The sequence below is a fragment of the Pseudoxanthomonas sp. SGT-18 genome, assembly GCF_003931645.1.
In the GTDB taxonomy this organism is placed as follows: domain Bacteria; phylum Pseudomonadota; class Gammaproteobacteria; order Xanthomonadales; family Xanthomonadaceae; genus Pseudoxanthomonas.
Window position 1 is genome coordinate 620,080 of record NZ_RRYJ01000001.1, and the last position, 46,039, is coordinate 666,118.

Sequence of the window (46,039 nt, forward strand, 5' to 3'; positions counted from 1 at the left end):
GGTACCGGGTGGCGGACATCGCGCAGCCGGTCACCGCGTGACCAGGTAGCCGAAGGGGAAACAGGGGGAATGGAACGCAAGACGGCGGCCGGCTGTCCGGCCGCCTTGGCCACGGGGGCGCGGGTCCCGGTCCACCCACTCACGGAACGGCGATGCGCGCGGGCCTACACTCGCGCCGTCCCGTGTTGAATGCCCCCATGCCCCACGGCCTTTCCCGCAAGATCCGTATCGCCTTCATCCTGCAGGTGGTGATGGCGAGCCTGGCGATCGTGATCGCCTTCTTCGTGGTCGGCACGCTGTTCAAGTACAGCTTCATCCGCAGTTCGCTGCAGGAGGAGGCCCGCCACTACTGGGAACTGCGCGAATCCGCGGCCGCACAGCCGCCGCCCAATACCTTCTCGCTGCGCGCCTACCTGGTCGAGCCGGGTGGCTCGGCCGAAGCGTTGCCGGCCTACCTGCGCGGGCTCGCCCCGGGCTTCCACGAGCTCAAGTCCGAAGGCCAGATGGTCTGGGTCGAGCGCAAGCCGCAGGGCACGTTGTACGTCGCCTTCCTGCGCGAGCAGGCCAACCGCCTGGCCTGGTGGTTCGCGGTGCTGCCGGCGATGCTGGCGCTGTTCGCGATCTACGGCGCGACCTGGCTTACCTACAAATCGTCCAAGCGCCTGGTCTCGCCGGTGGCCTGGCTGGCGCGCCAGGTCTCGCGCTGGGATCCGCGGCGGCCGGACATCGCCGCGCTGGCGCCGGACCGGCTGCCGGCAGACATGCGGGGCGAGGCGCGGCAGCTGGCCGGGGCGCTGCACGCGCTGGGCGAGCGGGTCGAGGCGCAGCTGACCCGCGAGCGCAACTTCACCCGCGACGCCAGCCATGAGCTGCGCACCCCGCTGACCGTGATCCGGGTGGCCAGCGACATGGCCCTGGCCGACGAGACCCTGGAGCCGCGCCTGGCGCGCAGCCTGCGCCGGATCCAGCGCGCCGGGCGCGACATGGAGGCGGTGGTCGATGCCTTCCTGATCCTGGCCCGCGAGCCGGACGTGGTCCCGCAGAGCGAGTGGTTCGACGTGTGCGAGGTGGTCCACGAGGAGGCGGTCAAGGCGCGCATGCTGCTGGGCGACAAGCCGGTGGAGTTGCAGGTGGTCTGCGAGGGCGCGCCGCGCATCTACGCTCCGCCGCGGGTGCTGCACGTGGTGCTCGGCAACCTGCTGCGCAACGCCTGCAGCTATACCGACCGCGGCCTGGTCGAGGTCACCGTGCACGAGGGCCTGGTACAGGTGCGCGACACCGGCATCGGCATGTCGGCCGAGGCCTTGGCGCGGGCGTTCGAGCCGTTCTACCGCGCCCGCCCCGAGTACCCGGTCGGCACCGGCCTGGGCCTGTCGATCGTGCGCCGGCTGTGCGAGCGCTTCGGCTGGACCATCGAGCTGGAGAGCACCCTGGACAGCGGCACCACTGCCCGGGTCCGCTTCAGCAGCCAGCCGCCACCGGGCACCGACCCGTACCTGCAGGGCTGAACGTTTCCCACCGGCGGGCGTCAACCGATCCCCGGGTCGTGCGTTAACCGGGGTAGTCCTCCCATCCATGCGCCCATGAGCCGAACCTCGCGTCCGAATTCCCGTCCCCGCTGGCTGCCGTTGGCCGGCGGCGTGCTCGTCCTGGCCCTCCTCGGAGGCGCTGCCTGGCACTGGGGGGGCGCGAGCCGCGACGCCGAAGCGGCGTGGCGCACCGCGCCGGTGGAGCGCGGCAACATCCGCGTGGCCATCTCCTCCACCGGCACCCTCAGCGCCACCTCGACCGTGACCGTGGGCAGCCAGATCTCCGGCCAGGTGCTGGAGGTGCTGGTGGACTACAACGACCGGGTGACCGAGGGCCAGGTGCTGGCCCGGATCGACCCCAAGACCTACGAGGCGCAGATCGCCCAGGGCAATGCCCAGATCGCCAGCGCCCAGGCCAGCCTGCGCCAGGCCCAGGCCGCCCTGGCCAACGCCGAGGCTGACTACCAGCGCAAGGCCGCCCTGGTCGAGCGCCAGCTGATCGCGCGCAGCGACGTGGACCTGGCCAAGGCGGCGCTGGACCAGGCCCGGGCCCAGGTCGCCTCGGCCCAGGCCCAGATCCGGCAGCAGGCCGCCTCCACCGAGACCACCCGGGTCAACCTGGAGCGCACCGTGATCCGCTCGCCGGTCAATGGCGTGGTCCTGACCCGCAGCATCGAGCCCGGCCAGACCGTGGCCGCCAGCCTGCAGGCCCCGGAGCTGTTCACCATCGCCGAGGACCTGTCGAAGATGAAGATCGAGCTGTCGGTGGACGAGGCCGACATCGGCCAAGTCAAGCCCGGCCAGCGCGTGAGCTTCACCGTCGACGCCTTCCCCGACCGCCAGTTCCGTGGCGAGGTGCAGCAGGTGCGCCTGGCGGCGACCACCAACAACAACGTGGTGACCTACCCGGTGGTGGTGAGCGTGGACAACAGCGACGGCACCCTGCTGCCGGGCCTGACCGTCAACGCCGAGATCGAAGTCAGCCGCCGCGACGACGTGCTCAAGGTGTCCAACGCCGCGCTGCGCTACAAGCCGGCCGACCAGCCCGCCGCCGCCGCGGCCCCGGGACGCGGCCCGCGCGGCGCCGGCATGCTCGAGGACCTGGCAGCGTTCGTGGCCGGCATGGACCTGGCCCCGGCGCAGAAGAGCGCGTTCGAGGCCGACCTGGCCGCCGCGCGCCAGCGCCAGGAGGAAATGCGCAAAGCGATGGAGGCCTCGCGCCAGGCCACGCCGCAGCAGCGCCCGGGCGCTGGCGGCCCGCCGATGATGATGATGGGCGGCGCCCGCCAGCAGCAGGCCAACGCCGGCGGGCAGATGCGCCAGCGCATGCTCGAGCGCTTCCAGCAGGATTTCGCCGGCTTCTTCGCCACCCTGGACGAGGCGCAGCGCCAGGCGGTGGAGCGCGAGCTGGCCAACCTTGCCGGCGCGCGCCGGGTGACCGTCTACCGGCTGCAGAACAACCGGCCGGTCCCGGTGGTGGTCCGGGTCGGTGCCAGCGACGGCAGCAGCACCGAGATCGCCGGCGGCGTCAAGGAAGGCGACCTGCTGGTGACCGGCGAGCGGGCGGCCTCGCGATGAGCGCGCAGTCCCCGAAGGCGGCGGGCGCCGCGGTCACCCCGGTGATCGAGACCCGCGGCCTGCGCAAGGTGTACTCGCCGGGCACCGAGGCCGAGGTGGTGGCCCTGCGCGACGTGGACCTGACGGTCATGCCGGGCGAGTTCCTCGCCATCATGGGCCCCTCCGGCTCGGGCAAGTCCACGCTGATGAACCTGATCGGCTGCCTGGACACGCCCAGCGGCGGCCAGTACCTGTGCGACGGGGTGGACGTGTCCACCCTGGACGCGGAGGAACTGGCGACCCTGCGCCGGGAGAAGATCGGCTTCGTGTTCCAGGGCTTCCACCTGCTGCCGCGCATGACCGCGTTGGAGAACGTGGCCATGCCGCTGGGCTATGCCCGCGTGCCTGTGGCCGAACGCCACGAGCGGGCGCGCGCGGCGCTCGAGGCGGTGGGCCTGGGTACGCGCGTGGACCATCGTCCCAACGAGTTGTCCGGCGGCCAGCAGCAGCGCGTGGCGATCGCCCGCGCGCTGATCAACAACCCGCCGCTGCTGCTGGCCGACGAGCCCACCGGCGCGCTGGACAGCCGCACCGGCGAGGAAATCCTGGCCCTGTTCAAGCGCCTGCGCGACGAAGGCCACACCGTGGTCCTGATCACCCACGACGCGCACGTCGCCCGCCATGCCGACCGCATCTGCGTGATGCGCGACGGCCAGCTGCACGAGGCCACGCACGAGGAGGTGGGCCCATGACCTTCATGGACATCCTGCGCACCGCGGTCTTCGCGCTGCGCGGCAACTGGATGCGCAGCGCGCTGACCTCGCTGGGCGTGATCATCGGCATCGCCGCGGTGATCGTGATGGTGTCGGTCGGCCAGGGCACGCAGGCGGAGATCGAGCGCCAGCTGGCCGGCCTGGGCGCGCAGAAGCTGGACATCGGCCCGCAGGTGCAGCGCGCCATGGGCGGCGTGCGCATGAGCGCCAGCAGCTTCTTCACCCTCACCGAGGGCGACGCCGAGGCGATCCGCGAGGAGATCCCCGAGGTGGAGCTGGTGGCCGCCTCGCTGCGCGGCAGCAGCCAGATCGTGTACGCGGAGAACAACTGGTCCACCAGCTGGCAGGGCATCCAGCCGGACTTCCTGCAGATCAACGGCTGGCAGGTCGCCAGCGGCAGCGCGTTCGAGCCGCAGCACTTCAACGGCGACAAGGTGGTGCTGCTGGGCGAGACCGTGCGCCGCGAGCTGTTCGGCGCCGGCACCGGCATCGGCGAGACGGTGCGCATCGGCCGCACCAACTTCACCGTGGTCGGCACCCTCAGGCCCAAGGGCATGAGCGGCTTCGGCCGCGACCAGGACGACGTGGTGATGGTGCCGCTGGAGACCGCGCGCCGCCGCCTGATGGGCGCCATGGGCCTGCCGCCAGGCGCGGTGATGGACATCTCGCTGACCGTGGCCCATGCCGACGACCTGGCCTACGTGCAGGGCGAGGTGGAGTCGCTGCTGCGCCAGCGCCACCGCATCGACCCGGGCGCGGCCGACGACTTCCAGGTGCGCAACGTGTCGCAGCTGGTGGCCACCCGCAACGAGACCACCCGGCAGATGTCCTGGCTGCTTGGCGCGGTGGCGACGATCTCGCTGGTCGTCGGCGGCATCGGCATCATGAACATCATGCTGGTGTCGGTAACCGAACGCATCAAGGAGATCGGCCTGCGCCTGGCGGTGGGCGCCGGTCCTTCGGACGTGCGCCGGCAGTTCCTGGCCGAGGCCATGCTGCTGTCGCTGGGTGGCGGCGTGCTGGGCATCGTGTTCGGCATCGCCGGCGCGCTGCTGGTGGGCCACTTCAACACCGACCTGCCGATCCAGCTCAACGGCAAGGTGATCACCCTGGCCGCGGCGTTCTCGGTGGCCACCGGGCTGTTCTTCGGCTACTACCCGGCACGCAAGGCCTCGCAGCTGGACCCGATCGAGGCGCTGCGGCAGTAACCCGGAACGCAGTCCACAGCCGGCCATCGCAGCGCGGTGGCCGGCTTCTTCCGTGAGGCGACCGGCGGACGCCGGGGCAGGAGCACGCATCGGCATGCGGATGCGCGCCGGGCACCCCGGACGTGCGTGCGGCAGGTCCGCAGCCGATCGCGCACGCGGACGTGCCGGTCATCCGGACAGGGAAGGAATGGATCGATGGTTGCGTGCGTCGGGAGCCTGCGCGCCGCGCCGCCGTGGCGCCAACTGCCCGCTCAGCAGGTCACAGGCCCTGCTCGTAGCGCACGTAGGGGACGGTGCCTTCCTCGGCGTCGAGGTTGGACGGGGCGAACGGGTTCTTGCCGCGGGTGACCACGTTCTCGGCGCCGACGGTGAGCTGGCCGCTCCACGGCGTGCGCCAGGTCAGGCCCAGGCCCAGGCCCAGGCCTTCCCACTTGTTGCCCGGCTGGCCGTTGACCTCGACCACGCGGCCGATGATGTTGGCGCTGAACGGGCCGTAGCCGCCGCCCACGCTCAGCGACTTGCTGTCCCAGCGATGGGCCAGGCCCGGCGCTTCGGTTACCGGTACCAGACGCGCGCGCGCATAAGTGCCGGCGATGGAGACGTAGGCCTCGCTGCCGATGTCCTTCTGGCCGAACACCTGCAGGTCGTTCTGCTCGAGCTTGCCGGCACCGGCCAGCGGGGTGCCGGAGGCTTCGGCCGACAGCCAGCCCGGCAGGGAGGCATCGCGCACGGTCCCGGCGGCCACGCCGAGGCGGTTGCCCTGGCGGCCGACGCTGGCGCTGGCCGACAGGCGGCGGCCACTGGCCTCGTGGTCGTTGCCCAGGGAGGCCAGCAGGCAGCTGCTGGCCAGGCTGTTCACGCTGGTGCCGCTGGTATTGCTGCACAGCAGGCCCAGCGAGTCGCCGGCGCCGAGGCCGAAGGCCGCGTCCAGCGACTCGCTGCCGAAGCGCCAGGTCGAACCCGGCGAACCGGGGCGGTTGCCACGCGCCGGCTCCAGCAGCAGCAGGGCCTCGACCTTGCCGCTGCCCTTGTTCCACACCGGCAGCACGGCCTGCTCGGAACCCGCCCGCACCTGGCCATGCGCGCCCGCCGCCGCGATCAGCGCGGACAGGGTAAGGGCCAGCAGGGGCGGACGGCGCAGGGACATGGCTTCCTTTCAGACCAGCGGACGGCACGGGAGTTCCCGTGCGGTCAGAGCCTGCATCGTATGGGCTTTACGAATGATTAACAAGCGCCGTTCCTCCCCGTGGACAGCCAGCTCGTCGGTGGAGCGGCGCCATGCCCTTACTGCAGGCGCTCCGGCGCCGGTGCGTTGGGCTGCGCCGGCGACCCAAACAATACCCCAATCCGGTCCAGGGGGAAGTGGTACTCGCGGCCGCAGAATTCGCAGCGGACGTCGACCTGGCCGGTGGCCGCGGCGGCCGCCCGGAACTCCTCCTCGCCCAGGCTGCGCAGCATGCCCTCCACCCGCTCCACCGAGCAGGAGCAGCCGAAGGCGACCGCGTGCTCCTCCAGCAGCTGGGGGTCTTCCTCGTGGAACAGGCGGTGCACCAGCAGCCGCGGCGGGGTCGCCAGCAGCTCGGCCTCGCCCAGGGTCTCGAACAGGGCGCCGACGCGGTTCCAGGCGTCGGCGTCGCCTTCCTCGCCGGGCAGCTTCTGCAGCATCAGGCCGGCGGCGTGCTCGCCGTCGGCGGCCAGCAGCAGGCGGGTGGGCAGCTGCTCGGACTGGCGGAAGTAGTCCTCGAAGGCCTCGGCCAGGGACTCGGCGCCGCCCAGGGCCACCAGGCTCTGGTAGCGCAGCGGTTCGCGCGGGTCCAGCCCGGGGTTCTCCACGGTGACTGCCAGCAGCGCGTCCTCGCCCAGCTGCGAGGGCGCGCGCGGGGCGTCGGCCCCGTCCTCCAGGCGGGCGATGCCGCGCACGGTGCCGGCGGCGGTGCACTCGGCGAATAGCGAGCGCAGCGGGCCGCTGGCGCGCAGCTGCACCGACAGCCGGCCGTCGACCTTCACATGGCTGGTGAACAGCGCCGCGGCGGCCACCGCCTCGCCCAGCAGCGCGGTGGCGCCGGACGGGTAGGCGGCATGGGACAGCAGTTCGCGCCAGCTGCCGGCCAGGCGCACGTAGACGCCGCGAACGCCGGCGGCGGGCAGGAGGAAGCGGCCGCGCAGGTCGCCGGCGGCGGGGACGGGGGAGGGGCTGTTGGTATCCATCGCCACACAATGCGCCGGGCGGCCGCGGTTTCCAAGCGGTGCTGGACGCTCACGCCGGAGCCGCTACCATCGCGCCGCGCATCCACCGCGTCACCGGAACCGCCGCCATCGCCGAGCCCGCCTCCAATCCGCCCCGCCGCAGGCGCCGTCGCTGGCTGCGCGTGCTGCTGTGGCTGCCGGTGCTGTTCGTGGCCGCGACCACGGCCCAGGTGGCGCTGCTGCGCTTCATCGACCCGCCGGCCTCGGCCTTCATGCTGGCCCGCCAGGCCGAGGCCTGGCGCGCGGGCGAACGGGACTTCCGGGTGGCCTACGACTGGCGCGACCTGGAGCACATCGCCCCGGCGCTGCCGATGTCGGTGATCGCGGCCGAGGACCAGAACTTCGCCCGCCACCGGGGCTTCGACCTGGACGCGATCGAGAAGGCGATGGAGAACAACGCGCGCGGCCGCCGGGTGCGCGGCGCCAGCACCATCAGCCAGCAGGTGGCCAAGAACCTGTTCCTGTGGCAGGGCCGCAGCTGGGTGCGCAAGGGCCTGGAGGCCTGGTACACGGTGCTGATCGAGGCGCTGTGGCCCAAGCGCCGGATCCTGGAGGTCTACGTCAACATCGCCGAGTTCGGCGATGGCATCTACGGCGCCCAGGCCGCCGCGCGCAGCTACTGGCGCAAGGACGCCTCGCGCCTGTCGCCAGGCGAGTGCGCGCGCCTGGCCGCGGTGCTGCCCTCGCCGCGCCGCTACAACGCCGTGCGCCCCGGCCCCTACGTGCAGCGGCGCGCGGCGTGGATCCAGCGCCAGGTGCGCCAGCTCGGCGGCCCCGCCTACCTGGAACGGCTGGACTGAGCCACGCCGCGCGGGCCTGTACGATGGGCAGGATGGACAACCAGCGGCATGACCTGTTGACCGTGGTGGTGGCGTGCTTCAACGAAGCCGACTCGCTGCCGTTGCTGCACCCGCGCATCCGCCGTGCCCTGGACGGGCTGGAGGGCGTGGCCAGCCGCATCCTGTACGTGGACGACGGCAGCCGCGACGCCACCTGGCAGCGGCTGCAGGAGATCGCCGCCGCCGACCCGGAGGTGGCGCTGCTGCGGCTGTCGCGCAACTTCGGCAAGGAGATCGCGCTGACCGCCGGGCTGGACCAGGTCACCGAGGGCGCGGCCATGATCCTCGACGCCGACGGCCAGGATCCGCCGGAGCTGATCCCCGAGTTCGTCGCGCGCTGGCGCGAGGGCTACGACGACGTCTACGGCACCCGGGTCGCGCGCGAGGGCGACAGCTGGCTGCGGCGCGGCACCGCCGCCGCGTTCTACCGCGTGATCGGGCGCCTGTCGCACACCCCGGTGCCGGCCGACACCGGCGACTATCGCCTGCTGTCGCCGCGCGTGCTGGCCGCGCTGCGCCAGCTGCGCGAACGCCACCGCTTCATGAAGGGGCTGTTCGGCTGGGTCGGCTATCGCCGCGTGGCCCTGCCGTACCGGCGCGGCGCGCGCGTGGCCGGGCGCAGCAAGTTCGGGCTGTGGCGGCTGTGGAACTTCGCCCTGGAAGGCATCACCAGCTTCTCCACCGCGCCGCTGCGGATCGCCACCTACCTGGGCCTGCTCACCGCGCTGGTGGCGTTCTTCGCCGGGATCGCGGTGGTGTTCAAGACCCTGGTGTGGGGCGACCGGGTGGCCGGCTGGCCGACGATGATGGTGGTGATCCTGTTCCTCGGCGGCGTGCAGCTGATCGCGCTGGGCACCATCGGCGAGTACCTGGGCCGGCTGTACGAGGAGGCCAAGCAACGGCCGCTGTACCTGGTCGACGCCTGGCACGCGCCGGCGGGAGTATCCTCGGCCCCACAGTCCGCGGACGGAGGCGTCCATGCGCACGGTACGTCAACTGCTGGCGGAGAAGCCGGCTGAGGTATTCGCCGTAACCCCCGACGCGCCGGTGATCGAGGCGGTGCGGCTGATGGCGGAGAAGTCGATCGGCGCGGTGCTGGTGATGCGTGGCGACGAGCTGGCCGGGATCCTTTCCGAGCGCGACTACGCGCGCAAGATCGTGCTGCAGGGCCGTTCCTCGGCCGATACCCCGGTCAGCGCGATCATGACCGGCGACGTGGTCACGGTCAGGCCCGACACCCCGGTGCCGGCCTGCATGCAGCTGGTTACCGAGCGCCGCATCCGCCATCTGCCGGTGGTCGAGCAGGGCCGGGTGACCGGGGTGATCTCGATCGGCGACCTGGTCAAGGCGGTGATCGCCGACCAGCAGGTCGAACTGGAGCAGCTGCAGCGCTACATCGCAGGCTGAGCGCGCGGCTTCAGCGCGCGTACTTGCCGCCGCAGTCGCTGTCCTCGCCCGGGCCGGTCTCGAAGGTCGCCAGCAGCGCGGCCGGCGGGGTGATGCTGCCCAGCGCCAGGGCGATCGCGCCGCGCACGCCCAGCGCCTTCATGTCCGGGCGGAAGGAGGGATCCTTGAGCGTGCCGCCCAGCCGCAGCGGCGAGCGCAGGCTGAGGATGCTGCGGTCCTTGGGGCGCGGGCGCAGCAGCAGGTCCAGGCTTTCGTCCTTCAGGCTGATCGTGCCCTCGCCGACGATGATCGTGTCGGTGCTGTCGAACGCCAGTGCGCGCGAGGTCATCAGCCCGTCGTCCACGGCGAAGTCGGCGAAGGCGCAGCGGATCGGCACCTGGCGGTCGTCGGTGAGCAGGAACTTAAGCGATTCGGCGATGTCCAGCCCGGCCAGTTCCATCACCAGGTTGCTGACCCGGCCGCGGCCCATGCCCACGGCGACGTCGCCGTCCGCTTGCGCCAGCAGCGCAGCCACCGAGTTGCCGGCGCCGGCCAGCCGCACCTCGCCGCCGATGCGCCCGGCCGTGCCTTGCGCCAGTTCGGCATTGGCGAACAGCTTCGGCAGTTCCAGCCCGCGCAGGCTGGCCTGGAGGCGGGTGCGGATCGGTGCCTTGCGCGCGTCCATGCGGATGTCCGCGCGCACCTTGCCGCCGGCCACGCCGAAATCCAGCGGCTGCAGCCGCAACAGGCCGCCCTGCAGCACCAGGTGCGCGTCCATGTCCTCGATCATCGGCAGGCTGGGGGCGTGGATTGCCTGCGCGCGCCAGCGCACGTCCGCGTCCATGGCGTTGAGCTTGGCCAGGTCGTAGGGCTTGTCGGGGAACAGGCGCGGGCTGGCGGCGCGGCGTGCGGCTTCGGCCGCCTGCTCGGGGTTGGCGGTCTCGTCGCCGCCCGCGGACGGCGGCGCGCCGAGGAAGCCGGCCAGGTCGTCGAAATCAAGCTTGCGCGAGAGCAGCTGCGCGGTGAACAGCGGGCGCTCGCCGGAGGCGTCGATCCGCACGTCGCCGGACAGGTCGCTGTCGCCTACCGTGCCCTTGAAGCCCTCGTAGCGCCACAGCTCGCCGTCGCGGCGCAGGCGACCGTCCAGTGCGTACGGCGGCGAGGGCGGCAGGGCCAGGCCCAGCAGCGGGTACAGTTCCTCCAGGTCGGCGCCGGAGAGCTTCATGCGCAGGTCGAACGTACGGAAGCGGAACGGGTTGGTGAGCGTGCCGCTGGCACTGGCCCGGGTGCGGCCGGCGCGGGCGTCCAGGTCGATCCGGTAGGGGGTGTCGCTGTCGGCCAGTTCCAGCGGCGAGGCGGCCTGGCCCTGCAGCCGGAACGCGGCGCCGCGCCAGTGGCCCTTGCCGGCGACCGCGACCGGCGCCTGGCCGCGGTCGCCGCCTTCGACGCTGTCCAGGGTGATGTCGATGTCCGTGCGCGCGGCCGCGTCGGCAAAGCGCAGGCGGCCGTCCTCGATCCACAGCCGCTCCAGCCGCCAGCGCGGATCCGGATCGGGTTCGTCGTCGCCGTCGCCGAGCTCCCAGTTGCCGCCTTCGCCGTCCGGATCCGTTTCCAGCAGGATGTCCGGGCGCACCGCCCGGATCTCCTTCATCCGCAGGCGCAGCGCCAGCAGCGGCCAGGGCGCGATGTCGACTTCCACCCGTTCGGCCGCGGCCATGCGCGGCTGCTTGGACCAGGCCGCGTTGGACAGGCTCAGCCGGTCGGCGGAAACGGTGATGGTGCGGCCCAGGTCCACGTCCAGGTCGCCGCCGATGCGGAACTCGCGTCCGGTCGCCGCGCCCACCGCGCGCTCGAGCGGGCGCTTGAACCAGTTCCAGTCGAACAGCAGCACCAGCACCAGCAATGCCAGTGCCAGCGCGCCCAGCACGTAGCCGGCCGTGCGCGAGGGCCGCCAGCGGCGCAGGCGGGCGAAGCGCGACGGTGGGGGAGGCGCGCGTTCCATGCGCCCAGTATCGGCGCGCGCCGTGCACGGCACGCGAACGCGGGGGGCGCGCGGGACCTCAGAGCGCGTGCAGGCGCGGCGACAGCACCTGGGCGCTGACGGCGACGAAGTGGCAGACGCTGCCGGCGATCACGAACAGGTGCCAGATCGCATGCGAGTAGGGGATCGACTCGCGGTGGTAGAAGACCGTGCCCAGGGTGTAGGCGACGCCGCCGCCCAGCAGCCAGCCCAGGGTCCAGCCGTCGAGCGAGGACAGCATCGGCTTGGCCGCCACGACCACCAGCCAGCCCATGGCGATGTAGATCGCGGTGGACAGGCGCTTGAAGCGGCCGGTGAAGAACAGCTTGAACACCACCCCGGCCACGGCCAGGGTCCAGATCGCGGCGAACAGGCTCCAGCCCCACGGGCCGCGCAGCCCGATCAGGGTGAAGGGCGTGTAGGTGCCGGCAATCAGCAGGTAGATCGCGCAGTGGTCGAACACCTTCAGCCGGCCCTTGGCCACCGGGTGCTGGATCGCGTGGTAGAGGGTGGAGGCGGTGTACAGCAGCAGCAGCGCCAACCCGAACACGATCGCGCTGGCCAGCTGCCAGCCGTCGCCGTAGATTGCCGCCAGCGTGATCAGCACCGCGCCGGCGGCCAGGGCCGCGGCGGCGCCGAGCCCGTGGGTCAGCGCATTGGCGATCTCGTCGCGCAGCGAGGGCGCGTCCCGGGTGGAGGATGGTGCAGGCGAAGGGGCGACCGGCATGGCGCGCACGTTACTGCAAACCCGCACCGGTTTGCATCCCGTGCGGCGTGGACCGGCCGGCAGCCCGCCAATGGCCGGCCGCCGGCGGCACGGCGTTCAGTCGACGGCCACGCTGTGGGCGTGCTCGCGGGTGGCCAGGAAGCGCACCGACGGCGCGCGTTCCTGCGCCAGCTGCAGGTTGACCCGGGTCGGGGCCAGGTAGACCAGCTCGCCGGCCGCGTCGATCGCCAGGTTCATGGCGTTCTTCTCGCGGAACTCCTCCAGCTTCTTCGCGTCGTCGCACTGGATCCAGCGCGCGGTGGCCACGCCGACAGGCTCGAAGCTGGCGTCCACGCCGTACTCGTCCTTGAGGCGGTAGGCGACCACGTCGAACTGCAGCATGCCGACCGCGCCGAGGATCAGGTCGTTGCTCATCAGCGGGCGGAAGAACTGGGTCGCGCCCTCCTCCGACAGCTGGGCCAGGCCCTTCTGCAGCTGCTTGAGCTTGAGCGGGTCCTTCAGCCGCGCGCGGCGGAACAGCTCCGGGGCGAAGTTGGGGATGCCGGTGAACGACAGCGCCTCGCCCTCGGTGAAGGTGTCGCCGATGGAGATGGTGCCGTGGTTGTGGATGCCGATCACGTCGCCCGGCCAGGCCTCGGCGGCGATCTCGCGATCGGAGGCCATGAAGGTCAGGGCGTTGGCCAGCTTCACTTCCTTGCCGCTGCGCACGTGGAAGGCCTTCATGCCGGCGGTGAAGCGGCCCGAGCACACGCGCATGAACGCGACGCGGTCGCGGTGCTGCGGGTCCATGTTGGCCTGGATCTTGAACACGAAGCCGGTCAGCTTCTCCTCCTGCGGGGCGACCTCGCGGCCGGTGGTGGCGCGCGGCTGCGGCGGTGGCGCGTGCTCGACGAAGAAGTCCAGCAGCGGCTGCACGCCGAAGTTGTTCACGCCCGAGCCGAAGAACACCGGGGTCTGTTCGCCGCGCAGGTACTTGTCCTTGTCGAACGGATCGGCCGCGCCCTGCACCAGCTCCAGTTCCTCGCGCAGGCTGGCGAGCATGTCCGCGCCGATCTTCTCCTCCAGGCCCGGCGCGTCCAGCGACGGGAAGATGGTCGAGTCCTGGCGGGTGAAGTTGCGGCCCGGCTCGTACAGGTGGACCTCGCCGCTGACCAGGTGGACCACGCCCTTCAGGCGCTGGCCCATGCCGATCGGCCAGGTCACCGGCGCGCACTTGATGCCCAGCACGGTCTCGATCTCGTCGAGCAGCTCGATCGGGTCCTTGCCCTCGCGGTCGAGCTTGTTGACGAAGGTCATGATCGGCGTGTCGCGCAGGCGGCACACCTCCATCAGCTTGATCGTGCGTTCCTCCACGCCCTTGGCCACGTCGATCACCATCAGCGCCGAGTCCACCGCGGTGAGCACGCGGTAGGTGTCCTCGCCGAAGTCGGCGTGGCCGGGGGTGTCGAGCAGGTTGACGATGCGGCCCTCGTAGGGGAACTGCATCACCGAGGAGGTCACCGAGATGCCGCGCTCCTTCTCCAGCGCCATCCAGTCGGAGGTGGCGTGGCGGGCGGCCTTGCGGCCCTTGACCGAGCCGGCCATCTGGATCGCGCCCCCGAACAGCAGCAGCTTTTCGGTCAGCGTGGTCTTGCCGGCGTCGGGGTGCGAGATGATCGCGAAGGTGCGCCGGCGCGCGGCTTCGGTTGGGACATCGGACATGGGGGATGGCGCCGGGAGGCGCTGGGTCGGGCAGGAAGCCGGCAATTATACGGGCCGCCGCCGTCGCGGGCCGGGCGTCGCCGCCAGGCCCGCGCGGGCGGGTTCAGTTGCCCAGCCAGGGATGCGGCAGGGCGCGCAGGCGGCGGATGCCGAGCGCCTGCAGGACCAGGCCGGCGACCAGCGCGGCGGCGCAGAGCGGCGGTAGCCAGCGGATCGGCCCGGCCACCTCGTTGGCCACCAGCATGACCGGCTCGCCGAGGACCAGCAGGATCGACAGCACCAGGACCGACCAGCGGCCGGCGTGGCTGTGCAGCGCCACCAGGGTCCAGCCCCAGGCCAGCGACAGGCTGCCCAGGCTCGCCCAGGCCAGCAGCGCGCAATACTCCGCGCTCGCGCCGCTGGCCACGGCGACGGCGAGCACCAGGGCGAGCGCGGGCAGGGCATGGACCAGGACCTGTTTCGCCAGGGCCCTGGCCAGCGCCGGCACCGGCTGCGGCGGCAGGCCCGGCAGCAGCGCCAGTTCGTGCAGGCCCCGGCGTGGCTGCCAGAACAGGACGAGCCGCCGCGCCAATGGGGTCATGCCGTTGGCGAAGACCAGGGTTGGCGCCAAGACCAGGGCCATGTTCAGCTTGCCGCCGACCACCACGGCGCCGAGCAGCAGCCACAGCAGCATCACCATGAGGATCGGTGCCTGCGCCACCAGCAGGTTGCGCGCCGAGTTGCGGCCGAAGCCCGGGCCCAGGGCGATGCCCAGGGCCTGCTCCGGGGCCCGCGCCAGGTCGCGCCCCACCGGGGTGTGCGGGGTCAGGGCGCCGGCCTGCTGGCCGGCGTTCGAGGCGAAAGGAGTGCCGCGGCCGAGTTGCACCGCGACCGGGACCTGCCAGGGCGATCCGCCTTCGGGATCGCGTGGCATCCACAGCCAGCAAAGGGGCAGGCCAGCAGGATCCCCAGCGCGACCATGCCCAGCCCGGCGGGGCTGCGCAGCAGCTCGGCGAGCGCTGCGGCGATGGGTTCCGGCAGCCACCGTGCGAACAGGCCCAGGTTGATCATCAGCAGCATCGTCCACGGCGGCATGCTGGCCCACAGCAACCCGGTCGCCACGCCGATCGCCAGGATCGACGCGGCCATCGCGAAGCCGCCGCCGCTTGCCAGCGCCAGCACCGCGGCCGGCGGCAGCACTGCCAGCGCCATCATGGCCACGCCGGTGGCGATCGCATGGCGCAGCGCATGCGGCAGGCGCAGCCGCGACGCCGCCACGGCCTGGGCGACCAGGCGGCCGCCGGCCAGGAACGACCAGAACGCGGTCAGGCACGCGGCCAGCATGACGGGCACCAGGAGCGCCCGGGGCGAGGGATCGCCCAGCAGCGCCAGCACCAGGCCGATGGCGCTGGCCGCGGCGATGATGGCCCAGGTCCAGCCGCCGGTGGCCACGGCGCTGCGCATCGGGCCGGGCACGCGCAAGACGGTGCGGGGGGTGATCGGGGCGGCGCTCATCCGGCCACCTCGATGAACAGGTCTTCCAGGCCCAGGCGGTCGACGCGCACGCCTTCCACCAGCAGCAGGTCCTGCCAGCCCTTGCGGCCGGCCACGACCAGCTGCAGCTCGCCGCCGGCGGTCTGGCGGCGCACCAGCTCGCCCGGGAGCGCGGCCGGCACGCGTGCGGCCGCGGCGGCCGGCACGTGGATGCGCACGACTTCGTCCTTGACCTCGTCCAGGGCGCGGTCGAGCAGCAGCCGGCCCTCCTGCAGGAAGGCCACCCGCGAGGCGACGCGTTCCAGGTCGCTGACGATGTGGCTGGAGAACAGCACCGTGGTGCCCGAGTCCATGGCCTGGGTCACCAGCTCGCGCAGCAGTTCGCGGCGCGCCACCGGGTCCAGCGCCGAGGCCGGCTCGTCCAGCACCAGCAGCCACGGGCGCGGGGCCAGGCACGCGCCATCGCCAGGCGCTGCGCCTGGCCGGGCGAGAGCTTGCCGATCGGCCGCGACGGGTCGATGTCCCAGCGGCGCAACAGGCCCGCGGCGTGCGCCGGATCCCAGTCCGGATACAGCTGCGACAGGTAGTCGAACAGCTGCCCGACCTTCATCCACGAGAACGCCTGCGGCTGCTGCGGCACGTAGCCCAGGCGCGCCTTGCGCACCTCGTCCAGGGCCAGCGCAGGGGCACCCATCACCCGCGCCTCGCCGGCCTGCGGCCGCAGCAGGCCCAGCAGGCAGCCGATCAGGCTGCTCTTGCCGGCGCCGTTGCGGCCGACCAGGGCCAGCACCTCGCCCTGCGGTACGTCCAGTTCGATCCCGCGCAGTACCTCGTGGCAGCCATAGGCCAGGTGGATGCCACGCGCGGAGAGCGGCATTCCGGTGTCCAGTACGGGTGCGGGCACGGCCAGGGCATTCATGCGTCGTCCTCTTCCAGGAGTTGGCGCAACCGCGCGAGCACACGGTCGACGGGGAGTTCCAGTTCTCGGCTGTGGCGGGCGGCCTCGCGCAGGGCGGGCTCGAGCTGCTGCATGCGTGCGGCCACGCTCCCGATGGGGCGGGCACCGTGGGCCACGACCATGCCCTTCCCGCGCAGGCGCTCCAGCACGCCTTCGGCCTCGAGCTGGCTGTAGGCGCGGGAGACCGTCATCGGGTTGATGGCATGGACCGCGGCGACCTCGCGCACGGAGGGCAGGGCATCGCCCGGGCGCAGGTGGCCGGCGCTGGCGAGGCGCCGGATCTGCTCGGCGATCTGCCGGTAGATCGGGTCCGGCAGCCCCGGGTTGATGTGCAGCGAGGAGGCATCCATGTGTATCAATGCAACAATACACTTGGCCCGTGTCAAGCCATGCAACGCGCGGTGGGCTCGATGGGGGATGCAGTGGGGCCGGGCAGGGCCCGCGCCGGATCAGTGGCCGTCGCTATCGGCGTCGCGGGCGAAACGCAGTTCCGAGGGGCCGGCGAACATGCGGAACGGCACCGATTCCAGGCGCATGCCGCGGTTGACCTGTACCGCGAAGTGCAGGTGCGGGGCGGTGCTGAAACCGGTATTGCCCGACAGGGCGATGCGCTGGCCCTGGCGCACCCGCTGCCCGACCCGCACCAGCACCCCGTCGGCCTTGAGGTGGGCATACAGGGCCATGCTCCCGTCCGCATGCAGGATGCGCACGTAGTTGGCGCGGCCGCCGTAGCGCCCGAGGTCCAGGCCGGTGCCGGCATGGTCCGATTCGACCTGCATCACCACGCCCTCGCGCGCGGCCAGCACCGGGGTGCCCTCGGGCATGGCGAAATCCACCGCGTAGCGGTTCTGCGCGTCGGCATGGCTGAAGCTGCCGCCGAAACCCTGGTCCACCCGCACCCGCGGGTGCTCGAACGGCAGGCGGTATTCGTAGTCCAGCGGGCGTGCGCGCGGGTCGCCCGGCATCTGTTCCAGTACCACGTCGAAGCTGCCGCCGCGGCGCGGGTCGCTGGCATAGAGGCGGGCGACCACCGCTTCGGCATGCGCCGGCACCACCGTGCGCACGGGCATCGCCGGCGCGCTGGTGACGTTCTCGCCCTCGCGCAGGCGCAACACCACCTCCACCGGTCCGGGCAGGCGGTTGCCGGCGCGCACCTCGTGGTGGCTGCCGCGGTCGACCAGACGCAGCTGCACCGGCGGGCCGTCCTCGCCGCGGTAGCGCGGCCCGGCCTCGTTGGCGGCGGCGTCGGCAGGCGGAACCTCGCGGTAATGTCCGGCGCCGCCCTGGTCGCCGCGCCAGAAGCGTGAAGCCCCGGCGGGGCTGGCGCCCAGGGCCAGGCCGGCCAGCACCAGCAACAGCCAGCGCCGTGCGCGTAGCCGCCTCACCGGCTGCCTCCGGCGTGCCGGCCGGCGAGCTGCGGGAGGAGCGGGGCGGGGCGGGCTGGGGGCATGGGCGTGATTATCCGCACGCTTCCGACGCGACGCGCAATTAGTTTCATCTCTGCATCAAGATGAAGCGATTGACACGCCCGGGAGGGGGTGGCAATCTGGCCGCGCCATCGAGACCGGCGGAGGGACAGGCCCTTTGATGCCGGGGCAGCCAGCGGACGCGCAAGCGTTGCGCAACGGTGCCAAATCCTGCGGGGACCTCCGCGTCCACCGGAAGATGGTTCGAACGTGCCGCCAGGCATGTCGAACGCGGGCCGCGCAGGCTCGGTGGCGTGACCTTTCCCGGATCCGCCACGCCCGTGAACACCGCCTCCGCCGCCACCCGCGAACCTCCCTGTACCACCGCCCAGCGCGGCGAGATCGCCGTGGCCCTGCCGATGCGCCATGCCGGCGTGCAGGCGGTGGCGCTGCGCTACGAGCTGCAGGGACCGGCCGACGCACCGGTGGTGCTGGTGGCCGGTGGCATTTCCGCGCACCGCCATGTCTCGGCCAGCGCGCAGTTCCCGGAGAAGGGCTGGGCCAACGAGCTGGTGGCGCCGGGTCGCACCCTGGACCCGGCGCGCTTCCGCGTGCTGGCGTTCGATTACGTCGCCGCCGACGGCCGCCTGGACGTGCCGGTGGACACCGCCGACCAGGCCGATGCCGCGGCGTTGCTGCTGGACGCGCTGGAGATCGGGCGGCTGCACGCATTCGTCGGTTATTCCTACGGGGCGATGGTCGGCCTGCAGTTCGGCGCGCGGCATCCTGCGCGCCTGCGCCACCTGGTGGCGGTCAGCGGCGTGCACCGCCCGCATCCGTACGCCTGTGCCTGGCGCGCGCTGCAGCGGCGCGCGGTGGCGCTGGGCCAGCTGCAGTGCGCCGATGCCGCCGGCCTGGCCCTGGCGCGGCAGTTCGCCATGCTCAGCTACCGCACGCCGGAGGAGTTCGGCGAGCGCTTCGACAGTGCGCCGGAAATCGTCAACGGCCGCGTGCGCTGCGCCGCCGAGGACTACCTCGATGCCGCCGGCGCGCAGTACGTGGCGCGTACCCCGGTCACCGCCTTCCTGCGCCTGTCCGAGTCCATCGACCTGCACCGGATCGATCCGGCCGCGGTGCAGGTGCCGGTCACCGTGGTCGCCGTGGAAGGCGACCGCCTGGTGCCGCTGACCGATTCGGTGAACCTGGTCGAGGGCCTGGCCGGGCGCGGCCAGCTGCGCGTGCTGCGCTCGCCGTACGGGCACGACGCCTTCCTCAAGGAAACCGACCGCATCGACCTCATTCTCGCCGCCGTCCTGCGCGGCACCGGAGCCGCCGCATGAGCACCCAGTCCTTCCCCGCCCCTTCCTCCCCCTGTCGTCCGGCCACCACCGCGGTGCGCGCCGGCATCGACCGCGACACCGCCTACGGCGCGGTGACCCCGCCGATCGTGCTGTCGAGCAACTTCAGCTTCGACGGCTTCGGCAACAAGCGCCAGTACGACTACACCCGCAGCGGCAATCCGACCCGCGACCTGCTGGCCGAGGCCCTGTCCGAACTGGAAAGCGGCGCCGGCGGCGTGGTCACCGCCACCGGCATGGGCGCGATCTGCCTGGTGCTGCACGCGCTGCTGCAGCCGGGCGACCGCCTGGTCGTGCCGCACGACGCCTACGGCGGCAGCTGGCGCCTGTTCAACGCGCTGGCCGCCAAGGGCCATTTCGAGCTGGTCACCGCCGACCTCACCGATCCGTGCTCGCTGGCCGATGCGCTGGCGACCTCGCCGAAGCTGGTGCTGGTGGAGACCCCGTCCAATCCGCTGCTGCGCATCACCGACCTGCGCCTGGTGATCGACGCCGCGCACCGCGCCGGCGCGCGGGTGGTGGTCGACAACACCTTCCTGTCGCCGGCGCTGCAGAAGCCGCTGGCGCTGGGCGCGGACCTGGTGCTGCATTCGACCACCAAGTACGTCAACGGCCACAGCGACGTGGTCGGCGGCGCGGTGGTGGCGGCCGATGCGGAAACCCACCAGCAGCTGGTGTGGTGGGCCAATGCGCTGGGCCTGACCGGCTCGCCGTTCGACAGCTTCCTGACCCTGCGCGGCCTGCGCACGCTCGATGCGCGCATGCGCGTGCACCAGGAGAACGCGGCGGCGATCGTCGCCCTGCTGGACGGGCATCCGGCGGTGGAGAAGGTGTACTTCCCGGGCCTGGCCTCGCATCCGGGCCATGCCGTGGCCGCGCGCCAGCAGGCCGGCTTCGGCGCGATGCTCAGCTTCGAGCTGCGCGGCGGCGAGCCGGCGGTGCGTGCCTTCGTCGACAGCCTGCGCTGGTTCACCCTGGCCGAATCGCTGGGCGGGGTGGAGAGCCTGGTCGCGCATCCGGCCTCCATGACCCATGCGGCGATGACGCCCGAGGCGCGCGCCAAGGCCGGCATCTCCGACGGCCTGCTGCGGCTGTCGGTGGGCATCGAGGCCGAGGCCGACCTGGTTGCCGACGTGGCCGCCGCGCTGGCCGCGGCCGAGGCCGCGATCCCGGCGCAGCCGGAACGGGCCAGCGCATGAGCGCGCTGGCCGGTCCTGGCCTGCAGCCGCCGCGTCCGCGCGCCGCGCCTGCCACGCGGCGCCTGGCACTGCTGGGCACCGGCGCGGTCGGCAGCGCCTTCGTGGCCCGTTACCGGTTGCTGCAGCAGCGCGGCCTGGCGCTGCCGCCGGTGGCGTGGCTGGCGAATTCGCGCGCGGTGCTGAAGGCCGGGCGCGACCTGGAGGCTGCGCTGGCGGTGGCCAATGCCGCGCCGCCGCGCGCGGCCGAACTGCAGGGCTGGGCCGAGGCGGAGGCCCTGCGTCCCGGCGACGTGCTGGTCGACGCCACCGCCAGCGAGCTGGTGGCCAACTGGCATCCGGAGTGGCTGGCGCGCGGGGTCAACGTGGTCACCGCCAACAAGCTGGGCCATGGTGGCCTGCTGGCGCGCTCGCAGGCGATCTGCGAGGCGCAGGCGCACACCGGTGCCAGCTACGGCGATAGCGCCACGGTCGGCGCCGGGCTGCCACTGCTGCGCAGCCTGCGCGGGCTGGTGGCCGGCGGCGACCATATCCATGCGGTGGAAGGCGTGCTGTCCGGCTCGCTGGCCTGGCTGTTCAACCGTTACGACGGCAGCCGGCCGTTCTCGGCGCTGGTGGCCGAGGCCGCCAGCGCCGGCTACACCGAGCCGGATCCGCGCGTGGACCTGTCCGGCGAGGACGTGCGCCGCAAGCTGCTGATCCTGGCGCGCGCCGCCGGCCTGGCGCTGGAGGTGCGGCAGGTGCAGGTGGAATCGCTGGTGCCGCCGGCGCTGGCGCAGTTGCCGGCCGATGCGGTGGCCGCGGCGCTGCCGCAGCTGGACGCGGCGCTGGCCGCGCGCCTGCAGCAGGCGCGCGCGCAGGGCGGGGTGCTGCGTTTCGTCGGCCGCTTCGACGCCGACGGCGCCCAGGCTTCGCTGCAGGTGCTGCCGGCCGCACATCCGCTGGCCGCCGGTGCCGGCACCGACAACCGCGTGGCGATCCGTTCGGACCGCTACCGCGAGCAGCCGCTGCTGATCCAGGGCCCGGGTGCGGGCGCGGAGATCACCGCGGCGGCGCTGCTGGACGACGTGCTGCGCATCGCCGCCTGAGCCGCCGCGCGCGGCTCAGCACTCGATGACGTTGACCGCCAGGCCGCCGCGGCTGGTTTCCTTGTACTTGTCCTGCATGTCGCGGCCGGTGTCGCGCATGGTGCGGATCACCTTGTCCAGCGAGACCTTGTGCTGGCCGTCGCCGCGCATGGCCATGCGCACGGCGTTGATCGCCTTCACCGCGCCCATCGCGTTGCGCTCGATGCAGGGGATCTGCACCAGTCCGCCGATCGGGTCGCAGGTCAGGCCGAGGTTGTGCTCCATGCCGATCTCGGCCGCGTTCTCGACCTGGTTGGGGGTGGCCCCCAGCGCCGCGGCCAGGCCGGCGGCGGCCATCGAGCAGGCCACCCCGACCTCGCCCTGGCAGCCGACCTCGGCGCCGGAGATCGAGGCGTTCTCCTTGTAGAGGATGCCGATCGCGGCGGCGGTGAGCAGGAAGTCGAACACGCCCTGCTCGCTGCTGCCGGGGCAGAAGCGGTCGTAGTAGTGCAGCACCGCGGGGATGATCCCGGCCGCGCCGTTGGTGGGCGCGGTGACCACGCGCCCGCCGGCGGCGTTCTCCTCGTTCACCGCCAGCGCGTAGAGGTTGACCCAGTCCAGCGTGGTCAGCGGATCGCGCATGGCCGCCTCCGGCTTGGACGACAGTTCGCGGTACAGGCCCGGCGCGCGGCGGGCCACGTGCAGGCCGCCGGGCAGGGTGCCCTCGGCGCGGATGCCGCGAGCCACGCAGGCCTGCATCGCGTTCCAGATCGCGCGCAGGCCGTCGCGGATCTCTTCCTCGCCGCGCCAGGCCAGTTCGTTGGCGAACATCACCCGGGCAATGCTCAGGCCGCTGTCGGCGCAGCGCCGCAGCAGCTCCTCACCGCTGGAGAAGGGGTAGGGCAGGGCGGTGTCGTCCGGCACGATGCGGTCTTCGGCCGCCTCGTCCGGGTTGACCACGAAGCCGCCGCCGACCGAGTAGTAGTCGCGCGTGGCCAGCACCGCGCCATCGGCGTCGTAGGCGGTGAAGCGCATGCCATTGGTGTGGAACGGCAGCTTCTGGCGCTTGTTCATCACCAGGTCGCGCTTCTCGTCGAACGCCACCGCATGGCCGGGCGCCAGGCGCACCTTGCCTTCGCCGCGGATGCGCGCCAGCAGGCCGGGGATGGCGTCCGGGTCGACGGTGTCCGGCTGGTGGCCCTCCAGGCCCAGCAGCAGCGCCTTGTCGGTGCCATGGCCGCGGCCGGTCAGGGCCAGCGAGCCGAACACCTCCGCGCGTATCCGCGCCACCTCGGCCACCCGCCCCGGTTCCACCAGCCAGTGGCCGACGAAGCGCGCGGCGGCGCGCATCGGGCCGACGGTGTGCGAGGAGCTGGGACCGATGCCGATCTTGAACAGGTCGAAGGTGCTGACGGCCATCGCGGCAACCACGGGAACGGGCCGTCATTGTATTGGTTGCCGGAGAAACGGACATGACGCGCCGCGGGCCAGCGGCTAAGGTAGCCGCCCAACGCAGCCTCACGGGGATCGGGAATGGGCCTGGTGCTCTACCAGCGCGACGACTGCCACCTCTGCGACCAGGCGCTGGCCGTGCTGGCCGCGGCGCGCGCGCCGGAGCCGCAGAGCGTGTTCATCGACGACGACGCCACGCTGGAGGCGCGCTACGGCACGCGCGTGCCGGTGCTGCGCGACGCCGGCGGGCGCGAGCTGGACTGGCCGTTCGACGTGGCCCGCCTGCGCCAGTGGCTGGCCGGCTGAGCGGCCGCGCGCGGGCCGGTCACGGCTGCTTGAACACCACCTTGGTGCTGACGTTGACCGCGTTGGGGATCAGGTCGGTGTCGGCCCAGTCGCCGCCGCCGACGCCGAAGTCCAGGCGCTGGACCACGGCGCGGCCGGTCAGCACCGGCTGCGGGCCCGAGGCATCCCAGCTGAAGGTCAGGGTCACCGGCTTGCTGACGCCGCGCAGTTCCAGGGTGCCATCGGCGGCGTACTGGCCGTCGGCCAGCTTGCGGAAGCCGCTGGCGGTGTAGCGCGCCTGGGCATGGCGGCCGATGTCGAAGAAGTCGGCGGTGCGCAGGGTCGAGTCGCGGTCGGTGTTGCCGGTGGCCGCGCTGGCCAGGTTGATGCTCACCTCCAGCTTGCCCTCGGCCGGCTTGGCCGGGTCGAAGCGCAGGCGGGTGTTGAACTCGTGGAAGCGGCCGGTAAACAGCTCGCCGTCGTAACGGCTGGCGAAGGCCAGGGTCGAGCCCTCGGCCTGGACGTATTCGCTGGCGATGGCCGGTGCGGCGGCCAGCATTCCAGCCAGCAGGGCGGCGACGGCGGCAGGGGTGGTCAGCATCGGCTTCACGGGGCGTCCTCGCGCGGGGGGTGCGTGGTCATCCGGCGTGGCAGCATCCGCGCCAGGGTTGCATCATGCCTGACGAAATGGTGGTACAGCGCGGCCCCGGCGTGCACCAGCACCAGCAGGACCAGCAGCCAGAACAGCCACTCGTGCCAGCCGTGGGCGGCATCGGCCAGGGCCCGGTCCGGGGCCACCAGCTTGGGCACCTCGACCTGGCCGAACCAGCGGAACGGGCGCAGCCCGCTGGCCGAGTCGTAGAGCCAGCCGGACAGCGGCATGGCCAGGGCCATGCCATACAGCAGCAGGTGCACCACGCCGGCCAGCCAGGCCTGCCAGCGCGGCGTGCCGGGCACCGGGGCCGGGGCGCCTGCGTACAGGCGCCAGCCGATCCGCACCAGCACCAGGGCCAGCACGGTCAGGCCCAGCGACTTGTGCGCGGTGTAGACCCAGAAGTACTTCGGCGAGCGCGGCAGCTCGCCCATCACCAGGCCGACCACGCCGATCAGCAGGATCAGCACGGCGATGGTCCAGTGCAGCAGCTGGCTGATGCCGCCCCAGCGGTCGGTGTTCTTCAGGCTCATGGCTGGACGGGTTCCTCGGGCTCGGGTGGGCGTTCGGGTGGCAGGGGCGACGGCGGCGGGGGCACACCAGCGTCCGCGGGCGGATCGGCTGCGCCTGCCTGGCCCGGCTCCGGCGCGCGGCTGCTGCGCACGGCCTCGGCCTCGATCCGCAGCTCGACCTGGTCGCCAATCATCGTCGGCCAGGCATCCACGCCGAATGCGCTGCGGCTGAGCGTGCCCCGCGCCGAGAACCCGGCGGTGCGCCGGAACGGCGGCATGGGGTGGCGGCGCAGCGCGTTGAAGCTGACCTCCAGCGCCAGCGGCCGGGTCACCCCGCGCAGGGTCAGCTGGCCGTGGACGACGAAGCGGTCGGGCCCCAGCGGCTCGACCCGCTCGGAGACGAAGTGCGCCTCGGGCCAGCGCCCGGCATCGAGCAGGTTGCGCGCCAGGGTGGCGCGGTTCCAGTCCGGGTCGCCCAGGTCCAGGCGCTGCAGCGGCACGCGCACGTCCAGGCGCGCGCTGCTCCAGTCCTCCGGATCGAACTCCAGCGTGCCCTCGCTGCCGGACACCGTGCCCAGCGCCTGCGAGAACCCGGCATGGGACACGGCGAACAGCACCCGGGTATGCACCGGGTCCATGGCATAGCGCGCCGGCGCCGCCGCGGCGGCCGCGGCCAGCAGCCCGCAGGCCGCGAGCAGGGCGGCGGCGGAGCGGGCGACACGGGCGCGGATGGACGGCATCGGCCGCATTCTAGGTGCAGCGGGCGCGGCGTGGCTTGCGCCTGCCTGCCGCCATTGCGACGATTCGTTCCGGGGTTGGCCTCGAGGACACCATGCGGCTGTTGTGGCTGTGCCTGTTGCTGGCGCTGTCCGGTGCCTTGCGCGCCGCGGTGCCCGAATTGCCGCGCTTCCGGGTCCTCGGGCCCGGGGACGGGCTGCCCTCGGCCGTGGTCCCGGCGATCGCCCGCGACCATGACGGTTACCTGTGGGTCGCCACCTGGGATGGCCTGGCGCGCTACGACGGCGTCGGCTTCCGCGTCTGGCAGCACGATCCGGAGGATCCGGCCTCGCTGCCCGGCAACCTGATCCAGGCGCTGTACGTGGACGGCCGCAACCGCATCTGGGTGGCCAGCGAGGGTGGCGGCGTCAGCGTGATGGACACCAGCCGCAGCGGCTTCCGCCACTACCGCAGCGCGACCCACCCGGAGCTGGAGAGCGACGACGTCTTCACCATCACCGGGCGCGGCGACGAGGTCTGGCTGGGCACCTTCGGCGGCGGCCTGTACCGGATCGACGGCGAGGACCGGCTCAAGCGCATGCGCGCGCGAGATCCGGAGATCGACGCCTCGCTGGACCGTGCGGTCATGGGCATCTCCATGGACCCGCAGGGGGAAACCATCCTGGTGGCCACGCTCAACGGCCTGGCCTACTGCATGAACAAGGCCTCGCGGGTGCGGCGCCTGCCGCTGCCCGGGCCCGAGCCGTTCCCGCCGGTGACGGCGCTGTGGCGCGACGGCCAGGCCACCTGGATCGGTACCCCGCACGGCCTGCACCGGATGCGCGACGACGGCACCTGGGACACCCCGGCATGGGCCGAGGAGTTCCGCGGCCGGCGCGCGGTCAGCGCGATGAGCGGCGATGGCCAGGGCGGCTACTGGGTGGCGACCACCGTCGGGCTGTGGCACGTGCCGCGCGGCGGGCAGCCGGTGGCGGTGGGCCACGGCTTCGACGTGCCCGGGCCTAACAGCGTGATCCAGGCCATGCTGCACGACGTGGACGGCGGCCTGTGGGTGGGCCTGCCGGCCCAGGGCCTGGGCTACCTGCGCGCCGACTGGCGCCGCATCGCGGTGCTGGGGCCCGGCCAGGGCTTCGCCGGCGGCGCCTACCGCGTGGTGGCGCCAGCCGTGGGCGGCGGCATCTGGTTGACCGGCAATGCCGGTACCGGCGGCCGCCTGGACACCTCGCGCGCCGAGTTCGCCGAGACCCTCGGCGCCCTCGGCACGGTCAGCCACGCCAGCGTGCGCAGCGCGCTGCAGGACAGCCGCGGCCGGTTGTGGCTGGGGCGCAGCGGCGCCCTGGTGCGGCTGGACGGAAGTGCGTCGCAGCTGTGGACCGCGCAAAGCCCGGTCGACGCGGTGATGGGCCGCGGTCCGCTGGAATGGATCCTCGAGGCGCCCGACGGCACCCTGTGGCTGGCCTTCACCGGCGCCGGCCTGCAGCAACGCAACTCGGAGGGCAAGGTGCTGGCCGAGCTGCGCCCAGGCCGCACCCCGGGCCTGGACAGCGCGGACTTCTCCGCCGTGGCGATCGGCCCGGAAGGCGTGCCGTTGATCGCCGAGGGCGCCTGGATCCTGCGCTGGGAGCCGCGCACCCAGGCCTTCGTGCCGCTGCCGGGGCTGAACCCGCCGGGCGAGGAGGAAACCATCTACGGCTTCGTCCTGGACGGGCCGGACCAGCTGTGGCTGCAGCGCCTGTCCGGGCTGGAGCTGTGGCAACGCCGGCAGGGGCGCTGGACCCGGCAGGCGCGCCTGGGCGTGGCCGAGGGCATCCCGGCGACCGAGGCCACCGGCATGCGCGTGGACGCGCGCAGGCGGCTGTGGCTGGCCACCCGCCGCGGCCTGTTCCGGGTGGACCCGCCGGCCGGCGGGCAGCCGGCGCGGGTGCGCCCGTTCGGCGTGCGCGAGGGCCTGCCCAGCCAGGAGTTCGTCGAACGCGCGATCGCGATCGACGAGGACGGCGTGCTGGTGGCCTCCACCGGCGACGGCTCGCTGCTGCTGCTGGACACCACCCTGCCGGATCCGCCGCCGGTGTCGCCGCGGCTGGTGGTCGACGCCCTGCGCGTGCGCAGCGGCGAGGGCTGGATGGGCCTGCCGCAGTCCGGCGGCTTCACCCTCGGCCCGTACGACCACGACCTGGAAGTGGTGCTGCGCCTGCTGTCCTACGACGACCCCGGCTCGCACCGCTACCGCTCGCGGCTGCTGGGCTACGACAGCGACTGGGTGGAGATGCGTGGCGGCGCGCGCCTGTTCTCGCAGCTGCCGCCGGGCCGCTACCGGCTGCAGCTGCAGGCCTCGCTGGGCCACCACAGCAGCTGGTCGGAAGTGCTGGAGTTCGGGTTCGCGGTGGCGCCGCCGTGGTGGCGCACCAGCTGGGCGCTGCTGGGCGCGCTGTTGCTGGTGCTGCTGGCGATCGTCGGCAGCGCCTGGCTGTACCGGCGCCGGGTGCGTTCACGCAGCCAGTGGCAGCTGGTCATGCACAAGCGCGAGCTGGCCGAGCAGGCGTCGATGGCCAAGAGCCGGTTCCTGGCCACCCTCAGCCACGAGGTGCGCACGCCGATGACCGGCGTGCTGGGCATGAGCGAACTGCTGCTGGAGACGCCGCTGGACGCGCGCCAGCGCAGCTACGTCGAATCCATCCGCCGCGCCGGCGACCACCTGCTGCGGCTGGTCAACGACGCCCTGGACCTGGCCCGGATCGAGGCCGGCAAGCTGCAGCTGGACTCGCAGGACTTCGATCCGCACGCGCTGGCCGCCGAGGTCGGCGGGCTGATGGCGCCGGTGGCCGAGCAGCGCGGCCTGGCCTTCCACCTGCGGGTGGCGCCGGACATGCCGCCGGCGGTGCGTGGCGACCCGGGCCGGGTACGCCAGATCCTGCTCAACCTGCTGGGCAACGCGGTCAAGTTCACCGACCGCGGCGAGGTGGTGCTGGAGCTGGGGCGGATCTCGCCGGAAGGCATCGTGTTCGTGGTCCGCGACACCGGCCCGGGCCTGAGCGAGGAGCAGAAGGCACGCCTGTTCCGGCGCTTCGAGCAGGCCGACGGCGCACGCACCGCCGCGCGCTACGGCGGCAGCGGCCTGGGCCTGGCGATCTGCAAGGAACTGGCGCTGGCCATGGGCGGGCGGATCGACGTCGACAGCGCGCCCGGGCGCGGCACCGCGTTCCGGGTGCAGCTGCCGCTGCCGAACGCGCCGGCGCCCGAGGCCCCGCCGCGTCCGGCGCCGGCCCCGGAGCGCACGCGGCGGCCGCTGGACCTGCTGCTGGTGGAGGACGACGCCACCGTGGCCGAGGTCATATGCAGCCTGCTGCGCGCGCGCGGGCACCGCGTCGCCCACGCCCCGCATGCCCTGGCGGCGCTGGCGGACGTGGCGGTGGCGCACTTCGACGCGGCCTTCCTGGACCTGGACCTGCCGGGCATGAACGGCATGGCCCTGGCCCGGCAGCTGCGCGCGCAGGGCTTCGCCTCGCCGCTGGTCGCGGTGACCGCGCGTGCCGACGGGGAGGCGGAGCAGCTCGCCCGCGCGGCCGGTTTCGACGGCTTCCTGCGCAAGCCGGTGACCGGCGAGATGCTGGCCGCGGCGATCGCCGCGGTGCTGCCGGAACCGGCGGAGGCCTGAGCAATGCGCGGGCGCTGGCCGGCGCGGGGCGTGCTGGCGGCGCTGCTGGCCTGGGCGCCGGGCGCGGCCACCGCGGAAAGCGCACCGCCGCCGCTGCTGGGCGGGCTGATCACCCAGACCCGGGTGCTCTACCCGCTGCAGGTCGGGGAATGGAAGGCGAGCGGGGAAACCCGCTACCCGGACCAGGGGCTGGGGGTTTCGGTGCGCTACGTGTCCGCTGACTCCTGGCTGGACCTGTACGTCTACCCGGCCGGACCGGCCGCCGCCTACCGGCTGGACGAGCTGGCCGCGCACGAGCGTGGGCAGATGCTGCAGGCCGGCCACAGCCTGGGCTCGCCCGCGCACGCCGAAGCGCTGCAGGCGCTCGAACTGCCCGGCGAGGATGGCCGCGGGCGCGAGCCGGCACGGGCGGTAGCGGTGGCATACCCGCGCCAGCGGCTGGGTTCGGTGATGTTGCTGTTCGCCCGCAACCTTTACCTGGTCAAGGCGCGCGCCAGCGCCCCGGCGAGGGTGCCGCCGGAGCAGCTGCTGGAGCGGGTGCGGGAGTTCATGGGCGAGGTGTCGGCGCAGCTGCGCATCCGCAGCACCGGGGCCTGCTGGCTGCCACAGCGGGTGGAGCTGGTCGACGTGCTGCCGGATCCGGAAGCGCCGCCGGTACTGGCCAGCTATCGCGGCGACACAGCCGCGGCGCCGAGCGCGGTGGCGCTGGTCGACGCTGCGCAGGTCCTGCACCAGGAAGCGGCGCGTGCCGGCGAGCTGGCCGCCGCACTGGCCGCGGCCGTGTACCCGGGCTGCGTCGCGCCGGAGGCGATCGAGCCGCAGGTGCCGCCGCACCTGCGCGAGATCCGGATCGAGTACCTGGCGCCGGCCGACCGCCGCGCTGCGCCCAAGGCGCCGTCGTTGGGGCGGCCGCGGCTGCGCAGCCGCGGCACCGGCTGAGGCCGGTCAGCGTGCGCTGTGCGCGTGCACCGCCTCGACCAGGGCCAGCACGTGCTCCGGGTCCATGTCCGGCGACATGCCATGGCCGAGGTTGAACACGTGGCCCTCGCGCGAGCCGCCGTTGCCCTCGGCATAGCTGTCCAGCACGCGCGCGGCCTCGCGGGCGATGACCTCCGGACTGGCGTACAGGGTGGCCGGGTCGAGGTTGCCCTGCAGCGCGACCTGGCCGCCGGTGCGGCGCGCGGCCTCGCCCAGGTCCACGAGCCAGTCCACGCCCACCGCGTCGGTGCCGGTGGCGGCCAGCGCCTCCAGGTATGCCGCGTTGCCCTTGCCGAACAGGATCAGCGGGGTGCGGTCCTCGCCCTCGCCGCGCTGCAGCTCGCGCGCGATGCGCTGCAGGTAGGGCAGGGAGAACTGGCGGTACAGCGTCGGCGAGAGCACGCCGCCCCAGGTGTCGAACACCTGCAGCGCCTGCGCGCCGGCGGCGCGCTGCGCGGCCAGGTAGGCGATGACCGCGTCGGTGACCACGCCCAGCAGCTTGTGCAGCAGCTCCGGGCGGTTGAAGGCCATGGCCTTGATCGTCGCGTAGTTGTCGCTGCCGCCGCCCTCGACCATGTAGCAGGCCAGGGTCCAGGGGCTGCCGGAGAAGCCGATCAGCGGCACCGCGCCGGCAAGCTCGCGGCGGATCACCCGCACCGCGTCCATCACGTAGCGCAGTTCGGTCTCCATGTCCGGCACCGCCAGGCGGGCCACGTCGGCCTCGTCGCGCACCGGCCGCTCGAACTTCGGGCCCTCGCCCTCGGCGAAGTACAGGCCCAGGCCCATGGCGTCGGGCACGGTGAGGATGTCCGAGAACAGGATCGCCGCGTCCAGCGGGAAGCGGCGCAGCGGCTGCAGGGTGACCTCGCAGGCCAGTTCCGGGGTCTTGGCCATGGCCAGGAAGCTGCCGGCGGCGGCGCGGGTGGCGCGGTACTCGGGCAGGTAGCGGCCGGCCTGGCGCATCAGCCACACGGGGGTGCGGTCCACGGGCTGCCGGCGCAGGGCGCGCAGCAGGCGGTCGTTGGCGAGGATTTCGGACACTTCGGAACCTTGGTGCGGGAAGGAGGGAGGCGCGCTCAGGCCCGCCGCGGGGCGTCGGCGCCGCTGACGAACATCACCTGGAAGCCGCGCTTGATCTGGGCGTCGCGGGCCTTCTCGAAGGCGGCGATGGCTTCGTCCTGGAGCAGGTACTGCTCGCGCCGCAGCTGCGACTTGCCGCCGATCTGGCCGCTCTCGCGCAGCAGCTCCCAGCCGCCGAACAGGTCCGGCTGCAGGGTCAGCTGCAGGTAACGGGGGGCTTCGCCCGGCGCCGGGCGCTGCTGCAGGAGGATGCGCATGGGACCGGATTGTAGCCGGTGCCGGGCCGGCGTCCGCGCAAAGCCCGGCAGCCGGCCTCAGCCGTCCCGCAGCAGGGCCAGGACCGCGGCCTCGTCCACCTCCGGGACCACCTCGGCGCGGCCGATCCCGCGCCACAGCACCAGGCGCAGGCGCCCGGCCACGTTCTTCTTGTCCAGGCGCATGCGCGCCAGCAGCGCTTCCGGCTCCAGCCCGGCCGGGATCCGGGTCGGCAGGCCCAACGCCTCCAGCAGCCTTGCCAGGCGCGCGGTGTCCTCGTCCGGAGCCATGCCCAGCGCCGCCGACATGCGCGCGGCCAGCACCATGCCGACCGCGACCGCCTCGCCGTGCACCAGCGCCGCGCTGCCGCCGCCGGAATAGCCCTGCTCGGCCTCGATCGCGTGGCCGAAGGTGTGGCCCAGGTTGAGCAGGGCGCGCTCGCCCTTCTCCAGCGGATCGCGCTCGACGATCGCCGCCTTGTGCTCGCAACTGCGGGCGATGGCCTCGGCCAGGGCTTGGTCGTCGCCGGCCAGCAGGGCGTCGCGCTGCGCTTCCAGCCACTGGAAGAACAGCGGGTCGCCGAGGGCGCCGTACTTGACCACCTCGGCCAGCCCGGCACGCAGCTCGCGCGGCGGCAGGGTGCGCAGGGCGGCGGTGTCGGCCACCACCGCGCGCGGCGGATGGAAGGCGCCGACCAGGTTCTTGCCCTGCGGGATGTCGACCGCGGTCTTGCCGCCGACCGAGGAGTCGACCATCGACAGCAAGGTGGTCGGCAGCTGCACGCAGTCCACGCCGCGCATCCAGCAGGCCGCGGCGAAGCCGGCCAGGTCGCCGACCACGCCGCCGCCAAGTGCGAACACCGCCGCGTCGCGGGTCGCGCCCAGCGCGGCCAGTGCGTCGAACACGCCGGCGAGCGTGGCGAGGGTCTTGTGCGATTCGCCGGCCGGGATCACGTGGGTGGCGATCGCCAGCTCCGGGCGCGCGGCGCGCAGCGCCGCTTCCACGCCGGCCGCGTACAGCGGCGCGACCTGGCTGTCGCTGACCAGCAGCACGTGGCGGCCGCGCGCGTGCGTGGCCAGCGCCGTGCCGTCCTGCAGCAGGCCCGGGCCGATGCTGATCGCGTAGGGATGGCTGCCGCCGACCTGGACCGTGCGCGCGGCGCTCATGCGGCGACCCCGCTGATGGTCCACGACTCGGCCAGGCGCAGCGCCAGGCGGGTGGCGGCCTCGACCGCGGTGAGGCCGTCGGTGTCCATCACCAGGTCGGCGACTTCGCGGTACAGCGGCTCGCGCGCGGCCGCCAGCCCGCGCAGCACCTGCTCGCGGTCGCCGCGCTGCAGCAGCGGCCGGCTGCGATCGCGCGCCAGCCGCTTGAGCTGCGATTCCACGCCCGCGCACAGGTAGACCACGAAGCCGCGCTCGCGCATCAGCTGGCGGTTGCCGGCGGCGAGCACCGCGCCGCCGCCGGTGGCCACCAGCAGCCCGTTGCCGGCCAGCAGCTCGGCCAGCACCGCGCTTTCGCGCTCGCGGAAGCCGGCTTCGCCGACGTGGTCGAAGATCGCGCTGATGCTGGCGCCGGTGCGCTGTTCCAGGTAGCTGTCGGCGTCGACGAACTGCAGGCCGAAGCGGTCCGCCAGGCGGCGGCCGATCGACGACTTGCCGGCGCCCATCGGGCCGACGAGCACGAGGTTGGGGGCTGGATTCATGGCGACCGATGCTAGCAAAGGCGCTCGGTCACGGCTGAAACGAAGGCGCGCGGCTAGTCCGGGTAGCCGGCCAGTGCCTGCAGTTCCATTGCGATCATCAGGTGCAGTTCGTCCAGGGTGGTATCGAGGCTTTCGCCGTGGCCTGCCATGTGCCGTGTCAGCAGCGCCGCCAGCAAGTGCCCCATCGTTTCAGGGTCGCGTTTCCAGGCGATCGCGACCGCTTCCGGAAGCAGGCTTTCCCAGTCGTGCACGGGGGGCACGCCTGGCGGGGCCGGCACGGAGTGGGGGCGAGGCCGCGACGCGAGCAGTGCAAGGGCCGAGTCCGTGTCCATGGCGGGAGGATGACTGGGAACTGCGTCGTCGTTCCATGCGAATCCTCGCAAAGGATGTTTGCGCGGCGCGAAGGCGGGGGCGGGGAAGCATTCGTCCATGTGGCTGTCCATTGCTCTGTGCATGCCCCGGGGGAGGGGCGGATCCGGTGTCGTCAGCGCCCGCGCGTGGGCCGCGGCGGGCGCGGGGCCACGCCGGGCGCGGTGGTGCGCACGGCTGCGGTGCCGCGGGCCTGGCTCAGGGGATCAGGCCGTTCTCGCGGGCGTAGGCGTAGATCTCCAGGTCGTTGTGCAGGCCCAGCTTGTTCATCGCGCCGACCTTCTGGTGGCTGATGGTCTTGACGCTGCGGTTGAGGTGGCGGGCGATCTCCGAGACCGTCATGCCCGAGGCGAACAGGCGCAGGACCTCGGTTTCGCGCCGCGACAGCGGCGTCGTGCCGGCGTCGCTGCGCAGGTGCGCGTCCAGGGCGGCGCGCACGCCGGCGCCGACGTAGCGGCGTCCGTTGGCCACCGCGCTGATCGCCACGGTCAGCTCGGACAGCGCGTCGGACTTGTCCAGCAGGCCGCGCACCCCGGTGCCGAGGATCGCCTGCAGCACGTTGCCGTTGTTGGCCATGGTCAGCACCACCACCGGCAGCTGCGGCCAGTGCGCGCGCAGGCGCGAGAGCATGGCCAGGCCGTCGGCACCGTCGCCGCCGGGCATGATGAAGTCGGTCAGCAGCAGGTCGGCCTCGGCCTGGCCGAGGGCCTGGAACAGCGCGCCCGGACTGCCGGCCTCGGCCACGACCTCGGCGCCCGCGCTGGATTCCAGCAGCAGGCGCAGTCCGGCGCGGACCACCGGATGGTCGTCGGCAAGGATGATGCGCAGCTTGTTCATTCGGGGCGGACCTTTCCGTGGTCGTGGCGCCTTCAGCGGCGCGCCGCGAGTGCGGGCCCGGGCGGGCCGAGGCTTTGCAGCAGTTCCTCCAGCCAGCGCACGTGGCGAAGCACCGCTTCGCGCCGCGCGGCCGGCGTGGCCGGCGCCGCCGGGGCGCCTCCCCCGGGCGGTTCGCCGACCAGCCGCAGCGATCCGGAAATGCGGTGCAGCAGTTCGGACTGGGTACGAGTGTCGCCGCGCGCGAGCGCCTGGTCCAGAGCCTCCAGGTCGGCGCGGCAGGTTTCCAGCAGCCCGTGCAGGATCTCGCGCACCTGGCGCACCGAGCCGAACGCGTCCATCAGCAGCGCCAGCTGGCGGTAGGCCGCGCTGCCGACGGCCGGCTGCGGCTCGGCCGCCGGTTCGGCCGGGACCGGGGCCACGTGCAGGTGGCGCGCCAGCTTCAGTTCCAGTTCGTGCAGCTGCACCGGCTTGGCCAGGAAATCGTCCATCCCGGCCTCCATGCACTTGCCCACGTGCCCGGGCAGGACGCTGGCGGACAGGGCGATGACCGGGATCCGCGCCAGGCCGCGCTCGCGCTCGTCCTGGCGCAACTGCCGGACCAGCGCGTAGCCGTCCACTTCCGGCATGTGGCAATCGGTGATCAGCAGGTCGTAGTGCCGCGCCGCCAGCGCCTCCAGCGCCGCGCGGCCGTCGTCGACCACCTCGTGCGGGTAGCCCAGGCGCTGCAGCTGGCGCGAGATCACCGCGCGGTTGATCGGGTGGTCCTCGGCAACCAGGATGCGCACCGCCGCCCGGCTCACCGGCGCGACCCCGGCCGCTTCCGGCTCCGGCAGCGCCAGCGCGGCGCGGCAGGCGCGTTCCAGGTTGCGCGACAGCAGCGGCGCCACCGGCAGCACCACGCAGCCTTCCGGGGCATTTGCCGGCTCGCGCGGATCCTGCAGGCAGACATGGGCCACGCCCGGCGGCAGGCGTCCGTCGCGTACCAGCGGCGCGTCGACCAGGAACAGGTCGGCATCGCCGGCATGCAGCTGCTCCACGCCCGAAGGGGTGGCCTCCAGCGGCTGCAGGCCCAGCGCGGCCAGGCCCTGGGCCAGGGCGTGGCCGGTGCGCGGATCGCGGGTGCAGGCCAGCGCCACCCGCCCGCTCAGCTCGGGCAGCGGCATGCGCGGGCGTTCCACCGGCAGTTCCAGTTCCAGGCAGGCCAGCCCGCCTTCGCCCTCGACCCGCGACAGCAGCAGTTCGCCGCGCATCAGCCGGACCAGGTGGTGGCAGATCGCCAGGCCCAGCGCCAGGCCGCCGGGACGCGCGGTGTCATCGCGGCGCGGAGCGCCGGTGGCGGGCATCGGCAGCGCGGCACCGCCATCGCCGGAGTCGGATACCGACAGGCGCAGGCGCTGGACGTCGCCGGCATCGGCCAGCACTTCGGCCTGCAGCTCCACCTGGCCGCCGCCGCTGGCGCGCACTGCGCTGGCCAGCAGGTAGGCCAATACCTGGCGCAGGCGCCCGGCGTCGCCGCGGTAGGCCGCGGCCAGGCGGCGGTCGGCGCTGGCATGCAGGCGCAGGCCCTTCTCGGCGGCGGGCGCGGCGGCCGCGGCGACCACGTCGTCCAGCAGGTCGCGCAGGTCGAACGTGCCCTGGTCCAGCTGCAGCTCGCCGGCCTGCAGGCGGGAGAAATCGAGGATGTCGCCCATGATCTCCAGCAGGCTTTCCACCGATTCCTCGAGCATGCCCAGCATGTGCACCTGCTCCTGGTTGAGCGGGGTGTGCGCGAGCAGTTCGACGATGCCCAGGGCGCCGGCGATCGGCGTGCGGATCTCGTGGCTGACCAGCGACAGGAAGGTGCCGGCGGTATGGGTGGCGGCCTCGGTGGCGCGGCGTGCCTCGTACAGGTCGGTGACGTCGGCCAGGGTGCCCAGCAGCGCGCTGACGCCGTGGCGGCCGCGCACCGGGTGCAGGCGCAGGCGCAGCTTGCGCGCCGCGTCGGGGCCGCTGTGGTCGATCTCGCAGGCGACCGGCTCGCCGGACTGGTGCAGGCGGCTCTCGGCCTGCATCAGCACCTCCGCGTCCTTGCCGTGCACCTGCCGCGAGGTGGCCAGGGTGCGGCCGAGCACGTCCTCGCGCCGGCAGTGGTAGTGGGCTTCGAAGGCCTGGTTCACGGCCAGGTAGCGACCGTCGCCATCCTTGAGGAAAGCCACGCAGGGCACGGCCTCCAGCAGCGCGGTCGCGTCCGGCAGTCCCGGCAGGCGCTGGCGCTGGCGGCGCCAGGCCAGCCAGCCGAGGGTCGCCAGCACGCCGGCAAGCAGGCCGGCGAGGACGCAGCCAAGGGCGAGGATGGGGGTATTGCCGGACGCCGTTGCCGCCAGCACCGGGCCGGGCATCAGGGCGGTGCCGGCGAGGGCCAGGCGGCAGCTGCGGGGAAAAGGCGTCCGGGCCCTCGGGCCCGGACGGGCCGCCATCGTGGATGCCCCGGGGGAGTGGGCGTTTCCGGCAGGGGGCGGCCAGGACAGTGGGGACGCGGGACGGCACGACGGACAGCCGGCACCGTGGCGCCCGACGGGCTGGCCCAGCTCCGTGCTACCGCTCCGTTCCCCCATGGGGCAGGAATGTCCCGCGCCCCGCGCATACGCGACCATCAGACGAATCCGAAATTGGACAGGCCGCCCGGTGGCCAATCTACGCTGCCGGCGCGGGCGCATCCTTAACGCGGCGGGCGTGGTCGAGCCGGAGCACCGCGTCGGCCAGGCCGGGCAGGGTGCGCAGGGCCTGGCGGCTGACCCGCTCGTAGTGCTGGACGAAGCGCTCCAGCGCCGGGCGGTCCATGCCGCGGCGGCCGCTGGCGGCCTGCAGCGCCTGTTCCTGCTGCCAGCGCCACGCGTACACGGCCTGGAAGTCCGGCGGCTGCAGGAACCACAGCCGGTCCAGCCGCGCCCACAGCGCCGGGTAGTCGCGTGCCAGCGCGGTGTTGCAGTAGCGGCGCCAGGTGCCGTCCGGGTCCTCGCGCGCCTCCAGCGCGTTGACCGGCTCCACCAGCGCGGCGTTGTCCTCGGCGGGCACGCCCAGACACCAGCCCTCCAACACCAGCAGGTCCAGCGGTCGTTGCGGGCGCGGCCAGCGCTCCGCCGGCAGGCGGTCGTCGGCCAGCTTGTCGAAGCGCGGCAGCGGCACCGTGCGACCGGCGCGCAGGGCGTCGATCGTGGCCAGCGCCAGGGCCAGGTCGTGGGTGCCGGGCGGGCCGCGGGTGGCCAGCAGCGGGTGTACCCCAGCCGCCAGGCGCTGGCGCGCGGCGCGGTCCAGGTAGACGTCGTCCAGCGACAGGCAGGCGGCGGACAGCCCGGCGGCGGCGGCCTCCGCCACCACCTGCGCGGCCAGGGTGGACTTGCCGCTGCCCTGCAGGCCGCTGATCCCCAGCACCTGCAGGCCCGGGCGCGCGGGCACCGAGGCCAGCACGGCGCGGACCAGGGCTGCGGGGAAGCCTGCGGTGTGCGCGTCGCTGTCCATGGCGCCACAATACCGGCCCCTGCCGCGCATGGAGCCGCCATGACCGATCCGCTGTACGCCGAGGCCCTGCAGACCTTCGGACAACTGCTGGAGGAGGCGCGCGCCAGCGGCATGGCCGATCCCAATGCGATGACCGTGGCCACCGCCGACGCCCAGGGCCGGCCCCACGCGCGCACGGTGCTGCTCAAGGCCCACGACGAGCGTGGCTTCGTGTTCTACACCCACCTGGACAGCCCCAAGGGCCGCGACCTGCGCGCCAACCCGCACGCCGCGCTGCTGTTCCTGTGGCGGCACCTGCGCGAGGCGGGCGTGCAGGTGCGCATCGAAGGCGAGGTCGGCCAGGTGGACGCCGCCGAGGCCGATGCCTATTTCGCCAGCCGCCCGCGCATGAGCCAGCTTGGCGCCTGGGCTTCGCGGCAGTCGCAGACCCTGGGCTCGCGCGCCGAGTTCGAGGCCGCGCTGGCCGAGGCCGAGGCGCGCTTCCGCGACGGCCCGGTGCCGCGCCCGCCGGGCTGGAGCGGGTTCCGGGTGGTGCCGCGTTCGTTCGAGTTCTGGTACGGCGCCGGCTTCCGCCTGCACGAGCGCTGGAGCTACGAGCGCGGCGGGGACGGCGCCTGGTCCAAGCGGATGCTGCAGCCATGAACCTGCAGCTGCGCGTGCGCCCGCCGCGCAAGGCCGACCTGCCGGCCTGGGCGGGGATGCGCGCTGCGCTGTGGCCGGAGGTGGACCCGGAACTGCTGGCCAGCGAGGCCTCCGACCTGCTGCACGCGGCCGACGGCGGGATGTTCGTGGCCGAGGTCGGCGGCGAACTGGTGGGCCTGGCCGAGGCCTCGCTGCGGCACGACTACGTCAACGGCACCACCAGTTCACCGGTGGGCTTCCTCGAGGCCTGGTACGTGGCGCCGGCCTGGCGTGGCCGTGGCGTGGGCCGCGCCCTGCTGCGCGCGGTGGAAGGCTGGACGCGCGCGCTGGGCTGCACCGAGCTGGCTTCCGACGCGCTGCTGGACAACACCGCCAGCCACGCCGCACACCGCGCCTGCGGCTTCGTCGAGACCGAGCGGGTGGTGTACTTCCGCAAGCGGGTGGGGTGATGGGGCCGCGCCGCATCGTGTGCCTCACCGAGGAGCCGACGGAGACCCTTTACGCGCTGGGCGAGCAGGACCGCATCGTCGGCATCAGCGGCTTCACCGTGCGCCCGCCGCAGGCGCGGCGCGAGAAGCCCAAGGTCAGCGCATTCACCAGCGCCAGGGTCGAGGCGATCCTGGCGCTCAGGCCGGATCTTGCGATCGGCTTCTCCGACATCCAGGCCGACATCGCCGCCGAGCTGGTGCGGCGTGGCGTGGAAGTCTGGATCGCCAACCACCGCAGCGTCGACGGCATCCTCGACTACATCCGCCGCCTCGGTGCCCTGGTCGGTGCCGCGGCAAAGGCCGACGCCTGGGCCGGCGAGCTGCGGCGCGGCCTGGATGCGGCGCGCGAACGCGCGCAGCAGCGGGGCGTGCGGCCGCGCGTCTACTTCGAGGAATGGGACGAGCCGCTGATCACCGGCATCCAGTGGGTGGCGGAGCTGGTGCGCATCGCCGGCGGCGAGGACGTCTTCCCGGAGCTGTCCGCGCAGCCGCTGGCGCGCGACCGCATCCTGGCCGATCCGGCGGTGGTGGTGGCGCGCGCGCCGGACATCATCCTCGGCTCCTGGTGCGGCAAGAAGTTCCGTCCGGACAAGGTCGCCGCGCGCCCGGGCTGGGATGCGATCCCGGCGGTGCGCGACGGCGAGCTGCACGAGATCCGCTCGCCGCTGGTCCTGCAGCCGGGGCCGGCTGCGCTGACCGATGGCCTGGCGGCGATCGAGGCGGTGCTCGATGCCTGGGCGCGGCGCTGCGCCGGCTGAGCCTCAGCCGCGCTCCAGTGCGGCGGCAGTGGCCGCCATGCGCGGGCCCAGCCAGCAGTAGGAACCGACCGGGGTCAGTCCGGCCTGCTGGAACTTCCTGCGGTACCAGCTGGCCTTGCGCGGCTGGAAGCCTTCGGTATCGCCCTCGAATTCGTCCTCGGCGGTGAACGCCTCGAGGAAGGCCACGCCGCCGCACAGCTCGGCCAGGCCGGGCAGGCCCCGGCCGAGCTCGCGCGTGGGCAGGTAGTGGATCACGTCCGCGCACACCAGCAGGTCCACCGGCGCGCACGGGCGCAACCATTCGAAATCGCCGAAGCGGGCCAGGTGCAGGTTGCGGCGTGCGCCGTGGCGGGCGACGGCGTACTCACTGGAATCGAAGCCCAGGTAGCTGGCCTTCGGCCGCAGCTTCAGCAGCGGCGCGCGCCAGGCGCCTTCGCCGCAGCCGATGTCCAGCACCGTGCGGATGGGGCGCTCCAGGTAGTACTCGGCAGTGGCCACCGCCAGCGCCACCTTGCGCTCGAGCCGGCGCGGGTCCTGGATGTGGTGCTGCCGGTACCAGCGGTCGAAGTAGGCGCGGTCGTAGGTCTTGGTCATGGGTTCGGGAGCGTGGCGGGGAGGGGCGCAGGCGGAATCCGAAGCAACGGGACCGGGCGTGGCAGTCGCCGTCGCCGCTTGCGCCAGGCGCCGCAGTTTAGGGGTTCCGGCCCCGCGACACCCGCCGATGGCAGGTCCGGCGGCTTCCGGCAGGCGGCGGATCCCCGGCAAGGCCGGAGCCGATATGCCGCGCCACGCACCGGGTTCGACGCCACGCGCGCGATGGCCGACAATCCGCGCATCCCAACCGCAGGTGACGCGCATGTATTCGGCCTATCTCTGGGTGAAGTCCTTCCACATCCTGTTCGTGGTGGCCTGGATGTCGTCGGTGTTCTACCTGCCGCGGATCCTGGTCAACGTGGCCGAGGCCGGCGACCAGGCAGCGGTGCGCGAGCGCCTGCTGCTGATGGGGCGCCGCCTGTACCGCTTCGGCCACAACATGTTCGGGCTGGCCTTCGTCGCCGGCCTGGTGTTGTGGCTGGGCCACCGCGTGGTCGGCGGCTTCCCCACCATGGTCGGTTCGCCGGCCGGCTGGCTGCACGCCAAGCTGGCCCTGGTCGTGCTGCTGGTGGTCTATTACGTGCTCACCGGGCGCTGGCTGAAGAACGCCGCCGCCGGCAAGCCGCTGGCCTCGGCGCGCGCGCTGCGGGTGTTCAACGAACTGCCGGTGCTGGTGCTGCTGGCCATCGTCTGGCTGGTGCTGGCCAAGCCGTTCTGAGCCGGTCCCGGACCGGACACCCGCAAAGCAGGCGGGCCGCTTCGCAGGAAGCGGCCCGTCGCGTTTTCCGGCTCAGTCCTTGCGGCGGAACTGCTCCGGCTGCGGCAGTTCCACCGGCACGCCGTTGGCGTCGCAGGTGCCGGCGGCGCACAGGCGCTCGCGCAGCTTCGGGGTGGCCTGCACGATCAGGTGGAAGATCGTGTTCTGCTCGAGGGTGCCGCGCACCGCCTCGCTGCCCGGGCCGCGTGCCCAGATGCCCACGTCTTCGCCGCCGTGCGATTCGGACTTCAGCGGCACCAGCGCCTCCTGCATGTAGTCCGGATGGGTGGTGTCGACCTGGGTCAGGTCGGGGCGGCCCTGCGCCGGCTGCGAGGACGAGGGGTTGTGCGGATAGGTCTTCGGACCGGCCGGCTGGCGGTTGCTGGCGCCGGTGTGGCCGGGGCCGTTGGCATAGCTGAGGGTGGTGTAGGGCAGGCCGGTGTTGTCCAGGGCGTAGGCGCCGGGCTTGCCGTCCTCGCCGGGCGCGTCGCGGACCTTGTCGAGGATCGGGTTGCCGCGGGCCGGGTAGCCGACGAAGTTCAGCGAGTGCGAATGGTCGGCGGTGACCAGGATCAGGGTGTCCTCGGGCGAGGTCATTTCCGCAGCCACGCGCACGGCCTCGGACAGGGCCACGGTCTCGTCCAGGGCGCGGAAGGCGTTGCCGTTGTGGTTGGCGTGGTCGATGCGCGCGCCCTCGACCATCAGCACGAAGCCGCCCGGCTCGCGCGACAGGCGCCGGATCGCCTCGGCGGTCAGCTCGGCCAGGGTGGGCTCGGCGGCGCGGTCCTTCTCGTGCTCGAACTGCATGTGGTCGTGCTCGAACAGGCCCAGCACCGCCGGGGCGTCGGCCGCGGCCTGCAGCTGCTGCCGGTTCCACACGTACACGCCGCCGGGGTGGGCGGCCTTCCATTCGGCGACCAGGTCGCGGCCGTCGCGGCGCAGGCCGGTCTTGTCCGGATATTCGGGGTCGGGCGTGCCGGCCGGCAGGAACTGGCTGCGGCCGCCGCCGAGCATCACCTTCGGGCCGGGGCCGTACGGGGTGGAGACCATCTGCCGGGCGATGTCGATGCAGCCCTGGGCATGGGCCTCGGCCGGCATGGCCGCGTCGTTTTCCCAGTTGCGGTCGGGCGCGTGCGCCCAGGTCGCGGCCGGGGTGGCGTGGGTCAGGCGCGCGGTGCTGACGATGCCGGTGGCCATGCCCGCGGCGTCGGCCAGGTGCAGCCAGGTCAGGCGCTGCTTGCCGAGGCTGTCGGCGCAGTCGTTGCGCTTGCCGGCGGACACGCCGATCGCGCCCATGTGGGTCTTCACGCCGGTGGTGATGGCGGTCATGGTGCCGGCCGAGTCCGGCGTCTGCGCGTCGACGTTGTAGGTCTTGCTGAAGGCGGTGTGCGGGAAACGCTCCCAGCTCAGCAGGTTCTCCTCGCCCGGGCCGCCCTTGCGCTGGCCCTCGAGGATGCGCGCGGCGGCCACCGTGGTCAGGCTCATGCCGTCGCCGAGGAACAGGATGACGTTCTTCGCCTTGCCCGACATGGCGCCATTGGCCGCGGCGGCCGCGGCGCCGTTGCGGTACCACCACTGCGGGGTCTCGCCATCGGGATGGGCGATGGCCGGAACCTGCACCCGCGGTGCGCTGGCCGGCGCAGGAGCCGTGGGCGGGGTGCTGGCGCAGGCGGCGGGCAGCAGGGCGGAGAGCAGGGCCAGGGGCAGGGCGCGGGTATGACGGGGCATTGCGGGTCCGGAATCGGCGCAGGCGGCCGCGCCAGGTCCGCGCTGGCGCGCGGCCACGGCCACGGTGCGTGCGTGGTGGGTGGGGCGCGCATTATCGGACGTTGCCAATGTCGTGCCTATGACATATCGGCGTTCCAGTGGCAGCATCGCCAGCCCGGTTGCATCCGGGTATCGTTCCGCCATTGCAGCATCCCGGATTGCAGATGAACCTGGTCAAGGCCTGGCTGGCCATTCCCTTCTGGCAGCGCGTGCTTGGCGGCTTCGTGCTCGGCGCCCTGGCCGGCTGGCTGCTGGGCCCGGCGGCGCAGACCTGGCTGGGCCCGCTGGGCACGGTCTACGTCAACCTGATCCGCATGATCGCGGTGCCGCTGGTGCTGTTCGCGGTGGTCAACGCGGTGGCCTCGCTGCACGGCCAGAAGTCGGTGGCGGCGCTGGGGGGGCGCACCTTCGCCTGGTTCGCCGCCACCGCGGCGCTGGCGGTGTGCGTGGGCCTGGCGGTGGGCCTGGTGCTCAAGCCCGGCACCGGGCTCAGCGGGCTGGAGATGCCGGCCGACTACACCCCGCGCGAGGTGCCGACCCCGGTGCAGGTGCTGCTGGACGTGGTCCCGACCAACCCGTTCAAGGCCCTGGCCGAGGGCAAGATCCTGCAGGTGATCTTCTTCGCCGGCCTGCTGGGCTTCGCCCTGGTCAAGCTGGGCGAGAAGACCGCGCGCCTGCGCGCGCTGGTGGGCGAGGCCAGCGACGCCATGGTCCAGGTCACCCGCTTCGTGCTGGAGATGACCCCGCTGGGTACCTTCGGCCTGATCGCCGGACTGGTCGGCAGCTACGGGTTCGAGAAGCTGCTGCCGCTGGGCACCTTCGTGTTCGCCCTGTACCTGGCCTGCGCCCTGCACATCGTGCTGGGCTACGGCGGCCTGCTGCTGGCGCATGGACTCAATCCGCTGAAGTTCTTCCGCGGCGCGGCCGCGGGCATGCAGGTGGCCTTCGTCAGTTCCTCCAGCTTCGCCTCGATGCCGGTGGCGATGCGCTGCGCCACCCACAACCTGGGCGTGGACAAGGACTACGCCGCCTTCGCCGTGCCGCTGGGCGCGAGCATCAAAATGGACGGCTGCGGCGCGATCTACCCGGCCCTGACCAGCGTGTTCGTGGCCCAGTACTTCGGCCTGGACCTGAGCGCCAACCAGTACTTCGTGATCCTGCTGGCCTCGGTGCTGGGCAGCTTCGGCACCGCCGGGGTGCCGGGCACGGCGATCGTGATGGTGACCCTGGTGCTCAGCGCCGCCGGGCTGCCGCTGGAGGGCATCGCCCTGCTTGTGGCGATCGACCGGGTGCTGGACATGATGCGGACGATGACCAACGTCACCGGGCAGATGCTGGTGCCGGTGCTGGTGGCCAAGGAAACCGGGCTGCTGGACCGCCAGGTGTACGAACGGGCTTCCAGCAACGTCGGGATCGAGCCCACCGAGGTGCGCGACTAGCGCCCCGGGCCTGGCGGCGCTACCGGCGCAGGCCGGGGATTGGTGCCGGGCGGTACTTGGCGCGCGCCAGGGCGGAACGGGTCCGGAAACGGCGAAGGCCGCCTTGCGGCGGCCTTCGCTGGAACGACGGTGCGGGATGGGTCAGATCTCGACCCGGCGCGCCTGCACGAAGCGGCTGCCCCAGTAGCCGGAGGCCAGGCTGTCCACGCGCACGTCCTTGCCGCGGCTGGGCGCATGCAGGAACTGGCCGCTGCCGACGTAGATGCCGACGTGGTTGATGCGGCCGCGGGCGCCGAAGAACACCAGGTCGCCGGGGTTCAGTTCGTCGCGGCTGCGGATCAGCTTGCCGTCGGAGCGGGTCGCCATGTCGCGCGAGGCGCGCGGCAGTTCGATGCCCAGGGCGTTGCGGAACACGTAGCTGACCAGGCCGCTGCAGTCGAAGCCGTCCGGGCCGGAGCCGCCCCAGCGGTACGGGGTCCCCAGCAGGCCCATGGCCGCCTTGACCACCTGCTCCAGCTTGCCGCCGGCCTGTTCGCCCTCCTGGTTGAGCAGGCGGTTGACGTCGCCGGCGAAATTCGCCGAACGGTCCAGCAGCATGCCGTCGTTGCGCGACAGGTGGGGCAGCAGCACCGCCAGGGTGGCGCTGGCCGCGGCGTCGGCCTTGCCGCGCAGGCCGCCGGCCTGCGGCGCGGCCGCCACGGCAGGCACCGCCGCCGTGGCCGGTACGGCCTGGGGCACGGGGGCGGGCACTTCCAGGATCGTGGCCGGGGCCAGCGGCTCCGGCTCCACCGGCGCCGGCTCGGGCGCGGCCATGGCCGGCGCGACCGGCAGGACGGTGCACAGCAGGAACAGCAGGCGCGCGCGGGAGCGGGCCTGGGTGGCGGCAGGAGTGCGCAGGGCGCGGGCTTCGGTCGTCACGCGGTCGTTACGAAAAAAGGACCGGGGGATGATGCCGGCTTCACGCCGGGTTGATGTTCACAAAAAGTTAAAATCCCGTGAATCGTTCCAATAGGCGTCACGTTTCAACGCAACACCCGCCGCGCACCGCTGTAGTGGTCGCGCCAGTAGTAGCCGTCCAGGTGGTCCAGGCGGACGGTGCCGCCGCTGGTGGGGGCGTGGACGAAGCGGCCTTCGCCGACGTAGATGCCCACGTGGTTGACCTGGCGCCCGCTGCCGAAGAACACCAGGTCGCCGGCGGCCAGCTTTTCCGGGGCGATCCGCGGGCCCTGGACCTCGGCCAGTTCGCGCGAGGTGCGCGGCAGGCGCAGGTCCAGCATGTCGCGGTAGACGTAGTTGACCAGCCCGCTGCAGTCGAAACCGCTCTCCGGGGTGTTGCCACCGTAGCGGTACGGGGTGCCGACCAGGCTCAGGGCGCGCAGGACCACGGCATTGGCCGCCGCCGGGTTGGCCGGGGCGACCTGCGGCCAGTGGCGGGTCTGCACCGGGGCCTGGGCGGAAGGGCGGGTGGTCTTGCCGCCGCCGCAGCCGGCGGCAAGCAGCACCACCGCCGCCAGGGCACCCCATGCCACGGCTGGCAACGAGGGGATGGGGACGGGATAATGCGGGGCTTTCCTCACGGCGGCCATCATGGCCGCGGTTCCCGCGGCCGGCAAGCCGCCCACCCCTGCTGCCGCCGGCAGCCATTCCCGAGTTCCGCATGAAGATCGAAAAAGACCGCGTCGTCCGTTTCCACTACACCGTCTCCGAGGTCGGCCTGGAGCCGCTGGAGAGCTCGAAGGAGCGTGAGCCGATCGCGATCCTCATCGGGCACGGCAACATCATCCCCGGCCTGGAGCAGGCGATGATGGACAAGCAGGCCGGCGACAGCTTCAGCGTCGACGTCCCGGCGGCCGAGGCCTACGGCGAGCGCCGCGAGGGCCTGACCCAGCGCATCCCGAAGAAGCACTTCGGCAATACCAGGCTGGCCCCGGGCATGCAGGTGGTGCTGCAGACCAACTTCGGCCCGCGCGCGGTGACCGTGCACAAGGTCGGCCACAGCGTGGTGGACGTGGACCTCAACCACCCGATGGCGGGCAAGGACCTGCACTTCGACGTGGAGATCGTCGAGGTGCGCGAGGCCAGCGCCGAGGAGGTCGAGCACGGGCACGTGCACGGCGACGGCGGCCACCACCA

The 46,039-nt window shown here is 73.0% G+C and carries 47 protein-coding genes and 1 riboswitch (1 of these 48 cut by a window edge); of the genes, 20 read left to right on the forward strand and 27 right to left on the reverse strand.

The features are described from left to right. From EIM47_RS02765 to EIM47_RS02785, 5 genes are all read left to right on the forward strand, one after another. Positions 1–41, forward strand: partial view of a response regulator transcription factor gene (locus EIM47_RS02765; RefSeq protein ID WP_026010766.1) — the end only. The gene continues 676 nt to the left of window position 1, outside the view; only the last 41 of its 717 coding nucleotides appear in the window; its start codon lies beyond the left edge, outside the window; it ends in the stop codon at positions 39–41. Positions 42–197: 156 nt separating this feature from the next. Then, positions 198–1,508 (forward strand): HAMP domain-containing sensor histidine kinase, encoded by a 1,311-nt coding sequence (locus EIM47_RS02770; protein WP_125076048.1) that lies wholly within the window; start codon positions 198–200, stop codon positions 1,506–1,508. Positions 1,509–1,583: 75 nt separating this feature from the next. After that, positions 1,584–3,107, forward strand: coding sequence for an efflux RND transporter periplasmic adaptor subunit (locus EIM47_RS02775; RefSeq protein ID WP_125076050.1), 1,524 nt, complete (start codon positions 1,584–1,586; stop codon positions 3,105–3,107). Next, on the forward strand, positions 3,104–3,838 hold the full coding sequence (locus tag EIM47_RS02780; RefSeq protein WP_019399820.1) for an ABC transporter ATP-binding protein: 735 nt from the start codon (positions 3,104–3,106) through the stop codon (positions 3,836–3,838). Before EIM47_RS02775 ends, EIM47_RS02780 begins: the two co-directional genes overlap by 4 nt. After that, the gene (locus EIM47_RS02785; RefSeq protein ID WP_125076052.1) at positions 3,835–5,067 is read left to right on the forward strand and encodes an ABC transporter permease; all 1,233 of its coding nucleotides are present in this window, start codon (positions 3,835–3,837) and stop codon (positions 5,065–5,067) included. Before EIM47_RS02780 ends, EIM47_RS02785 begins: the two co-directional genes overlap by 4 nt. 259 nt (positions 5,068–5,326) lie before the next feature. On the opposite strand, the gene EIM47_RS02790 is transcribed toward EIM47_RS02785, so the two are convergent. Both EIM47_RS02790 and EIM47_RS02795 read right to left on the reverse strand, forming a co-directional pair. Continuing rightward, entirely contained in the window at positions 5,327–6,214 is an 888-nt protein-coding gene (locus EIM47_RS02790; protein ID WP_125076054.1) for a hypothetical protein, read from the reverse strand. 137 nt (positions 6,215–6,351) lie between these two features. Beyond that, the gene (locus EIM47_RS02795; protein ID WP_019399823.1) at positions 6,352–7,275 is read right to left on the reverse strand and encodes an Hsp33 family molecular chaperone HslO; all 924 of its coding nucleotides are present in this window, start codon (positions 7,273–7,275) and stop codon (positions 6,352–6,354) included. A 107-nt stretch (positions 7,276–7,382) separates the two neighbouring features. Here EIM47_RS02795 and mtgA point away from each other — a divergent pair, with 107 nt between their 5' ends. The 3 genes from mtgA to EIM47_RS02810 are packed head-to-tail and all read left to right on the forward strand — an operon-like array spanning position 7,383 to position 9,560. Continuing rightward, entirely contained in the window at positions 7,383–8,114 is a 732-nt protein-coding gene (mtgA, locus tag EIM47_RS02800; RefSeq protein ID WP_026010770.1) for a monofunctional biosynthetic peptidoglycan transglycosylase, read from the forward strand. 32 nt (positions 8,115–8,146) lie between these two features. Beyond that, positions 8,147–9,172 carry a glycosyltransferase family 2 protein gene (locus EIM47_RS02805; RefSeq protein ID WP_125076056.1) on the forward strand — a complete coding sequence of 342 codons (1,026 nt, stop codon included), beginning with the start codon at positions 8,147–8,149 and terminating at the stop codon, positions 9,170–9,172. Further along, positions 9,132–9,560, forward strand: coding sequence for a CBS domain-containing protein (locus tag EIM47_RS02810; protein WP_028915894.1), 429 nt, complete (start codon positions 9,132–9,134; stop codon positions 9,558–9,560). Before EIM47_RS02805 ends, EIM47_RS02810 begins: the two co-directional genes overlap by 41 nt. Before the next feature lie 10 nt (positions 9,561–9,570). Here the strand turns inward: EIM47_RS02810 and EIM47_RS02815 are convergent, their stop codons facing one another. The 9 genes from EIM47_RS02815 to EIM47_RS02850 form a co-directional block, all read right to left on the reverse strand. Continuing rightward, positions 9,571–11,541, reverse strand: a complete 1,971-nt coding sequence (locus EIM47_RS02815; protein ID WP_125076057.1) for an AsmA family protein — start codon at positions 11,539–11,541, stop codon at positions 9,571–9,573. 58 nt (positions 11,542–11,599) lie between these two features. Then, positions 11,600–12,286 (reverse strand): hemolysin III family protein, encoded by a 687-nt coding sequence (locus EIM47_RS02820; protein WP_125076059.1) that lies wholly within the window; start codon positions 12,284–12,286, stop codon positions 11,600–11,602. A gap of 96 nt (positions 12,287–12,382) precedes the next feature. Next, positions 12,383–13,987 (reverse strand): peptide chain release factor 3, encoded by a 1,605-nt coding sequence (locus tag EIM47_RS02825; protein WP_125076061.1) that lies wholly within the window; start codon positions 13,985–13,987, stop codon positions 12,383–12,385. 103 nt (positions 13,988–14,090) lie between these two features. Then, the gene (locus EIM47_RS02830) at positions 14,091–14,852 is read right to left on the reverse strand and encodes a hypothetical protein (protein WP_125076063.1); all 762 of its coding nucleotides are present in this window, start codon (positions 14,850–14,852) and stop codon (positions 14,091–14,093) included. After that, the gene (locus tag EIM47_RS02835) at positions 14,792–15,481 is read right to left on the reverse strand and encodes a hypothetical protein (protein WP_125076065.1); all 690 of its coding nucleotides are present in this window, start codon (positions 15,479–15,481) and stop codon (positions 14,792–14,794) included. Before EIM47_RS02835 ends, EIM47_RS02830 begins: the two co-directional genes overlap by 61 nt. Continuing rightward, positions 15,478–15,888, reverse strand: coding sequence for a hypothetical protein (locus EIM47_RS16165; RefSeq protein ID WP_343202894.1), 411 nt, complete (start codon positions 15,886–15,888; stop codon positions 15,478–15,480). The genes EIM47_RS02835 and EIM47_RS16165 overlap by 4 nt, the downstream gene beginning before the upstream one ends. Then, positions 15,822–16,379, reverse strand: coding sequence for an ATP-binding cassette domain-containing protein (locus EIM47_RS16170; protein ID WP_343202895.1), 558 nt, complete (start codon positions 16,377–16,379; stop codon positions 15,822–15,824). The genes EIM47_RS16165 and EIM47_RS16170 overlap by 67 nt, the downstream gene beginning before the upstream one ends. After that, positions 16,376–16,768, reverse strand: coding sequence for a GntR family transcriptional regulator (locus EIM47_RS02845; protein WP_019399831.1), 393 nt, complete (start codon positions 16,766–16,768; stop codon positions 16,376–16,378). Before EIM47_RS02845 ends, EIM47_RS16170 begins: the two co-directional genes overlap by 4 nt. A gap of 99 nt (positions 16,769–16,867) precedes the next feature. Continuing rightward, positions 16,868–17,803 (reverse strand): M23 family metallopeptidase, encoded by a 936-nt coding sequence (locus EIM47_RS02850; RefSeq protein ID WP_232207944.1) that lies wholly within the window; start codon positions 17,801–17,803, stop codon positions 16,868–16,870. A gap of 167 nt (positions 17,804–17,970) precedes the next feature. Beyond that, positions 17,971–18,090: riboswitch (SAM riboswitch) on the forward strand. A 75-nt stretch (positions 18,091–18,165) separates the two neighbouring features. Between EIM47_RS02850 and EIM47_RS02855 the strand changes: the two genes are divergently transcribed. From EIM47_RS02855 to EIM47_RS02865, 3 genes are read left to right on the forward strand one after another with little or no spacing between them, the layout of a single operon-like run. Beyond that, on the forward strand, positions 18,166–19,164 hold the full coding sequence (locus tag EIM47_RS02855) for a homoserine O-succinyltransferase (protein ID WP_019399833.1): 999 nt from the start codon (positions 18,166–18,168) through the stop codon (positions 19,162–19,164). Continuing rightward, positions 19,161–20,381, forward strand: a complete 1,221-nt coding sequence (locus EIM47_RS02860) for an O-succinylhomoserine (thiol)-lyase (protein WP_026010772.1) — start codon at positions 19,161–19,163, stop codon at positions 20,379–20,381. Before EIM47_RS02855 ends, EIM47_RS02860 begins: the two co-directional genes overlap by 4 nt. Next, positions 20,378–21,466: a homoserine dehydrogenase gene (locus tag EIM47_RS02865; protein WP_019399835.1), complete on the forward strand. Its 1,089-nt coding sequence runs from the start codon at positions 20,378–20,380 to the stop codon at positions 21,464–21,466. The genes EIM47_RS02860 and EIM47_RS02865 overlap by 4 nt, the downstream gene beginning before the upstream one ends. Positions 21,467–21,481: 15 nt before the next feature. Here EIM47_RS02865 and EIM47_RS02870 read toward each other — a convergent pair whose 3' ends face one another. Further along, entirely contained in the window at positions 21,482–22,864 is a 1,383-nt protein-coding gene (locus tag EIM47_RS02870; RefSeq protein ID WP_019399836.1) for an L-serine ammonia-lyase, read from the reverse strand. A 114-nt stretch (positions 22,865–22,978) separates the two neighbouring features. Here EIM47_RS02870 and EIM47_RS02875 point away from each other — a divergent pair, with 114 nt between their 5' ends. Next, entirely contained in the window at positions 22,979–23,203 is a 225-nt protein-coding gene (locus tag EIM47_RS02875) for a glutaredoxin family protein (RefSeq protein ID WP_019399837.1), read from the forward strand. Positions 23,204–23,222: 19 nt separating this feature from the next. On the opposite strand, the gene EIM47_RS02880 is transcribed toward EIM47_RS02875, so the two are convergent. Genes EIM47_RS02880 through EIM47_RS02890 form a run of 3 tightly spaced genes read right to left on the reverse strand, consistent with a single transcriptional unit; the run spans position 23,223 to position 25,086 of the window. Continuing rightward, positions 23,223–23,783: a YceI family protein gene (locus EIM47_RS02880; protein ID WP_039731778.1), complete on the reverse strand. Its 561-nt coding sequence runs from the start codon at positions 23,781–23,783 to the stop codon at positions 23,223–23,225. Positions 23,784–23,788: 5 nt separating this feature from the next. Further along, complete coding sequence (locus EIM47_RS02885; protein WP_125076067.1) at positions 23,789–24,367, reverse strand: cytochrome b; 579 nt, start codon at positions 24,365–24,367, stop codon at positions 23,789–23,791. Further along, positions 24,364–25,086, reverse strand: coding sequence for a YceI family protein (locus EIM47_RS02890; protein ID WP_125076069.1), 723 nt, complete (start codon positions 25,084–25,086; stop codon positions 24,364–24,366). The genes EIM47_RS02885 and EIM47_RS02890 overlap by 4 nt, the downstream gene beginning before the upstream one ends. A 92-nt stretch (positions 25,087–25,178) precedes the next feature. Here EIM47_RS02890 and EIM47_RS02895 point away from each other — a divergent pair, with 92 nt between their 5' ends. Beyond that, positions 25,179–28,739, forward strand: coding sequence for a hybrid sensor histidine kinase/response regulator (locus tag EIM47_RS02895; RefSeq protein WP_019399841.1), 3,561 nt, complete (start codon positions 25,179–25,181; stop codon positions 28,737–28,739). A gap of 3 nt (positions 28,740–28,742) precedes the next feature. Then, complete coding sequence (locus tag EIM47_RS02900; protein ID WP_125076071.1) at positions 28,743–29,678, forward strand: hypothetical protein; 936 nt, start codon at positions 28,743–28,745, stop codon at positions 29,676–29,678. A 6-nt stretch (positions 29,679–29,684) separates the two neighbouring features. Here the strand turns inward: EIM47_RS02900 and hemE are convergent, their stop codons facing one another. The 8 genes from hemE to EIM47_RS02940 all read right to left on the reverse strand — a co-directional run bounded on the left by hemE (position 29,685) and on the right by EIM47_RS02940 (position 37,461). Continuing rightward, positions 29,685–30,749 carry a uroporphyrinogen decarboxylase gene (gene hemE / locus EIM47_RS02905; protein ID WP_026010773.1) on the reverse strand — a complete coding sequence of 355 codons (1,065 nt, stop codon included), beginning with the start codon at positions 30,747–30,749 and terminating at the stop codon, positions 29,685–29,687. Positions 30,750–30,793: 44 nt separating this feature from the next. Further along, complete coding sequence (locus EIM47_RS02910) at positions 30,794–31,054, reverse strand: WGR domain-containing protein (protein ID WP_019399844.1); 261 nt, start codon at positions 31,052–31,054, stop codon at positions 30,794–30,796. 57 nt (positions 31,055–31,111) lie between these two features. Beyond that, complete coding sequence (gene aroB / locus EIM47_RS02915; protein ID WP_125076073.1) at positions 31,112–32,218, reverse strand: 3-dehydroquinate synthase; 1,107 nt, start codon at positions 32,216–32,218, stop codon at positions 31,112–31,114. Further along, a complete protein-coding gene (locus EIM47_RS02920) occupies positions 32,215–32,757 on the reverse strand; it encodes a shikimate kinase (RefSeq protein ID WP_028915878.1) in 543 nt (180 codons plus the stop codon). Before EIM47_RS02920 ends, aroB begins: the two co-directional genes overlap by 4 nt. Positions 32,758–32,810: 53 nt before the next feature. Further along, complete coding sequence (locus EIM47_RS02925) at positions 32,811–33,008, reverse strand: hypothetical protein (RefSeq protein ID WP_125076074.1); 198 nt, start codon at positions 33,006–33,008, stop codon at positions 32,811–32,813. A 316-nt stretch (positions 33,009–33,324) separates the two neighbouring features. Next, on the reverse strand, positions 33,325–33,963 hold the full coding sequence (locus EIM47_RS02930) for a response regulator (RefSeq protein ID WP_028915877.1): 639 nt from the start codon (positions 33,961–33,963) through the stop codon (positions 33,325–33,327). A 32-nt stretch (positions 33,964–33,995) separates the two neighbouring features. Further along, positions 33,996–36,341 (reverse strand): PAS domain-containing sensor histidine kinase, encoded by a 2,346-nt coding sequence (locus tag EIM47_RS02935; protein WP_019399849.1) that lies wholly within the window; start codon positions 36,339–36,341, stop codon positions 33,996–33,998. 295 nt (positions 36,342–36,636) lie between these two features. Then, positions 36,637–37,461, reverse strand: a complete 825-nt coding sequence (locus EIM47_RS02940; RefSeq protein ID WP_125076076.1) for a kinase — start codon at positions 37,459–37,461, stop codon at positions 36,637–36,639. A 39-nt stretch (positions 37,462–37,500) separates the two neighbouring features. Here EIM47_RS02940 and pdxH point away from each other — a divergent pair, with 39 nt between their 5' ends. The 3 genes from pdxH to EIM47_RS02955 are packed head-to-tail and all read left to right on the forward strand — an operon-like array spanning position 37,501 to position 39,349. After that, positions 37,501–38,103, forward strand: coding sequence for a pyridoxamine 5'-phosphate oxidase (pdxH, locus tag EIM47_RS02945; RefSeq protein ID WP_019399851.1), 603 nt, complete (start codon positions 37,501–37,503; stop codon positions 38,101–38,103). Continuing rightward, a complete protein-coding gene (aac(6'), locus tag EIM47_RS02950) occupies positions 38,100–38,552 on the forward strand; it encodes an aminoglycoside 6'-N-acetyltransferase (protein WP_028915873.1) in 453 nt (150 codons plus the stop codon). Before pdxH ends, aac(6') begins: the two co-directional genes overlap by 4 nt. Then, entirely contained in the window at positions 38,552–39,349 is a 798-nt protein-coding gene (locus EIM47_RS02955; RefSeq protein WP_019399853.1) for a helical backbone metal receptor, read from the forward strand. The genes aac(6') and EIM47_RS02955 overlap by 1 nt, the downstream gene beginning before the upstream one ends. Positions 39,350–39,352: 3 nt before the next feature. On the opposite strand, the gene EIM47_RS02960 is transcribed toward EIM47_RS02955, so the two are convergent. Continuing rightward, on the reverse strand, positions 39,353–39,943 hold the full coding sequence (locus EIM47_RS02960) for a class I SAM-dependent methyltransferase (protein ID WP_028915872.1): 591 nt from the start codon (positions 39,941–39,943) through the stop codon (positions 39,353–39,355). Between the two features lie 262 nt (positions 39,944–40,205). Here EIM47_RS02960 and EIM47_RS02965 point away from each other — a divergent pair, with 262 nt between their 5' ends. After that, positions 40,206–40,661 (forward strand): CopD family protein, encoded by a 456-nt coding sequence (locus EIM47_RS02965; RefSeq protein ID WP_125076078.1) that lies wholly within the window; start codon positions 40,206–40,208, stop codon positions 40,659–40,661. 72 nt (positions 40,662–40,733) lie between these two features. On the opposite strand, the gene EIM47_RS02970 is transcribed toward EIM47_RS02965, so the two are convergent. Next, on the reverse strand, positions 40,734–42,428 hold the full coding sequence (locus EIM47_RS02970) for an alkaline phosphatase (RefSeq protein WP_125076080.1): 1,695 nt from the start codon (positions 42,426–42,428) through the stop codon (positions 40,734–40,736). A 203-nt stretch (positions 42,429–42,631) separates the two neighbouring features. Between EIM47_RS02970 and EIM47_RS02975 the strand changes: the two genes are divergently transcribed. Then, a complete protein-coding gene (locus tag EIM47_RS02975; RefSeq protein WP_028915870.1) occupies positions 42,632–43,906 on the forward strand; it encodes a dicarboxylate/amino acid:cation symporter in 1,275 nt (424 codons plus the stop codon). Between the two features lie 141 nt (positions 43,907–44,047). Here EIM47_RS02975 and EIM47_RS02980 read toward each other — a convergent pair whose 3' ends face one another. Next, complete coding sequence (locus tag EIM47_RS02980; RefSeq protein ID WP_019399857.1) at positions 44,048–44,824, reverse strand: C40 family peptidase; 777 nt, start codon at positions 44,822–44,824, stop codon at positions 44,048–44,050. 104 nt (positions 44,825–44,928) lie between these two features. After that, positions 44,929–45,519: a C40 family peptidase gene (locus EIM47_RS02985; RefSeq protein ID WP_083852472.1), complete on the reverse strand. Its 591-nt coding sequence runs from the start codon at positions 45,517–45,519 to the stop codon at positions 44,929–44,931. A gap of 44 nt (positions 45,520–45,563) precedes the next feature. Here EIM47_RS02985 and EIM47_RS02990 point away from each other — a divergent pair. Continuing rightward, a partial coding sequence (locus tag EIM47_RS02990; protein WP_164514525.1) for a peptidylprolyl isomerase occupies positions 45,564–46,039 on the forward strand: 476 nt, incomplete at its 3' end.

Excerpts from the sequence above, each read along its gene's own strand:
- EIM47_RS02770 (WP_125076048.1), top strand. The coding sequence starts at position 198 with ATGCCCCACGGCCTTTCCCGCAAGATCCGTATCGCCTTCATCCTGCAG.
- EIM47_RS02775 (WP_125076050.1), top strand. The coding sequence starts at position 1,584 with ATGAGCCGAACCTCGCGTCCGAATTCCCGTCCCCGCTGGCTGCCGTTG.
- EIM47_RS02780 (WP_019399820.1), top strand. The coding sequence starts at position 3,104 with ATGAGCGCGCAGTCCCCGAAGGCGGCGGGCGCCGCGGTCACCCCGGTG.
- EIM47_RS02785 (WP_125076052.1), top strand. The coding sequence starts at position 3,835 with ATGACCTTCATGGACATCCTGCGCACCGCGGTCTTCGCGCTGCGCGGC.
- EIM47_RS02790 (WP_125076054.1), bottom strand. The coding sequence starts at position 6,214 with ATGTCCCTGCGCCGTCCGCCCCTGCTGGCCCTTACCCTGTCCGCGCTG.
- EIM47_RS02795 (WP_019399823.1), bottom strand. The coding sequence starts at position 7,275 with ATGGATACCAACAGCCCCTCCCCCGTCCCCGCCGCCGGCGACCTGCGC.
- EIM47_RS02805 (WP_125076056.1), top strand. The coding sequence starts at position 8,147 with ATGGACAACCAGCGGCATGACCTGTTGACCGTGGTGGTGGCGTGCTTC.
- EIM47_RS02810 (WP_028915894.1), top strand. The coding sequence starts at position 9,132 with ATGCGCACGGTACGTCAACTGCTGGCGGAGAAGCCGGCTGAGGTATTC.
- EIM47_RS02815 (WP_125076057.1), bottom strand. The coding sequence starts at position 11,541 with ATGGAACGCGCGCCTCCCCCACCGTCGCGCTTCGCCCGCCTGCGCCGC.
- EIM47_RS02820 (WP_125076059.1), bottom strand. The coding sequence starts at position 12,286 with ATGCCGGTCGCCCCTTCGCCTGCACCATCCTCCACCCGGGACGCGCCC.
- EIM47_RS02825 (WP_125076061.1), bottom strand. The coding sequence starts at position 13,987 with ATGTCCGATGTCCCAACCGAAGCCGCGCGCCGGCGCACCTTCGCGATC.
- EIM47_RS02835 (WP_125076065.1), bottom strand. The coding sequence starts at position 15,481 with ATGAGCGCCGCCCCGATCACCCCCCGCACCGTCTTGCGCGTGCCCGGC.
- EIM47_RS16170 (WP_343202895.1), bottom strand. The coding sequence starts at position 16,379 with ATGAATGCCCTGGCCGTGCCCGCACCCGTACTGGACACCGGAATGCCG.
- EIM47_RS02845 (WP_019399831.1), bottom strand. The coding sequence starts at position 16,768 with ATGGATGCCTCCTCGCTGCACATCAACCCGGGGCTGCCGGACCCGATC.
- EIM47_RS02860 (WP_026010772.1), top strand. The coding sequence starts at position 19,161 with ATGAGCACCCAGTCCTTCCCCGCCCCTTCCTCCCCCTGTCGTCCGGCC.
- EIM47_RS02865 (WP_019399835.1), top strand. The coding sequence starts at position 20,378 with ATGAGCGCGCTGGCCGGTCCTGGCCTGCAGCCGCCGCGTCCGCGCGCC.
- EIM47_RS02870 (WP_019399836.1), bottom strand. The coding sequence starts at position 22,864 with ATGGCCGTCAGCACCTTCGACCTGTTCAAGATCGGCATCGGTCCCAGC.
- EIM47_RS02875 (WP_019399837.1), top strand. The coding sequence starts at position 22,979 with ATGGGCCTGGTGCTCTACCAGCGCGACGACTGCCACCTCTGCGACCAG.
- EIM47_RS02880 (WP_039731778.1), bottom strand. The coding sequence starts at position 23,783 with ATGCTGACCACCCCTGCCGCCGTCGCCGCCCTGCTGGCTGGAATGCTG.
- EIM47_RS02885 (WP_125076067.1), bottom strand. The coding sequence starts at position 24,367 with ATGAGCCTGAAGAACACCGACCGCTGGGGCGGCATCAGCCAGCTGCTG.
- EIM47_RS02890 (WP_125076069.1), bottom strand. The coding sequence starts at position 25,086 with ATGCCGTCCATCCGCGCCCGTGTCGCCCGCTCCGCCGCCGCCCTGCTC.
- EIM47_RS02895 (WP_019399841.1), top strand. The coding sequence starts at position 25,179 with ATGCGGCTGTTGTGGCTGTGCCTGTTGCTGGCGCTGTCCGGTGCCTTG.
- EIM47_RS02900 (WP_125076071.1), top strand. The coding sequence starts at position 28,743 with ATGCGCGGGCGCTGGCCGGCGCGGGGCGTGCTGGCGGCGCTGCTGGCC.
- EIM47_RS02910 (WP_019399844.1), bottom strand. The coding sequence starts at position 31,054 with ATGCGCATCCTCCTGCAGCAGCGCCCGGCGCCGGGCGAAGCCCCCCGT.
- aroB (WP_125076073.1), bottom strand. The coding sequence starts at position 32,218 with ATGAGCGCCGCGCGCACGGTCCAGGTCGGCGGCAGCCATCCCTACGCG.
- EIM47_RS02920 (WP_028915878.1), bottom strand. The coding sequence starts at position 32,757 with ATGAATCCAGCCCCCAACCTCGTGCTCGTCGGCCCGATGGGCGCCGGC.
- EIM47_RS02930 (WP_028915877.1), bottom strand. The coding sequence starts at position 33,963 with ATGAACAAGCTGCGCATCATCCTTGCCGACGACCATCCGGTGGTCCGC.
- EIM47_RS02935 (WP_019399849.1), bottom strand. The coding sequence starts at position 36,341 with ATGCCCGGCCCGGTGCTGGCGGCAACGGCGTCCGGCAATACCCCCATC.
- EIM47_RS02940 (WP_125076076.1), bottom strand. The coding sequence starts at position 37,461 with ATGGACAGCGACGCGCACACCGCAGGCTTCCCCGCAGCCCTGGTCCGC.
- pdxH (WP_019399851.1), top strand. The coding sequence starts at position 37,501 with ATGACCGATCCGCTGTACGCCGAGGCCCTGCAGACCTTCGGACAACTG.
- EIM47_RS02955 (WP_019399853.1), top strand. The coding sequence starts at position 38,552 with ATGGGGCCGCGCCGCATCGTGTGCCTCACCGAGGAGCCGACGGAGACC.
- EIM47_RS02960 (WP_028915872.1), bottom strand. The coding sequence starts at position 39,943 with ATGACCAAGACCTACGACCGCGCCTACTTCGACCGCTGGTACCGGCAG.
- EIM47_RS02965 (WP_125076078.1), top strand. The coding sequence starts at position 40,206 with ATGTATTCGGCCTATCTCTGGGTGAAGTCCTTCCACATCCTGTTCGTG.
- EIM47_RS02970 (WP_125076080.1), bottom strand. The coding sequence starts at position 42,428 with ATGCCCCGTCATACCCGCGCCCTGCCCCTGGCCCTGCTCTCCGCCCTG.
- EIM47_RS02975 (WP_028915870.1), top strand. The coding sequence starts at position 42,632 with ATGAACCTGGTCAAGGCCTGGCTGGCCATTCCCTTCTGGCAGCGCGTG.